Origin of the sequence: Flagellimonas algarum (assembly GCF_040513375.1) — a bacterium.
GTDB classification, from domain to species: domain Bacteria; phylum Bacteroidota; class Bacteroidia; order Flavobacteriales; family Flavobacteriaceae; genus Flagellimonas_B; species Flagellimonas_B algarum.
The window spans coordinates 288356-346026 of the sequence record NZ_JBEVTG010000001.1; the positions used below are offsets into that span (position 1 = coordinate 288356).

Annotated in this window: 39 protein-coding genes and 1 tRNA gene (2 of these 40 running past the window's edge); 8 read left to right on the top strand and 32 right to left on the bottom strand. The window is 48.9% G+C overall.

What is annotated here, in order from left to right:
* The 11 genes from cyoE to ruvB form a co-directional block, all read right to left on the bottom strand.
* Positions 1 to 609, bottom strand: partial view of a heme o synthase gene (gene cyoE / locus ABV409_RS01405; RefSeq protein WP_353875754.1) — the 5' portion only. It extends 291 nt beyond the left edge of the window; the window shows 609 of its 900 coding nt (coding positions 1-609); it begins with the start codon at positions 607 to 609; its stop codon lies off the left edge, out of view.
* Positions 610 to 742: 133 nt separating this feature from the next.
* Positions 743 to 1447 carry an energy transducer TonB gene (locus ABV409_RS01410; protein ID WP_353875755.1) on the bottom strand — a complete coding sequence of 235 codons (705 nt, stop codon included), beginning with the start codon at positions 1445 to 1447 and terminating at the stop codon, positions 743 to 745.
* A gap of 63 nt (positions 1448 to 1510) precedes the next feature.
* A complete protein-coding gene (locus ABV409_RS01415) occupies positions 1511 to 1789 on the bottom strand; it encodes a VanZ family protein (RefSeq protein WP_353875756.1) in 279 nt (92 codons plus the stop codon).
* Between the two features lie 106 nt (positions 1790 to 1895).
* Positions 1896 to 2276, bottom strand: a complete 381-nt coding sequence (gene gcvH, locus ABV409_RS01420) for a glycine cleavage system protein GcvH (protein ID WP_353875757.1) — start codon at positions 2274 to 2276, stop codon at positions 1896 to 1898.
* A gap of 93 nt (positions 2277 to 2369) precedes the next feature.
* A complete protein-coding gene (gene sov, locus ABV409_RS01425; protein ID WP_489672206.1) occupies positions 2370 to 9482 on the bottom strand; it encodes a T9SS outer membrane translocon Sov/SprA in 7113 nt (2370 codons plus the stop codon).
* A gap of 62 nt (positions 9483 to 9544) precedes the next feature.
* A complete protein-coding gene (gene ruvA, locus ABV409_RS01430; protein WP_353875759.1) occupies positions 9545 to 10126 on the bottom strand; it encodes a Holliday junction branch migration protein RuvA in 582 nt (193 codons plus the stop codon).
* Positions 10123 to 12420 carry an NADP-dependent malic enzyme gene (locus ABV409_RS01435; protein WP_353875760.1) on the bottom strand — a complete coding sequence of 766 codons (2298 nt, stop codon included), beginning with the start codon at positions 12418 to 12420 and terminating at the stop codon, positions 10123 to 10125. The genes ruvA and ABV409_RS01435 overlap by 4 nt, the downstream gene beginning before the upstream one ends.
* Before the next feature lie 105 nt (positions 12421 to 12525).
* Positions 12526 to 13839, bottom strand: coding sequence for an MFS transporter (locus tag ABV409_RS01440; RefSeq protein WP_353875761.1), 1314 nt, complete (start codon positions 13837 to 13839; stop codon positions 12526 to 12528).
* A gap of 145 nt (positions 13840 to 13984) precedes the next feature.
* On the bottom strand, positions 13985 to 14902 hold the full coding sequence (gene queG / locus ABV409_RS01445; RefSeq protein WP_425589988.1) for a tRNA epoxyqueuosine(34) reductase QueG: 918 nt from the start codon (positions 14900 to 14902) through the stop codon (positions 13985 to 13987).
* Positions 14902 to 16227 carry a cytochrome P450 gene (locus ABV409_RS01450; RefSeq protein WP_353876871.1) on the bottom strand — a complete coding sequence of 442 codons (1326 nt, stop codon included), beginning with the start codon at positions 16225 to 16227 and terminating at the stop codon, positions 14902 to 14904. The genes queG and ABV409_RS01450 overlap by 1 nt, the downstream gene beginning before the upstream one ends.
* Positions 16227 to 17249, bottom strand: coding sequence for a Holliday junction branch migration DNA helicase RuvB (ruvB, locus tag ABV409_RS01455; protein ID WP_353875763.1), 1023 nt, complete (start codon positions 17247 to 17249; stop codon positions 16227 to 16229). The genes ABV409_RS01450 and ruvB overlap by 1 nt, the downstream gene beginning before the upstream one ends.
* Positions 17250 to 17337: 88 nt before the next feature.
* Between ruvB and ABV409_RS01460 the strand changes: the two genes are divergently transcribed.
* The gene (locus ABV409_RS01460) at positions 17338 to 19602 is read left to right on the top strand and encodes an acyl-CoA dehydrogenase family protein (RefSeq protein WP_353875764.1); all 2265 of its coding nucleotides are present in this window, start codon (positions 17338 to 17340) and stop codon (positions 19600 to 19602) included.
* Here the strand turns inward: ABV409_RS01460 and ABV409_RS01465 are convergent.
* The 9 genes from ABV409_RS01465 to ABV409_RS01505 all read right to left on the bottom strand — a co-directional run bounded on the left by ABV409_RS01465 (position 19599) and on the right by ABV409_RS01505 (position 32225).
* A complete protein-coding gene (locus tag ABV409_RS01465) occupies positions 19599 to 20426 on the bottom strand; it encodes a GIN domain-containing protein (RefSeq protein WP_353875765.1) in 828 nt (275 codons plus the stop codon). The two genes, ABV409_RS01460 and ABV409_RS01465, sit on opposite strands and share 4 nt — an antisense overlap.
* Positions 20427 to 20564: 138 nt before the next feature.
* Positions 20565 to 22370 (bottom strand): cytochrome c oxidase subunit I, encoded by a 1806-nt coding sequence (locus ABV409_RS01470; RefSeq protein WP_353875766.1) that lies wholly within the window; start codon positions 22368 to 22370, stop codon positions 20565 to 20567.
* Between the two features lie 38 nt (positions 22371 to 22408).
* Positions 22409 to 23473 carry a cytochrome c oxidase subunit II gene (locus ABV409_RS01475; RefSeq protein WP_353875767.1) on the bottom strand — a complete coding sequence of 355 codons (1065 nt, stop codon included), beginning with the start codon at positions 23471 to 23473 and terminating at the stop codon, positions 22409 to 22411.
* A 25-nt stretch (positions 23474 to 23498) separates the two neighbouring features.
* Positions 23499 to 24845, bottom strand: a complete 1347-nt coding sequence (locus tag ABV409_RS01480; RefSeq protein ID WP_353875768.1) for a quinol:cytochrome C oxidoreductase — start codon at positions 24843 to 24845, stop codon at positions 23499 to 23501.
* 10 nt (positions 24846 to 24855) lie between these two features.
* Positions 24856 to 25425 (bottom strand): c-type cytochrome, encoded by a 570-nt coding sequence (locus ABV409_RS01485; protein ID WP_353875769.1) that lies wholly within the window; start codon positions 25423 to 25425, stop codon positions 24856 to 24858.
* Between the two features lies 1 nt (position 25426).
* Positions 25427 to 25954: a DUF3341 domain-containing protein gene (locus ABV409_RS01490; RefSeq protein ID WP_353875770.1), complete on the bottom strand. Its 528-nt coding sequence runs from the start codon at positions 25952 to 25954 to the stop codon at positions 25427 to 25429.
* Positions 25955 to 25956: 2 nt separating this feature from the next.
* On the bottom strand, positions 25957 to 27678 hold the full coding sequence (gene nrfD, locus ABV409_RS01495) for an NrfD/PsrC family molybdoenzyme membrane anchor subunit (protein WP_353875771.1): 1722 nt from the start codon (positions 27676 to 27678) through the stop codon (positions 25957 to 25959).
* 32 nt (positions 27679 to 27710) lie between these two features.
* Positions 27711 to 30824: a TAT-variant-translocated molybdopterin oxidoreductase gene (locus ABV409_RS01500; protein WP_353875772.1), complete on the bottom strand. Its 3114-nt coding sequence runs from the start codon at positions 30822 to 30824 to the stop codon at positions 27711 to 27713.
* Between the two features lie 27 nt (positions 30825 to 30851).
* On the bottom strand, positions 30852 to 32225 hold the full coding sequence (locus ABV409_RS01505) for a c-type cytochrome (protein WP_353875773.1): 1374 nt from the start codon (positions 32223 to 32225) through the stop codon (positions 30852 to 30854).
* Between the two features lie 234 nt (positions 32226 to 32459).
* Here ABV409_RS01505 and ABV409_RS01510 point away from each other — a divergent pair, with 234 nt between their 5' ends.
* On the top strand, positions 32460 to 32834 hold the full coding sequence (locus tag ABV409_RS01510) for an SPOR domain-containing protein (protein ID WP_353875774.1): 375 nt from the start codon (positions 32460 to 32462) through the stop codon (positions 32832 to 32834).
* A 35-nt stretch (positions 32835 to 32869) separates the two neighbouring features.
* Here ABV409_RS01510 and infB read toward each other — a convergent pair whose 3' ends face one another.
* From infB to rimP, 3 genes are read right to left on the bottom strand one after another with little or no spacing between them, the layout of a single operon-like run.
* Entirely contained in the window at positions 32870 to 35536 is a 2667-nt protein-coding gene (gene infB, locus ABV409_RS01515; protein ID WP_353875775.1) for a translation initiation factor IF-2, read from the bottom strand.
* Positions 35537 to 35578: 42 nt separating this feature from the next.
* On the bottom strand, positions 35579 to 36811 hold the full coding sequence (gene nusA / locus ABV409_RS01520) for a transcription termination factor NusA (protein ID WP_353875776.1): 1233 nt from the start codon (positions 36809 to 36811) through the stop codon (positions 35579 to 35581).
* A 12-nt stretch (positions 36812 to 36823) separates the two neighbouring features.
* Entirely contained in the window at positions 36824 to 37285 is a 462-nt protein-coding gene (gene rimP, locus ABV409_RS01525; RefSeq protein ID WP_353876872.1) for a ribosome assembly cofactor RimP, read from the bottom strand.
* Between the two features lie 163 nt (positions 37286 to 37448).
* Between rimP and ABV409_RS01530 the strand changes: the two genes are divergently transcribed.
* On the top strand, positions 37449 to 38099 hold the full coding sequence (locus ABV409_RS01530) for a hypothetical protein (protein ID WP_353875777.1): 651 nt from the start codon (positions 37449 to 37451) through the stop codon (positions 38097 to 38099).
* A 5-nt stretch (positions 38100 to 38104) separates the two neighbouring features.
* On the opposite strand, the gene ABV409_RS01535 is transcribed toward ABV409_RS01530, so the two are convergent.
* From ABV409_RS01535 to ABV409_RS01560, 6 genes are all read right to left on the bottom strand, one after another.
* Complete coding sequence (locus ABV409_RS01535; protein ID WP_489672204.1) at positions 38105 to 39085, bottom strand: DUF6588 family protein; 981 nt, start codon at positions 39083 to 39085, stop codon at positions 38105 to 38107.
* 35 nt (positions 39086 to 39120) lie between these two features.
* Complete coding sequence (locus ABV409_RS01540; protein WP_353875779.1) at positions 39121 to 39789, bottom strand: ion channel; 669 nt, start codon at positions 39787 to 39789, stop codon at positions 39121 to 39123.
* A 15-nt stretch (positions 39790 to 39804) separates the two neighbouring features.
* Positions 39805 to 42918 (bottom strand): efflux RND transporter permease subunit, encoded by a 3114-nt coding sequence (locus ABV409_RS01545; protein WP_353875780.1) that lies wholly within the window; start codon positions 42916 to 42918, stop codon positions 39805 to 39807.
* Positions 42919 to 42943: 25 nt separating this feature from the next.
* Entirely contained in the window at positions 42944 to 44026 is a 1083-nt protein-coding gene (locus ABV409_RS01550) for an efflux RND transporter periplasmic adaptor subunit (protein WP_353875781.1), read from the bottom strand.
* A 17-nt stretch (positions 44027 to 44043) separates the two neighbouring features.
* Entirely contained in the window at positions 44044 to 46389 is a 2346-nt protein-coding gene (locus ABV409_RS01555; RefSeq protein ID WP_353875782.1) for a TolC family protein, read from the bottom strand.
* Positions 46390 to 46554: 165 nt separating this feature from the next.
* Positions 46555 to 46626: transfer RNA gene (locus ABV409_RS01560), tRNA-Gln, on the bottom strand.
* 150 nt (positions 46627 to 46776) lie between these two features.
* Between ABV409_RS01560 and ABV409_RS01565 the strand changes: the two genes are divergently transcribed.
* Positions 46777 to 50130: a glycosyltransferase family 117 protein gene (locus ABV409_RS01565; RefSeq protein ID WP_353875783.1), complete on the top strand. Its 3354-nt coding sequence runs from the start codon at positions 46777 to 46779 to the stop codon at positions 50128 to 50130.
* 52 nt (positions 50131 to 50182) lie between these two features.
* Here ABV409_RS01565 and ABV409_RS01570 read toward each other — a convergent pair whose 3' ends face one another.
* The 3 genes from ABV409_RS01570 to ABV409_RS01580 all read right to left on the bottom strand — a co-directional run bounded on the left by ABV409_RS01570 (position 50183) and on the right by ABV409_RS01580 (position 52580).
* Positions 50183 to 50479: a thioredoxin family protein gene (locus tag ABV409_RS01570; RefSeq protein ID WP_353875784.1), complete on the bottom strand. Its 297-nt coding sequence runs from the start codon at positions 50477 to 50479 to the stop codon at positions 50183 to 50185.
* Positions 50480 to 50570: 91 nt separating this feature from the next.
* Complete coding sequence (locus tag ABV409_RS01575) at positions 50571 to 51806, bottom strand: metallophosphoesterase (protein ID WP_353875785.1); 1236 nt, start codon at positions 51804 to 51806, stop codon at positions 50571 to 50573.
* 42 nt (positions 51807 to 51848) lie between these two features.
* Positions 51849 to 52580 carry a copper homeostasis protein CutC gene (locus ABV409_RS01580; protein WP_353875786.1) on the bottom strand — a complete coding sequence of 244 codons (732 nt, stop codon included), beginning with the start codon at positions 52578 to 52580 and terminating at the stop codon, positions 51849 to 51851.
* Positions 52581 to 52617: 37 nt separating this feature from the next.
* On the opposite strand from ABV409_RS01580, the gene ABV409_RS01585 reads away from it, so the two are divergent.
* The 4 genes from ABV409_RS01585 to bla form a co-directional block, all read left to right on the top strand.
* On the top strand, positions 52618 to 53631 hold the full coding sequence (locus ABV409_RS01585; RefSeq protein WP_353875787.1) for an isoaspartyl peptidase/L-asparaginase family protein: 1014 nt from the start codon (positions 52618 to 52620) through the stop codon (positions 53629 to 53631).
* Between the two features lie 117 nt (positions 53632 to 53748).
* The gene (gene polA, locus ABV409_RS01590) at positions 53749 to 56583 is read left to right on the top strand and encodes a DNA polymerase I (RefSeq protein ID WP_353875788.1); all 2835 of its coding nucleotides are present in this window, start codon (positions 53749 to 53751) and stop codon (positions 56581 to 56583) included.
* A gap of 10 nt (positions 56584 to 56593) precedes the next feature.
* Complete coding sequence (locus ABV409_RS01595; protein ID WP_353875789.1) at positions 56594 to 57217, top strand: chromophore lyase CpcT/CpeT; 624 nt, start codon at positions 56594 to 56596, stop codon at positions 57215 to 57217.
* 8 nt (positions 57218 to 57225) lie between these two features.
* Positions 57226 to 57671 carry the 5' portion of a subclass B1 metallo-beta-lactamase gene (gene bla, locus ABV409_RS01600; protein ID WP_353875790.1) on the top strand. It continues 289 nt past the right edge of the window, so 446 of the gene's 735 nt are visible here — the first part of the coding sequence; the start codon lies at positions 57226 to 57228; the stop codon falls past the right edge of the window.

Genomic DNA, 57671 nt, shown 5'->3' on the forward strand with positions numbered 1-57671 from the left:
CCCGCCTTTTCTGTAATCGTCGTCGAGCATCCAGCCCAAAGCCCAAAAATGCGGGAATTGCCAAAAAAACTGTATCATGAATAGGGTGCCGGGCTCGATCCCGAATTCATTGGTCGCGGCCACCCAACCTAGCATAAACGGGATGGCCCCAGGTATGGCCCCAACGAATACCGATAGCGGTGTAATGGTTTTCAATGGGGTGTAGACGCTGGTATACAAAAAAATCGAAATCGCCCCGAAAAGTGCCGTTTTCGGACTGAGTATATATAAGGACAACACGCCGAGTATCGTCATGGCAATAGCAATGGCGAGCGCGGTCGTGGGTGTCATGCGCCCAGCGGGGATCGGTCGGTTCCGGGTCCGTTTCATCAGGGCATCAAGGTCTTTTTCGATGACCTGGTTGAAAGCGTTTGAAGCGCCCACCATGCAATATCCTCCAAAGCCCAATAAGGCCATGGCACCGATATCGAGGGTTTCGGCCCCTAAGAAATAACCGGCAATCGAAGAGAAAACGACGCTGACCGCCAATCGCACTTTGGTCAGTTCCTTTACATCGGAAACCACCAGCGACCAGTTTGATTTTTCAAGGGTGCCTAAAGCAGACTTCATTCACTGAATTATCGACTGGCAAAGATACAGCTGCCAGGCGGTATTTGCAATGAAATCAAGCGATTCGTTTCGGATGGAAAGAGAAAACCCCGCTATGATCTAGCGGGGTTTCTTGTTTGTTTGTTCGAACTACTTACTGTAGCTTGAAGGTAATCGGAATACTAAATGGAACCTTAACCGCCCGACCCCGTTGCTTACCTGGTGTCATTTTTGGCAGTTTGTTGATGATTCGAAGTGCTTCAGCCTCTAGGTTCTTATCCGGGCCACGCATTCTGATATTTCCGATGCTTCCGTCTTTTTGGATAACGAAAATCACGTTTACTCGACCTTGAACTCCCATTTCCTGGGCAATTTCAGGATAGCGAAAGTTTTTACGGATGTGTTTCTGCATCATATCCTGGAAACACTTTTTCTTATTGCTTGAACCTTCACAGCCGGGGAAAACGGGTACATCTTCAATCACGGCGAAAGGAACCGAAATATCTTCCTCGACCTCTTCGACCTCAACGTCTTCGACTTCCATTACTTCTTCTTCTTGGCTCGTTTCGGTAGATTCGATTACCGTTTCCTCGACCTCTTCCTCATCTTCGACAACCTCGATGACCTCAGGTGCGGCCGGAGGTGGTGGCGGTGGAGGGGTCTTGATCTGCTCCGTCATGGGAACTTCTTCATCTAATTGATCCTCAACGTTCAAGGCAATGTCATAGTCATTGGTCTTGTCATATTTCTTCCATTCCAGACCTCGCCATACCAAGAACATTACCAGGGCTAGCCCGATAACGAAAAAGAGGCTGCTATTTCTTCCTACATCAGCTTTTGGATTCTTTTTTGGTTCCATGCGTTTTCGATTTTAGTATTCGCTAATTTAAATATTAATTTGAGAAATCCGCAATTAATCAACTCAATTTAACTTGTGACTTAGGGAACGGTACCTTTCAGTGAGCAAACCGCCCAAAACGGCCCCTGCCGAATTGGCCAGTCCGTCCCAGAGGTCGGGGTTTCGATCAACCGGCAAGATGCCTTGCAGGAATTCCATCAATATCCCGAAGCCGATCGCAAAGACCACCAAGGCGATAATTCGCATTCGGCGTTTCGCTGTGACGATGCCTTCCTTGATAAAGTGCATCCCTCCGAACAAGACCATGACCAAATAAAACACCCCATGTACGACCTTATCCAAATGGGGTATTTCCCAGGAAACACCAACTCCACCCGAAAATGAAAAAAGGCTGGAACAGGTCACAAAACCTATCCAGCCATAAAATAGAATAGCGCTGCGATGCTTGTTAAGCACCGATCAATTCTTTGTACGCCGCATCACTCATAAGGTCTTCGATTTCGGCACTATCGGAAATCTTGATCTTGATCATCCAGCCTTCACCATAAGGATCCGAGTTTACCTTTTCAGGCTCGTCTTCCAAAGCTTCATTGAACTCAATGATCTCGCCGCTCAAGGGCAAGAAAAGGTCACTAACGGTCTTGACCGCCTCAACGGTACCGAATACCTCTTCTTTGTCGAGCGTCTCGTCTAAAGTCTCGACTTCGACATAAACGATATCCCCCAATTCCCCTTGGGCGAAATCAGTGATCCCAACGGTGGCAACATCGCCTTCGATCTTCACCCATTCGTGGTCTTTGGTGTATTTTAAGTCAGCTGGTAAATTCATCGATATGCATTTTTGATGGACAACAAATGTAATGGATCACCCATTTGATTTCAAAGTTTCGCAATCGAATTTTCAACAGCTTATGATCAAGTCTTAATTGCCGAAATTGTAACGGATGGTGAAACCGGCGTTGATGGTGGTCTGCGGAAAGGCGGTCGACACCTTGAACTGTGAAAAGGAATGGTCGTAGAAGAAGAGGGCGTTCAAGCTTTTGCTCAAGGCATAATCTGCGGTGAACTTGATCGACCACAATTCTTGACCCGATGTGATCTGGTTGTTGTCGATATCCAGATTTCGGATGATCGTGATGTTGTCACGTAACGAAAGGTCGGCCTTCAAATTCAAATCACCCTTCAGACGGGTACGCTCGCCCCCGATATTGGTCACGAACTTGACGTCTTTGAAACGGTAACCCAAGCCCAAGGTATAGTTCCTTCCGTTGATCTCGGTCAGTAAATTATTATCGAAACTCAAGGATAATGTACGATCCGTGCGAACTTCGGCCAAAACACTCAAGGAGTTCTTCATCTCAAAATCCACTCGCATCAGCGGATTGAATTCATCGGTCAAGACCACATTGTTGATGATGTCTTCCGGAAGGAAATTACCAGTTTCGGCGTTTACCGGTGGAAGGCCGTCTTTGACCAACTGGACCCGTTCCAAATTGGTTTGGAAGGAATTGATACTATAGGCGGCACGGTATCCATGGGTCAAGGAGAATCGTTTGAATTTCTTTTTGAACCAACGGTTTTTCATCAAACCGGTATACTTGATGTTCCAATTCGGAATGGGGATTTCACGGAAGGCATCCAAATTGACCCGATTGACATCTTGACCGGTATAGGCGGCGAAAAAGGCCGGCAACAATACTTCTTGACTGGTCGGCCCGTAGCCATCAGGGAACCCATCGCCATCGGCGTCAATGGTGCTGGCGCCACGATCGGCAACGATACGGTTCGCTATGGTGGTACGGTTCGCCTTGAATTCTTCGAAGGTGCTCGAGTCGAATTCGTCACTCTTCCCAAATGCGGTTCCGATCATCACGGTCGAAATACTGAAATTGCCGAAGTTGTTGCTCAACAAGGGGTTGTATTGCAAACCACCGTTCACAAGGTCAGGAATAACCTCGAAGTTCTCTTGGAAGCTGTTCGAAATCTGCCGATCAGCGGTCAAATCTATGGTAAGATCCGGGGTGGGTTGTGCGGTAGCCGTTATACTCAATTGCTTGGAGGCGTTTTGCAGGTATTGGGAGTTGAAAGCCGAGAATTCGGTCAACCAACCTCGTCTTGCCGCTTCAAAGCGCACGTCGGCCTGGCTTCCGAAAACAAAGCCCAATGTAGGCCGTGAGGTACCGATAAACCCGATGCTTTGGGTATACCCGGGGAGCACCTTCCCACGGTTTTCACTGTAATTCACGTTGACCCGTTTGACCATGGTCACGATATCGATCAAGGTATTGAAGGCCTTACTCGTTTTCTTTTTCGGTTTTTCGTCTTCGCCACCTTCCCTGGGGTTACCCGCTTTATCACGACGTACCGGAGCCGTTCGCGTCGGTATTTTGCCATCACGCTTTTTGAGTCCGATATAATCGTAGAAACTTTGCATTGATAGGTTGGCCGTCAAGTTGTGTGTGCTTGCATTCTGTACGGTGTTCAGCTGTGCACCTTCACCCAATTCCTGTTCAGCGACTTCTACCAAGGCATCACCTCCCCGTTGCCAATCAAAATTGCTGGTATAGGTGTATTGGGCATTGATAAAACTCAAGAAAGGGATTTTGCTGAAAGGCAACTCATAGTTAAGCTGCATTTGTTGCGAGTGCCTGTTCGGTTCCCCGATATCGAAGAAACCATCCCAAAGATCCAAGGCTTGGTTAATTCCCGAATTCGGGTCTTCATCGATGTTAAAATAGTTCCGAACGATATTGTTGTTCGATGCCGTTAAATTCACACGCAACGATTTGCTCAGGCTATAGTTCAAGGCGTACTGCCAGTTGAACAAGTAATTACGCTGCTGTAGCAAGGGCAGATCCAAGGCTTCTACGCCAGGTTCCAAAACATCGCGAAAACGTTGTTGGTTAAAGGCCCTGTTGTAATTCGCGTTCAACGAAATACTGGTCGGCAAGACATTGAAGTTCAAATCCTTCAGCCACTGCCAGTACCTCCCTGTGAACAACGAATCCTTTTTGGCAAAGGGCGCTACCGGGGCCGGTTTGAAATTGTGGTTGTAGACAAAACCGGTATTGACGTTCTGATCCCTAAGATCGGCCACCTCGAAATCGCGGTGGTTGGTCTCGTTATACGAATAGTTGAAGGTGAAGTTCTCGATATCGTAGAAATTCGCATCGGCCTCCTCACTTCGGTTTTTGCGTACCCCGATCAGGTTGATACTGGTACGTTTGGTATAGTCTTCAGCCTGTTCCCTAATAGTCTCGGCATCGGCGGCGGTCTCTGCTGCGGCAATACGATCGTCCAATTTCAAATCATCATAGACGGGATCGAATTCGGGTGTGATCAGGGTTTCCGAAATCCCGTAGTTAAAGGGGATCTGCAACCCCCATTTTTTCGGAAAGAGCTGCCCGACATTGACATTGGTCACAACATCATAGGAAAAGGAATCTTCTCGCGAGCGTTCGTTGGGAATCTGATCGATGGTACCGAAGCCTGAAGTACTTTTACTAGCCGTGGCGGTCACGTTGGCAAAATCAGCCATATTGGCGTCCAATGCGGCGATGGCGGCCCATCCCCCATTATTGTCCAAACCTGCCAAACGCAATTCGTTAAACCATACTTCACCCCGGGCCGGCAGGTCGTCAACGTTCTTGATACCGACCATCATGCTACGAATACTTCCCAAAGACGGGTTACCCCGTATCCCGATACGCAAGCGCCCCAAAGTTCGTGGTGCGAATTCATCTACCGGAAAGACTTCCCCATCGACCACCTCGTAATAGTTGATTTGATCAAGGGTCTGTTCGGCAATGCCCAGTGATTTCACTTTGTTCAAATCGCTCAGGGCGATATCGATCTCGTTGACATCGGGCCAAATGATATCAGCAGCTGTCGAACCGAATGGTGTGAATTGCAAGGGCAGTTCGATTTGATAGAAATTTTCCGAGAAATCCGTTCCGATCCGTAGAAATCCGACCAAAGGGGTATCGTCATTCGCATAGTCACCATCTAAAATTTCCTCAGCATGCATGAACATCTTGATCCTTTGGTACTGTCGCACATCGATGTTCACGTTCTTGAACACCCCTCGTGAATCCTCCGATTCTAAATTCTCGACAACGAACGAAAGCGATTGTTCGTTCTGCCTGATGATGGTGTTGTTATTGTTCAGCTGCTCACGGATGACCCCGGGAGGTAACACATAAGGAATCGGTATACGCCCGCTATTCTCTTCGATATTCACGGTGTTCACATCCGTAATGGTACCGTCATCACTGGGATCGTTATCGATATCAGGCTGAAGTGAGTTCGTGTAGGTCCGCCAATCGCCTCGCACCAAATCAAGCGTGGCGAATCGCAACACCACGTCATCGGTAAAACCGGTGAGGTACATTCTCATAAAACTGATCGAACGAAAATCAGTGATTCCACCAACGGCATCCGTAAAATCACTCAGCGGGATTTTGTACTGGATCCATCTGCGGTTCAATTCGGTTCCGTTCGGCAAGGTCGGCGTGATCCCTTCACGGATATCGGTCACATATTGATCGTCGATCGTGGTGTTCGGCCGAATCTGGATGCGGTATTCGTAGTAACTGTTCACCGTGTTCATGGTCAAATCACGGTCGATGTCCTCCACATCGGGCAAGGTCGTCGACCCCCTGTCGGTATTGGTCACCGTTACCGGCGAGTTTCCATCGGGGTTATTGAAATCGATGTAACGCTCTAGAATTCCCCCCTCGCGGTTCAGGTAGTACTGGTAGTTATCCAAGGCAGGGTCTTCTGCCGGACCGTTATAAATCTGCGCCTCTTGTTCATCATTGAAACCGTCAAATCCGATATCCTGGGCCAAGCGATTGGTCTCATCGGCATCGAAGGCATAGACCAAGGCTTGAGTCGATGGTACTTGACCCCAAATGGTCTGTCGTGGTGTTTCGGTATTCGTGCCACCGGGCAAACCATTTTCATATTGCTTTCGGCCGTCTTTTAAGATATCTTCCGAAATGTTCCCCAGGTTCAAGACGAGTTCCCCCGAATTGCCGTTCAAGGTTTCCCCATCGACATAGGGATCCAATACCCAAAATTGTACGAACTCCACATTCGACTGTTCGAAATTGGTACTGCTCAGTGATCGCATGATTCCTGCCCAATTGTCTTGAGGTGTACCGTCAAAAGCCGGATTGGCATTGTACGGCCCTTTTTGGTTCGGGTAATAGGCCAAATCCAAGGTCCCTTGCACCGTGGTCTGACCTTGGGCGATATCGACCTGCGGAAAGACCTCATCGATGAACACACGGCGGGTACTGTTCAATGAAATGTCATTATCGGTCACCCCGCCTGGGCGTTGGTTCGTATAGAATATGGGATCGATGGTATACCAGGCCAATTTAGCGCGCTCATAACCCACTTCAAGATCTTGCAATCCTGTGGCGAATTCCTCGGGTGGACTCGCCAAACTCCACCCCAAAGAGGAGCGGATATCGATCAAGGCCTGGGCTCCTTCGAAATCATCGAGGTAGGTCGTCGTTTCCCCTTGGAAATCGGCATTCTTCGGTGAATTCGGTTGTAAAAAGGCGATCTCACCCCGCAACGAGAGGTTCGATGGCACATCGGTATCGATGTTCGGTAATTTGTTCGCCAGTCGGGTCAAGAAGGGCAGTTCGGTACTGAAATTCCCGTTTAGACCAAAAATGGTATTGTTGACCGGCTCGATCCCAAAATTGGATTTTTGGGTCAGCGGGCGTTCGTTCAAATTGAGCAGGGTACCGCCCAAAACAAAATTCTCATTGATTTTATGTTCCACATTGATCCCGGTAAACCTTCGGGTCTGCTGGCCGAACACCGCATTATTCTCTACGGAAATGTTGATCGGCGTATTCGATGCTTCCAGACTGGGGTCCAATAGTTGTACCGTTCCGGCCTGATAGTTCACCGTATAGTCGATACCTTCTTGCAATTGTCGCCCACCGGCAGTTACCCGAACCGATCCCCTAGGGACGTTGAAAGCCCCAATCGGAATACCGTTGTTGCCCTGAGACTTGTAGCGCCCCTTAAGCTGAAAACGGTTCTTTTCAGCATCTTGGAGGGAAGCCGCCTTGGTCTTGGCATACATGTTCCTGAATACATAGCGTTGCTGGTTGGCGTTGTACCCTTGATCGTTCTCCACATCATAGACCCCACCTCCCAAAAGATCGAAAAGGAATTCCCCAAAAGGCTCCACTTTGGTGAATATGATGCGACCGCTTTGGGTATCGACGGTAATGCCTGGTACGTAGTCAAAAAAGCCATCACCCCCTGCCTGCACGTCGTTATATACGTTCAAACGGTCTAAATTGAAGACGTTCAAAAGAATGCGTTCTTCCAAAGGTTTTCCATTGCTCGAGGCCGATGCCGGAAAGGGTTCGACAGGCGTAATGTAGTTTCTGGGTGTTGGATCGGAATAGAGGATGTTCAGTTTGAAGTCTTCTTGGATCAACTGAAAAGCCCCAGTGGAATAGATGTTCTTCATCATCAGATCCCAAATCGGATCATCGACATTGGTAATGTTGCTTTTGAGCAATTTCAAAACCAGGGTATTGTTCTCAATGATCGGATTCGCCCCTCCGGTCACCGTTGTGGCGTCGATACCCCCATTGGCGAATTCACCCACTTGGTAGACATCCCCATTGAAGGTGTACTGAAACGCGACACCCAACACCTCATCATTGCTCAAACGTTGATTCAACGAAATGTACCCGAGTTGGGTATCGAATTGGTAATCACGACCCAATTCAAGCTTGCGGGCATTCTCCAATATCGCATAATCAAAGCCTTGGTTGGAGGTATAGCCCGGAATATTGAAACCATTGTCGACCGTGGCGATATCGCGGATCGCTCCGGTCAAGGCCCCTCCTGCATCGATCAAGGCGGGATCGTAATCGTTATTGCTGTTCTGTGGCAATCCACCTCCGGCCGAGATGTTGAAAAAGCCCGGTGGGGCAAGTCCTTGCCGCCCGATTCGGGTCTGTTCGGAAACGGCTTCCCCCAAATCCTGGATGGCGACGACGTTACGCACATTCAAGGTCTGTTGGGTTCGGTTGGTCACCCAGACTTCCAATCGGGTGATTTGTACTTGACTTTGAATGAAGGGATAGTTTTGAAGGGCATCATCATAACTATCCCTAAAATATTGGGCAAGAAAGAAGTGCTTGTCCTCATCGTAATCCAAAGCCGTTAAAGAGTAATCGGTCAGCGTGCCTCCACCTTGGGCCACTACCGTATTGTTCTGTGAACGCTGTTCTGAAAAGACCGCGGTCACCGTGGTTTTTCCGAATTGCAGTTGGGTCTTGACCCCGAATAGACTTTGCGCCCCCGTAATCAAGGAGCTGTTCAAGGGCATGTTGACGTTACCAATCTCGATTTTTTGGAGGATATCGTCTTCGGTCGGCGTATAATCCAATTTGACGAGATTCTGAAAATCAAAGGTGGCTTCCGTGTCGTAATTCGCGGTAATCTGAAGGCGTTCGCCCACTTTACCAAGTAAGCTCAAACTGATACGTTGGTCGAAATCAAAGGAGAGATTGGTCCTGTTTCGGGGAGATAGGGCCGGGTTGTCGTTTTTTTGCCAAATGACGCCCAGATCCATAGCCACCGATCCCTGAGGGATGACTTCGATAGTATTGCCCCCGAATATCGATTCGAAGAAATTGCTGTTGACATAGAAATTCGGCAAGAGGTTTTTACGGGCCTCCTCACTTCCTTCCTTTTTACCTGAAAACGCATCGATCTTCTCTTTGAAATACGATTTCATGTTTTCCTTTTTGACCAGCTCGTAGTATTGCTCGGGCGTCAAAAAAATAGGATAGTCAACATTGTATTCCCCGATGCTCCTGGTATAGACGTAACGATCGATCTTGGGGTCATAGGCATATTTCGATACCAGGCTATCGGGATCCTCGAGCAATAACCTGCCCAAAGCGATGCCGGTCTTTACCGAGTCGGTCGCTTGTTCGTTCGTTTCTTGGGAATGAACCCGAAGAACGAAAGCCAATGCCAATATTAAGAAAACCCCCCAGGATCGTTGCGACCCAGGGAATGGTGATGCCCCTCTTTTCAAACTTGTTATAAATTTTTCAGCGCCTGCTTAATAATGCCCTCGACGCTAAGCGAAGTGTCTTGTGAAAGTACCTTGTCGACGACCTTTTCAGATTGCCTTCTGGCAAAACCAAGAACTTCTAAAGCAGATAACGCTTCTTCTTTGGTAGTATTGTTCGAAACGGGGGAAACTTCGTCCATATCCTGGACTTTAAGAATTTTGTCTTTCAAGTCCAAAATTACACGCTGGGCGGTTTTGGCTCCGATACCCTTTACCCCCTGTATCGTCGGTACATCGCCATGGGCAATGGCGTCTTTGACCTGTTGTGGACTTAGGGACGAAAGCATCGTTCGGGCAGTGCTTGCCCCGATGCCTGAAACTGAGAGTAATAACCTAAATATTTCGCGTTCGGTCTTTTCGGCAAAACCGAATAACGTATGGGCATCTTCACGGACCTGCAAGTGGGTGAATAACAAGATCAGTTCTTCATCCTTTAACAAGGAAAAGGTGTGCAATGAAATGTTGCAGAAGTATCCGACGCCTCCGCAATCAATGATCACATAGGTCGGATTTTTTTCAACCAGCTTGCCTCGAAGTTGTGTGATCATTGTGGGTTCATTTTGGCTCGTTTGCGCTTTTCCCTTTCTTGGGCATCGATGACGGCCACTGCCGTCATGTTGACCATTTCATCAACGCTGGCACCAAGCTGGAGGATATGTACCGATTTACGTAAGCCGACCATGATCGGGCCGATCGAGCTGGCATTGTTCAAACCTTTGAGCAGTTTGTAGGTAATGTTCGCGGAATCGAGATTTGGAAAAATCAAGGTATTCACCTTACGACCCGCCAATTTTGAAAATGGAAAATTGTTGTGACAAAGTTCTTGGCTCAAGGCAAAATCGGTCTGTATCTCACCATCGACGACAAGATCCGGGTTCTGCTCATGCAATATCTTGACCGCATCGCGAACCTTTTGCGCACCCGGATGGTTCGAAGAGCCGTAATTCGCATACGAAAGTAGAGCGACCACGGGGTCGAAACCGAAGGTAGTAGCGACATTGGCCGTCATTTGGGCAATCTCGGCCAAGCCTTTGGCATCAGGGTCGATATTGATCGAGGTATCAGCCAAAAACAACGGCCCACGCTCAGTGATCATGATGTTCAGTGTAGAGGCCCTGCCTACCCCAGAGGCCCTACCGATAACCTCGAAAACGGGTTTAAGCACCTTGGGATAGGAGCGTGAATAGCCCGAGATCATTCCATCGGCGGCCCCTTCCAAAAGCATCATCGAACCAAAATAATTGCGCTTGCCCATATTGATCCGGGCGCTGTATTCGGTCTCCCCTTTTCGCTTTCGCAGTTCCCATAACTTGGCTGCATATTTTCTACGTATCTCCCTCGAGTCTTCGGATCGGGGATCGATGATGGTCACATCGGCATCGAACTCCAATTCTTTTTTCAGACGTTCGATGGTCTCCCGGTTGCCGAGTAGGATGGGAATGGCAATGCCCTCTTCATACACGATTTGGGCGGCTTTGAGCACATCCAATAATTCGGCTTCGGCAAAGACGATTTTCTTCGGGTTTACCTTGGCCCTATTATGCAGCATGCGTACGACCTTATTGTCATTTCCTGATCGGGAACGCAGTTTTTCCTCATAGGCGACCCAATCTTTGATAGGGGCCTTGGCCACACCACTGTCCATGGCCGCTTTGGCAACGGCCGGCGGAATCTTGGCAATCAAACGCGGATCGAACGGTTTGGGAATAATGTAATGCTTACCAAAGGTCAATCGGGTGGTATCGTAGGTAATATTTACCTGTTCGGGTACCGGTTCTTTGGTCATTTCGGCCAAAGCACGTACCGCGGCCATTTTCATAGCCTCGTTGATTTTGGTGGCGCGTACATCGAGCGCCCCGCGAAAGATGAACGGAAAGCCCAATACATTGTTTACTTGGTTCGGATGGTCGGAGCGCCCCGTGGCCATAATGATATCGTCACGGGTGGCACAGGCCAGGTTGTATTCGATTTCCGGGTCCGGATTCGCCATGGCGAAAACGATGGGATCCTTGGCCATGGTCTTCAACATGTCAGGGGAAACGATGTCGGCTTTGGAGAGTCCGATGAACACATCAGCACCCACCATGGCTTCTTCCAAAGTATCTATTTTTCGGTCAGACGCGAACTCCGCTTTCTGGCTGGTCAGCTGATTGCGATCGCTGCGGATCACCCCTTTGCTATCCAACATCACGATGTGCTCCCCTTTGGCACCAAAGGCCTTGTACAAGCGGGTGCAAGAAATCGCGGCCGCTCCGGCCCCGCTGACAACGATCTTGACATCGGCCATTTTCTTACCCGTCAATTCGAGGGCATTCAACAAGGCGGCCGCTGAGATTATAGCCGTACCGTGCTGGTCGTCGTGCATCACCGGAATATTCAGTTCCTCCTTCAGCCGTCTTTCGATCTCGAAGGCTTCAGGCGCTTTGATGTCCTCTAAATTGATACCTCCAAAAGTCGGGGCAATGGTCTTGACGGTCTCGACGAATTTATCGACATCTTCGGTATCCAATTCGATATCGATCCCGTCGATATCGGCGAAGATTTTAAAGAGCAAGCTCTTCCCTTCCATCACGGGCTTTGAGGCATCAGGGCCGATATTGCCCAAACCGAGCACCGCGGTACCGTTCGATATGACGGCTACCGTATTCCCTTTTGAGGTATAGCGGTAGGCTTCTTCTTTATTCTTTGCGATTTCAAGACAAGGTTCTGCCACGCCAGGCGAATAGGCCAAGGCGAGATCCCTTTGGGTGGCATAGGGTTTGGTAGGTACGACCTTGATCTTACCGGGTTGGGGCTTGGCATGGTAGACCAAAGCTTCCCGGCGCTGTTTTTCATTGCTCATATAGTGCTCAAATGAGGGGTAAAGGTACGGGTATTCGACTAGTTTCGGACAAGCATCCTTTCGGTTTTGCAATCCGGCTTCCGGTTCTAAATCCCTATCTAGTTGCTATTCGGTAGCTACCGCATCTTTTTTGACGTTGAGACGGAGTGCGAAAACCCCGGCCAACACAAAGAAGGTACCCGCGAACAACATGGCATTCGCCGCGTTACCGCCCAATAGGTTTTTGAAAATCGGCCCGAAAGTCAAGGTCTGGATACCCATTGGGATCACGATCATCATGTTCAATATCCCCATATACACCCCACGCCGTTCTTGCGGAACGATCTTGGAAACCATGCTATAGGGTATCCCCATCATGGCGGCCCAACCGATACCGAACAAGACCATCGGGAACAATACCTGTACGGGATCCGCAATGTTCGGGATGGCGAACAAGGCGATGGCTGTACCGAACAGACTTAGGGCATAGATCTTCTTGCCACCGAAACGTACGGTCAAGGGCACCAATATCAAGGCCACAACGGCCGTTACGATATTATAGGTCGTACTCATCTTCGCTGCCTGGGCCGCTGCCTGTGAGGTATCATAGCCCATTGTCGTTCTGAACAAAGGGGTAATGAACTGCCAGTAGATAAATAGGGCGTACCACTGAAAAAGGTAGACGATCGAAAGCTTCCACATAAACTTCGGCATGTCTTTGACGGCATGCTTGATCTCAATGAAGGGCAGCTTAAAGCGTTCTACGAACGGAAGCGCCTTGTGTTTATTGATTTCGGCCAGTTCTTCATCACTAGGCGGTATTTCAGGCGTCTTGAACACCGACCATAAAATGGTGACGATCGATAAAAAGGATCCTATGAAAAAGGAGTAGTACAACCATTTCGGGATCTCACCGGAAATTTCCTCACCGCCTCCGAACCAATCTTGAAAAAGAAAGATCGAGGCATTGGCCAATAAGATCCCCGCTCCGACGAAAAGACTTTGCATTTGATATCCGATACTCAATTGGCTGTCGGGCAGTTTGTCACCTACAAAGGCCCTGTAGGGTTCCATGGCCATATTGTTGCCCACATCCAAGATCCATAATAGCCCTACGGCAAACCAAAGTGCCGGACTCAATGGAAAGGCAAAGAGACAGAGACTGCCCAGAATGGCCCCGATCAAAAAGAAGGGCTTGCGCCTGCCCCAACGCGGTGACCAGGTCTTATCGGAAACCGCCCCGATAATGGGCTGCACGATCAAACCGGTAATCGGACCTGCGATGTTCAAAATGGGCAAGAGTTCTTCTTTGGCCCCTAAAAAAAGAAAAATCGGATTAATGGCACTTTGCTGCAATCCGAAACTGTACTGGATCCCCAAGAATCCGACGTTCATGTTCCAGATCTGCCAGAAACTTAATTTAGGCTTTTTTATTTTCATTGGTATGGAGTTAGTTGGTGCTTGGATATAGACGGTTCAACGCCACTTCACCTTCTCAATATACTGTTTTCTTGAATCTTCCTTGAAAATTATCCGGTAAAACTTCGATTGTGGCAAACGAAAACGTTTGAATTTTGAGGAAACCTCATTTTAGGAATTCGATGTTCCGTTTCAATCCGGTAAACTTCGTCCGTTTTACCGCTGATTTCCGGAAGACTTCCTGAAAGACCTCTTCAGTAATCTCTTCCCAATCTTTTTTGGACATGGCCACCAATTCTGGATGGGGGTTGAACAAGGGCTCGCGATGGGGTTTGGAGAAGCGGTTCCAAGGGCATACGTCTTGACAGACGTCGCAACCGAACATCCAATCGTCGAACTGTCCTTTGAAATCGTTGGGGATCTCGTTTTTGAGTTCGATGGTAAAATAGGAAATGCATTTGGATCCATCGACCTCGTAGGGGGCGACGATCGCTTGGGTCGGGCAGGCATCGATACAGGCCGTGCAGGTACCGCAATGATCGGTTACCGGGGCATCATATTCCAAGTCCAAATCGAGGATCAGTTCACCGATGAAATAAAAGGATCCCTGCTCTTTGGTCAACAGGTTGCTGTGCTTGCCGATCCAACCCAGTCCACTTTTAGCGGCCCAAGCCTTTTCAAGGATCGGGGCCGAATCGACAAAGGCCCGACCATGCACCTCCCCGATTTCTTCCTGTATGAAATGTAACAAGGCCTTGAGCTTGTCTTTGACCACGAAATGGTAGTCCTTTCCATAGGCGTATTTCGAGATCTTGTAACTATCGGGGTTTTGCTGTTCGGACGGAAAATAGTTCATCAAGACCGAAATCACCGATTTGGACCCTTCGACCAATTTGGTCGGATCCAGGCGTTTGTCGAAATGGTTTTCCATATAAGCCATTTCGCCATGGTAGTTCTTGTTCAACCACTCTTCCAAACGCGGGGCCTCCTCTTCGAGAAATCCGGCTTTTGAGATGCCACAGGATAGAAAGCCCAAGCGTTTGGCCTCTTCCTTGATTTTTCGTGAATACTCAGCCTGCAGCATCACGCCTCGATTTTTTCGAACACCATTTGGGCATCCTTGGGTTTCAAGGTGATCATCGGTAGGATCTCGATCGGGCCTTCCTCCGGTTGGATGCGTAGCCCTTTGAGCAGTTCGGAAAGCACCAACTGCATTTCGAACATGGCGAAGTTGTTGCCGATACACATGCGGGGGCCCGCTCCGAACGGAAAATAAAAGTCGGAATAGCTATTCTTTGGCCCTTCAAAACGTTCGGGGCGAAAGGTTTCGGGATCGTTCCAATAGGCCTTGTGCCTGTGGATTTCAATGACGGAGAACAACACGGCGGTATCCTTTGGGTATTCGATGCCGGCATAGGCATCGGCCTCTAAGTTCATGCGGTCAATAAAATAGGCAGGGGGATACATCCGCATGGATTCTTCAATGACGTACTTCACTATTTTTTGACCTTGAAGAAACATCATGATACCCTCATTTTCTGACTGTGTCGATTCCTTTCGGATCTTGGCTTGGTATTCAGGGTGCCGCGCCAGCAATTGGCAGCTAAAGGTCAGGGCATTGCTGGTGGTTTCATGGCCGGCCGTGAACAGGATCAAAATCTCGTCGATCATTTGCTCTTCGTCCATAGGACCCCCATCTTCATAGCGGGCATCCAACAGCAGGTCAAGCAGATCGCCTTGCCGTTGCGTTGCCTGTTGGCGTTCATGGATCAAATCGCGCACCAGTCCCCGGGCTTCAGTGACCCAATCCATATGCTTTTTAAGAACGCCACTTAGCTTGAACCACCACCCCAAATAGGGTTGCCGCAATTCCCTGACGAGCATCCGTTGCGACGACTCGAGAATAAACTGCAAGCGGGCGATCGTTTTTTCCTCTACGGCCCCACTGAACAGCGAGTTGGCCACTACCTTGAAGGCCAAACGTCCGAAATAGGGTTCGATATCGATCCGTTTTCCGAGGGGTATGGTTGCCAATTCTTCCTTGATGGTGGCACGCATGCCTTCCAAAAGGCCGTCCAACTGTTTTTTATGAAAGGTCGGTTGGATAAGCTTACGCTGCTTTTTCCACAATTCGCCTTCGGAAGTCAGCAAACCCTTCCCCAAATATTTGGCGACATCACGGGTCTGTACTTCCGACTTGGTATAGTTCCGCTGGTTGGTCTGTAAGGTATACTTCAAAAAAGCAGGGTCCCTTGAGAACAAGATCCGTTTTTGAAAACCTAGGTGTAGGAGAAAGGTCTCCCCCTTTTCCTCAAAGTGCTTGTGATGGAAAGGCAGCGGGTTTTTGACGATCTCAAAGGCCCGTAGGACAAAGTCGAAAAATGAAACCTTGGGTACGCCCTTCACCATCAAAACAACCCTCCTTGTGTGCCTCCCTTGACGCGACCAAGGTGTTGGTAGGCCAATTCCGTGACCTCACGCCCACGGGGGGTTCGCATGATGAAACCTTGTTGGATCAAAAAGGGTTCGTAGACTTCCTCTATGGTCTCCGCACTTTCGGAAACCGCCGTGGCCAAGGTGGTGATCCCCACCGGTCCCCCTTTGAATTTATCGATAATGGTCGACAGGATCTTATTGTCCATTTCATCCAGCCCATGCGCATCAACGTTCAATGCCTGTAGGCCGAATTTCGAAATCTCGATATCAATGTTGCCGTCGCCTTTAATCTGGGCGAAATCACGCACCCGTCTCAACAAGGCGTTGCAGATCCTTGGCGTACCCCGACTTCGACCGGCGATCTCAATGGCCGCTTCATTACTAATGGGTACGTTCAGAATATCGGCACTGCGTTGAACGATGGTCGAGAGCAATTCGGTATCGTAATATTGTAAGCGGCTCGAAATGCCGAAACGTGCGCGCATCGGAGCGGTCAATAAGCCGGATCGGGTGGTGGCACCGACCAAGGTAAAGGGACTCAAATTGATTTGGACCGTACGGGCATTCGGACCCGTTTCGATCATGATATCGATCTTATAATCTTCCATGGCCGAATAGAGGTACTCTTCGACAATGGGGCTCAAACGGTGGATCTCGTCAATGAAGAGCACATCGCGCTCTTCCAAATTGGTCAACAGACCGGCCAGATCGCCGGGTTTGTCCAAAACCGGACCCGATGTGACCTTGATCCCCACGCCGAGCTCGTTGGCCAAAATATGGGCCAAGGTGGTCTTACCTAACCCTGGAGGACCGTGAAACAAGGTATGATCCAAGGCCTCACCCCGCATGTTCGCGGCTTGAACGAAAACCTTCAGGTTTTCCAAGACCTGTTGCTGCCCCGTGAAGTCATCAAAGGAAACAGGCCTTAACGCCCTTTCGATATCCAATTCCTCTTTCGAAAATCCGTCTGAAGTCGGGTCTAGGTTTTCATTCATCACATCACAAATATAGCGCAATTCGACCTTTTGGATGCCGTTCCCTAGCCGGGGAGATCATCTGCCGCTTTTGTCGTAAATTCATCTCATGACTACAACAGCTTTCCCGCAGGGCATCCTCCCTTATATCCCGTTTTTTTACGTTATCTGGTCTGATGATCTGCTCTCCGTTTCCGAAATCCAGGTCGTGCAACAAGCGATCGCCGGAGACGACTCCCTCGATGAAGCGGACAGGCACCTTTTGAATTCCTGGTTAAATCGCAACGATCCACCTGATGATTCGATCATCAAAGCTTGGCAGAACACCATTTCGAATAGCAAAGCCGCTTTGATCGAAAGTGAGACCTACCCGCTCGAGCGATTTTCACAGAAAGTGGCCCAATTTTACTGTGGTTCTTGTGCGGTGAACGCGCATTTGCGAACCATAGAAATCAACTTGGGCATCCAACCCAATCATTACAACCATCTGTTCCATGTGGCGGTCGAACACCAACCGTATTCCGATCGCTATGATGGACAGCGGATACACCAACTGATCCAAGGGGAAAAGACAACCGCCATTACCGAATTCCAGGCGGTGCTCGACCAGGCCCTTTTTCAACGAGGCGTTCCCCGAAATAAAGAACAACACCGCGAACTGGTCTTAGAGCAATTGATATCGATCGCCCAAAACGGTTGGGGAGCTCTAGCTTATCCTGAAGCCTATGGGGGCAAGAACACCATTGAAAGTTATGCCTCGGTCTTTGAACAATTATTGTTTGTGGATGGTAGCCTGGCCGTAAAATTCGGGGTACAATTCGGATTGTTCGGCGGAAGCATCCAAAACTTGGGCAGTCAGCGGCATCTTGAAACCTACTTGAAAGCGGCCGGAAGGGCCGATCTTTTAGGATGTTTCGCCATGACCGAGACGGGTCACGGTAGTAATGTCAGGGGCATTAAAACCACAGCCACCTATGTACACGACGATCGGATGCTCGTCGTTCAGACCCCGGGCAAGAACGACAACAAAGAGTATATCGGTAATGCCTTGCATGCCACTATGGCAACGGTCTTCGCCCAATTGATCGTCGAAGGAAAAAACCGCGGCGTTCACGCTATTTTGGTCCCGCTTCGGGATACCGACCACCAGCTATTGCCCGGTATCCGCATTGAAGACAACGGTCACAAACTCGGCCTTAACGGGGTCGATAACGGAAAAATCTGGTTTTCGCAGGTCAAAGTACCGGTCGCCAATCTCCTTGACCGTTATGGGGGTATCGATGCGGCAGGACAATACCGGTCATCTATCGAAAATCCGAACAAACGGTTTTTTACCATGTTGGGTACCTTGGTCGGAGGCCGCATTTGTGTGGCTAAAGGAGCCTTGGCCGGAGCTAAAATGAGCTTGGCCATTGCCGTTAAACATGCCCTTCGCAGACGGCAGTTCAACGATTCGGTAAAAATCCAAGAAGACCTGTTGCTCGACTACCCGACCCACCAGCTACGCCTGCTACCCAAAGTCGCCACTTCGTATGTCTACGAAATCGCGCTGGGCACGGCCATGCAACGCTATGCCGCCAATACCAGTGATGATAAAAGGGAAATCGAGACCCAGGCCGCCGGATTGAAAGCCTGTATCACCTGGTTTGCCACCCAGGCCATTCAAGAGGCCCGAGAAGCCTGTGGCGGAAAAGGGTACCTATCGGAAAACCGCCTCGGTGATCTCAAAAACGACACCGACATCTTCACCACCTTTGAAGGTGACAATACAGTGTTGTTGCAATTGACGGCAAAAGGCGTACTATCCGATTTTCGGGCGGAATTCAATTCAGGGGGCTTTGTCAGTGTCCTTAAACTTTTGGGGACCCGTCTATCAGATACCATGAGTACCTTGAACCCTGTCTACGCCAATAAGGTCGATAAAGACCACCTGTACAATCCGAAGTTCCATTTGCACGCCCATGATTTCCGTACACGTCGGCTCACCTATTCTGCGGCCATGCGCATTCGCTCGTATATCAAAAAAGGCATGCCGAGTTACCAGGCTTTCTTAAAGGTGCAGACCCATTTATTGGAATTAGGCAAAGCCTACAGCGAAGGTTTGGCTTTGGCTTGGTTTTACGAGAAAGTCGATCAAATCACCGACCCCGACTATCAAGCGCTTTTATACAAGTTAGGGACCCTTCACAGCCTTTCAACCTTGCGAACCCATGCCGAATGGTATTTGGAATCTGGGTATATCAGCGGCACCAAATCAAAGGCCATTCGACAACGTGTCGAACGTTTGAGTACCGAGCTCCGACCCCACTGCAATGCATTGGTCGATGGCTATGGCATCGCCGAACATTTGCTGCGCGCTCCTATCGCCAACTAGTCCGATTTTTTCTTGACCAATTGTGAAGTATCCATAAACTCGCTAACCGCGATTTGAGGGTCTCCGTAGAGAAAGGTCTTGGCATTGTCACGGGAAGCGAGTTCAAAGGTCTTGAGGGCTTTGACCCGGGCCACCGCGGCCATATCGACCTGTACCTTGGCATTGCCGGTTTCGAACTTCTCCCCTTTGAACTTGGTATTCGAACCAGCGATCAATTCAAGATCTTCGGTGGTGCCTTCCATGGTTACCGCGCCGTTGTCTTGTAAGGTTACCTTGCTGGTGCCCCCAGCGACATAAATATTCGCATCACTACGGTTGCGTAGACTCACGTTCAGGGAATCGACATCCATCCAAAACTCACCCTTACTGGTATTTTCCATGGCTAGATCGATGGTAAAAGCATTGGCTCTGACCTCCAAAGCGGCCGGCCCGAACACATTAAGGAACAAGGCATCGGCCGCAATCTCATCTTCACCCTTGATTTTACCGTCACGTACGGTAATGGCTTTAAGTTCCTTGTACTTGATGGTTATATCGAATTGTTTCTTGGTGGTTACGGTGTAGTAACTCGAAATGACCAAGGTACTATCTACGATTTCAAATTTCAGAATATCGATGAGGTTGTCATCAGCAACGATCTCATAACCCTCACCGAATGACTTCTTGAGTCGAACATCAAGGTCATCGTTCAATTCGATGGCATTGAAGGGAGGCAGTTCATCACGCACTTCGGTAACGGTTCGATTGCCCTTGATCTTGGGTCGGCGCTGGGCCATGACCAGCAATGGCAGCACCATCGCTGCTACGAGAATCAATTTTTTCATGGTTTCATATATAGGTTCGTATTCATATAACGTCGGAAACGGATCGATCGACATACGGTCTTACTGAAAGAACCATGCCAAAAGTAAAAAACAAAAAACCCATCACAAGGATGGGTTTCTTTTATTAGGTCTGAATCGCTAGTGGTGCAATTCTTCTTCGTTTTCCTGTAAGGGAATGTGTTGGGGCACGAAATCCTGCCCTGGAATGATATATTCCCCGTTTTCATAGGTCTTGCTGTAATCGTATGCCCATCGGTGTACCTCTGGGATCTCACCTGGCCAGTTACCGTGGATGTGCTCCATTGGGGCCGTCCACTCCAAGGTATTCGAGCTCCATGGGTTCATCGGGCCACGTTTTCCGTAGAAAATACTTCTGACGAAGTTGTAAACGAAAATCAATTGGGCCGCACCAGCGATCAGGGCGAAGGTGGTCATCAAGACCTGAACGTCGGTCAAATCGTCGAACATCGGAAAAGCGGTGTTCTCATAGTAACGTCTTGGCACACCCGCCATACCGACAAAGTGCATCGGGAAGAATACCCCATAGGCACAGATCGCGGTAATCCAGAAGTGGATGTATCCTAGGTTTTTGTTCATCATACGCCCTTGGAACATTTTCGGGAACCAGTGGTATACCCCTGCGAACAGTCCGTACAAGGCCGAAATTCCCATTACCAAGTGGAAGTGGGCCACTACGAAATACGTATCGTGCACATTGATATCCAGTGCACTATCCCCAAGGATGATCCCCGTCAATCCTCCAGTAATGAAGGTCGAGACCAAGCCGATCGAAAAGAGCATGGCCGGGTTCAGTTGCAGATTCCCTTTCCATAGGGTGGTGATGTAATTGAATGCTTTTACTGCGGAAGGAATCGCGATCAACAGGGTGGTAAAGGTAAATACGGACCCTAGGAACGGATTCATTCCTGAAATGAACATATGGTGCCCCCATACGATGGTCGAAAGGAAGGCGATCGCCAAAATCGAAGCGACCATGGCACGGTACCCGAAGATGGGTTTACGGGCGTTGGTCGACATGACCTCGGAGGTAATCCCCAAGGCGGGCAACAATACGATATATACTTCAGGGTGCCCCAAGAACCAGAACAGGTGTTCGTACAATACCGGAGAACCTCCTTGGTAATGCAAGACCTCCCCTTGGATGAAAATATCCGATAAGAAGAACGAAGTTCCAAAGCTCCTATCCATGATCAACAACAAGGCCGCTGACAACAAGACCGGGAACGAGATTACCCCGATAACCGCGGTAATGAAGAACGCCCAGATGGTCAAAGGCAAACGGGTCATTGACATCCCTTTGGTACGCAGGTTGAGTACGGTCACGATATAGTTCAATGATCCCAATAGGGAGGAAGCGATGAAAATCGCCATCGAAACCAACCAAAGGGTCATCCCTGCGCCGGATCCCGGTTGGGCCATCGGCAGGGCACTCAATGGCGGATAAATCGTCCAACCCGCTGCCGCTGGTCCGGCTTCGACGAAAATCGAAATGACCATGATCACGGTAGAGATGAAGAACAGCCAATACGAAATCATGTTCAAAAACCCAGAGGCCATATCACGCGCACCGATCTGCAATGGAATCAAGAGGTTACTGAAGGTACCACTTAATCCGGCGGTGAGCACGAAGAATACCATGATGGTTCCGTGCATGGTGATCAAGGCCAAATAGACATCGGCATCCATCACCCCGTCTGGGGCCCATTTCCCTAGTAGGGCTTCAAAAATCGAAAAGGACTCCCCTGGCCAAGCCAACTGCATACGGAACAGCAATGACATTGCGATTCCGATAAAGCCCATAATCAACACCCCAGTGATGAAATACTGCTTCGCAATCATCTTGTGGTCTTGACTGAAGATGTACTTGGTTATGAACGTTTCTTTGTGATGATGTCCGTGATCGTCGTGTCCAGTGCCTGACATAATCGTTTTTTTTATTTTGTTTCTTTTTCTAGCCTAATTTATTCCGCGGGTGCCATGGTGTCCCCAAAGGTTGCTTGTTCGGCAATCCACTTGTTGTATTCCTCCTCGGTCTCCACAATGATCTTCAACTGCATGTTGTAATGTGACTTTCCACAGATCTTGTTGCAGAGCAACACATAATCGAATTCCCAAGGATCTGAATTCGGTTCTCCCCTAGCTGCTTTCGGCGCCCTGATGGCGTTCACCCGTCTGACCTTTTCGACCACTTCGGGATTCAACCGCATTTCTTCGGTGGTGATGGTCGGGGTAAACGAAAACTGGGTGATCATACCGGGCACACAGTTCATTTGCGCCCTAAAATGGGGCATGTATGCCGAGTGCAATACGTCTTGCGAACGCATGTAAAAGTTCACCTTGCGGCCGACCGGTAAATGCAATTCCTTGACAATAACATCATCGGCCCCGTTGGGATCCGATTCATCAAGACCCAATACATTGGCCCGATCGATATCGATCAAGCGAACGCTGGCATCCCCCAATACGTTGTCATCGCCCCCATAACGTGCCGTCCAGTTGAACTGCTGGGCATAAAGCTCTACTATCAGCGGATCGTCTTCCTCGTTCACGTCCATGATCTCAGTCCAGTAATACAATCCTGAAATGATCAATCCGGCCAATACGATCACCGGAATGATGGTCCAAATGAACTCCAAACGGTCGTTATCGGCATAGAACAAGGCTTTTTTCCCTTCCTCGCCCCGGTATTTGTATCCGAAGTAGTGTAAAAGGGCTTGGGTAATGGTCTGAACGAAGAAGATCACCGCGAAGGAAATCCACATCAACAGGTCGTAGTTGCCACCGTGGGCCGAGGCCGCTTCGGGCAACAATACTTTCGTATACTTCGCAAAGCTGAAAATGGTGATTCCGTAAATGAAGATCAAAAAGGCGAACAACAGGTAGCCGTTGGTCTTATTGTCGGAGTCGTTTGCGATTTCTGATTTCGATTGATCAGCTTTGAGTTGGGACAGTTCGAATATCTTGGTCATCTGCCAAATTGCGATGGCCACCAGAACTAGAACCGTTAATACCAATAATGTCGTCATTGCTTACTTACTTTCTCTATCAATTTTAGTAATGGAACTGTCTACTTTCTTCAATAAACGGATTGCGTTTCGGCGTGAGCTCTTCTTTGGTCAAGGCATTGAATACCCAGAAAATGAACAGCCCGGCGAAAAAGAGGATACCCCCGATCTCAGGGATACCGATATGCCAGTTCTCCCCTACCGTTGCCGGCATTACCATATTGAAAACATCCAAATAGTGTCCGAATAGAATGATGATACCCGCCATGATCACGAACCAGTTCACCCGCTTGTAGTCACTGTTCATCAACACCAACAAAGGGAAAATGAAGTTCATGGCCAACATGCCGAAGAACGGCAGTTTATAGTGCTCGATCCGCGTCACGAAATAGGTGACTTCTTCAGGGATGTTCGCATACCAGATCAACATGAACTGGCTGAACCATAGATAGGTCCAGAAAATACTGATCCCAAACATGAACTTCGCCAAATCGTGGATGTGGCTATCGTTCACTTCCGGCAACAACCCCTTAGACTTGAGATAAATGGTCACCATGGCAATAACCGTAATACCACTGACGAACATGCTGGCGAACACGTACCATCCGAATAGCGTACTGAACCAGTGTGGGTCAAGGCTCATGATCCAATCCCATGACATCATGGATTCGGAAATCAGATAAAAGACCAAAAAGGCGGCCGATATCCTGAAGTTCAATTTGAATTTTGAATTGTCATCCGACGCATCTTGTGCCAACGACAGCTTTCTTGAATATTGGCGATAAGCGATCCAACCTCCAAGGAAGATGGCGGCCCTGACCAAGAAAAAGGTCGGGTTCAAATAGCCTTTCTTGCCTTGAAGCAGTTTATCGTGTGCCACGACATCGGCATCCATCCAAGTGAACATGTGGTTCATGTGCAAGACGGAAAGTACCAAGATGACGAAAACGATGATCCCTCCGGGCACCAAATAGGCGGTAATCCCTTCCATGACCCGAAACAATAAGGGCGCCCAACCTGCCTGTGCCGCGCGATTGACGGCGTAAAACGCCAGGGTCCCCAAGGATATCATAAAGAAAAAGAAGGCCGCTACGTACAAGGCCGACCATGGGCGGTTCTGCAATTGGTGGAAAACGTGCTCATCATGGGCAGCGTCGTGGTGACCATCGCCATGGGCGTCGGCTACGGCATGCGTATCGTGACCGGCTTCTTCACCGTGATGGGCGGCCTCTCCATGGCCACCATGTCCATCATCATGGGCAGCGGCCACAATGGCCTTTGCCTCTTCCGGGGTAGAAGGTGCACTTAGAAAACCTGAAACCAGGCAAATCGCCCCAACGGCCATCAAAATGTATGATGTAATCTTCAATCGATTTGAAAACGTGTACTTCATGCTTGTTTTCTTATTTGGATAGGTCTTCCTTTAGTTTAATCACGTACTCGGCCACTTGCCACATCTCTTCTTCGCTACTGAACTGGGCCGCGTAGGATCCCATGGAGTTCAATCCGTAGTACATGGTGTGGTATGTGCTTCCGACGGTAATATTCCGCGCTACGTCATCATAGCTGGGAACACCCAATATTTTCTCACGCTTGACCAAGGTTCCTTGGCCTTTTCCTTTATTGCCGTGGCAGATGGCGCAGTACACGTCATACAGCTCCTTACCCTTAGCCAAATTGGCCTCTTGGCTCAACGAATCCAACGGACTGGGTTGCAAACGCGCCAATTCCTTTCCTGCGGGATCGTTGGCGAATTCGTAGGGCATCCATTCCCTGGAAATGGTTTTCGCCGGGGGCACCATGGCCTCCGTTCCTTGCGGGAACAATCCGTTATCGATCCCTTGATAGGTCTCGTAACCGACCGGTTCATACATGTTCGGCATGTATTGGTAATTCGGTTCGTTCTTGTCAAAGCAAGACGATACCATGACCAATACCATTATCCCTAAACCTAATGATGCGAATCGCTTCATGCTATGCTTCTTTGTCTTTAACTGTTACTTCGATGGCACCGGTCTCGACCAATAGTGCTTTCAATTCGTTTTCGTTGCCATGTACCCCGACTTCCATCAAGAAATGATCATCGGTCGTACGTACATCCGGGTTCTCGGCCTTTTTGAAGGGCCACATCCTACTTCTTAGGTAAAAGGTGATCACCATCAAGTGGGCGGCGAAGAATACGGTCAACTCGAACATGATCGGCACGAAAGCCGGCATGTTCTCCAAATAACTGAAACTCGGTTTACCACCGATATCCTGCGGCCAATCTTCGATCATGATGTAGTTCATCATGGTTATCGCCACGGTAAGGCCCAAACAGCCGTACATGAACGAGGTGATGGCGATTCGGGTATCTTCAAGGCCCATGGCCTTGTCGAGTCCGTGCACCGGAAAAGGGGTATATACCTCTTCGATATGGTGATGCGCGGCACGTACCTTTTTGACGGCGTGCATCAATATGTCATCATCGTTGTAAACGGCGTGTATCACTTTCGATGCCATAATCAGTCTTTCTTATTTAGTTTTTTCGCCTGGCCAGCCCAATCATCACGCTGGGCCCGTCCTGGGAATTTCTGCGTAATCGAATCCAACAGATCGTATTCCTTTTGGGTCATTTTGCTGACCTGGGCAAAAGTGAATATTCCGATTTGGTTCAAGATCTCTTCCATTTGCGGTCCGATGCCTTTGACCTTCTGCAATTCGTCAGGGGTATCGTTATCCTTATCGAACACCCCGATAGTATCCAACAAAGAGGCTACTTTTTCGCTGGTATCACCGGCTTCTTCTTGCTTGGGGGCTTCGGTAACGGTAGCGGTACCATTGGGCATGCTGTACAATGGTTGGCCGGCATCCCTTAATTTCTTATAGCGCTCCCCAGAGGATTTCAAAATGGATTTTACCTCGGCCTGTGCAATGACCGGGAAGGTCCTTGAGTACAATAGGAAGAGTACGAAGAAGAACCCGATCGTTCCGATAAAGATCCCCACGTCGACGAAGGTCGGGGAGAACATGGTCCATGATGATGGCAGGTAATCCCTGTGCAAGGAGGTTACAATGATCACGAAACGCTCGAACCACATCCCGATATTCACCACAATGGAAATGAAGAACGAGAACATGATGCTGGTACGCAATTTCTTGAACCACATGAACTGTGGCGAGAATACGTTACAGGTCATCATCGACCAGTAGGCCCACCAGTAAGGACCTGTCGCCCTGTTCAAGAAGGCGTATTGTTCGTATTCGACACCAGAGTACCAAGCGATGAACAATTCGGTGATGTAGGCACAACCTACGATCGAACCGGTGATCATGATCACGATGTTCATCAATTCGATATGCTGTACGGTAATATAGGCCTCGAGATTACATACTTTACGCATGATGATCAACAAGGTCTGCACCATAGCGAAGCCGGAGAAAATCGCACCGGCGACGAAATAAGGTGGGAAAATCGTGGTGTGCCATCCTGGAATGACCGAGGTGGCGAAGTCAAAAGATACGATGGTGTGTACCGAAAGTACCAGTGGGGTGGCCAAACCGGCCAATACCAAGGATACTTCCTCGAAACGCTGCCAGTCTTTGGCACGGCCCGTCCATCCGAAGCTCAATAGGCTGTAAATCTTCTTTTGGAACGGTTTTACCGCACGGTCACGGATCATGGCGAAGTCAGGCAACAAGCCCGTCCACCAGAACACCAAGGATACGGATAAATAGGTCGAAATCGCGAATACGTCCCAAAGGAGTGGCGAGTTGAAGTTCACCCATAGGGAACCGAATTGGTTCGGGATGGGCAATACCCAGTAGGCCAACCAAGGACGCCCCATGTGGATGATCGGGAACAATCCGGCCTGGATTACCGAGAAAATCGTCATCGCCTCCGCGGAACGGTTGATGGCCATTCTCCATTTTTGACGGAATAGTAAAAGTACTGCGGAAATTAAGGTTCCCGCGTGACCGATACCGACCCACCATACAAAGTTGGTAATGTCCCAAGCCCAGTTCACGGTCTTGTTCAATCCCCAGACCCCGATTCCAGTAGAAATGGTGTAAATAATACATCCTAGACCCCAAAGGAAGGCCACAAGGGCAATGGAAAAGACGATCCACCAGTGCTTGTTGGCTTTTCCCTCGACCGGTCTGGCGATGTCAACAGAGACATCATGATAGCCTTTGTCACCAAGTACTAGGGGTTTTCGAATAGGTGCTTCGTAATGCGACGCCATAATCTATATCTAGTTTCTTGCTTATTGTTTGGTTATGCTTCGTTGGTATTTCTCACTTTCACATGATAGAACACGTTCGGCTTGGTGCCTACATGCTCCAACAGGTGGTACATTCTATCATCTTCCTTCAACTCAGCAACTTTACTTTCAGAATCGTTGATGTCACCGAAAACGATCGCCCCACTGCTACAGGCAGAAGAACAAGCGGTTTGGAACTCACCGTCTTTTACTGGACGGCCATCACGTTTGGCATCCAAAATCGTCTTTTGCGTCATTTGGATACATAAGGAGCATTTTTCCATGACCCCTCTTGAACGAACGTTGACATCAGGGTTCAAGACCATCTTGCCCAAATCGTTGTTCATATTGTAATCGAACTCGTCGTTGTTGTTGTATAGGAACCAGTTGAACCTTCGTACTTTGTACGGACAGTTGTTCGCACAGTAGCGGGTACCGACGCATCGGTTGTAAGCCATGTGGTTCTGACCTTGACGGCTATGGGCCGTTGCGGCCACAGGACAAACGGTCTCACAAGGTGCGTGGTTACAGTGCTGGCACATGACCGGCTGGAAGGCCACTTGAGGATTTGCGGATGGATTCTCCATCTCACCGAACCCACCAAGGGATCCATTGTCGCCCCAAAGTCCGTCCATACTGTCTTTCTTCTCGTTATCACCGTCGAAGGTATCTTCGGAAGAATAGTAACGGTCGATTCGCAACCAGTGCATATCGCGCGAACGGCGCATTTCTTGCTTTCCGACCACGGGAACATTGTTTTCTGCATGACAAGCGATGACACAAGCCCCACAACCTGTACAGGCATTGAGGTCGATCGACATATTGAAATGATGCCCGATCGAACGGTCGAATTCTTGCCACAGGTCTACCGAGGTAGCCGGTACTTCTTGGTGGTCCAAAGACACCTCGGGAACCGGGTTCCATATGTGATGGTCTTTGGTGTTGAAAATCTCCAAGGTGGTTTCCTTGATGATATCACCACGTCCCATTAAGGTATTGTGCAACTGTACGCAAGCGAACTCGTGGTTGCCGGCCGCTTTGCTGAGCGAAACGGATTGTACGTTGTTGAAATCTTTATAGAGTTTGTAGGCATTGACACCGGTCTTCATCTCAGACTTCATACCGGCATTTCGGCCGTAACCGAAAGATAGTCCTACCGTATCATTGGCCTGCCCAGGCTGGATGATCACCGGCACGTTTTCCAAGGTGACCCCATCTACGGTCACATTGGCATAACTTCCGTCCAAACCTCCGTTGGCCACGTTCTCGTTTACGAAACCAAGCTTTTCGGCATCGGCTTTGGAAACGGTGACATAGTTATCCCAGGAGACCCGTGAAATTGGATCCGGGAATTCCTGCAACCAAGGGTTGTTGGCTTGTTTACCGTCACCCATACCGACTTTGGCGTACAACATCAATTCCATTCCGGAACTGGTCGAGTTGGCCAAGGCACGCACGGCAGCGGCCATGGAATCGACAGTATTGCTTGTTTCAGCCTCGTCTTCGGCGGCCGCATCCGTCGATGCCTCTTCCGTTGCCGAAGCGGTCATGGTATATACCCCATCTTGCAGGGCCTTGTTCCACCCCGAACCGTTCAGTACGGTGGTTTCCCAATTGGATTTCAAATACTCGTAATAGCTTTGTTCGCTGCCCATCCACTGGAGAAGGCAATTTTGGAATTGTCGGGTATCGAACAGCTCACGGATGGTGGGCTGCATCAGGCTCATCTGGCCTTTCTTCATTTCGACATCACCCCATGATTCCAAATAGTGTGAAGCGGCTGCCACATATTGTGCGGCTTCTGCGGTTTCATCATTATTGAAGGCACAGCTCACCGTCATACTGACTTTGCCCATTCCTTCTTGGAAATCGGCCGCGTTCGGAAGGGTGTACAAAGGATTGACCCCGTCCATCAACAAAGCCGCCACTTTACCGGCCTTCATATCGGCGATCAAGCGGTTCAGTTTTGCTGTATTTCCTTCCCTAACATATTTTGGGCGTTCGGCATCAAAGGCCTCACTTTGGATCAATGCGTTAATGGCCAATACCACGGCTTGGGCATTGCTATCGTTCAACCCGCAAACCACAACGGCTTTGCTACCCGCCTTGCGGATCTCAGCTGCGACTTGATCGACGATACCGTCGATATCGGAGCTACCCCCACTGACCGTACTGCCGTTCAACTTGCCGAACAACTTGGCCAAGGCGACTTTCATACCTGCAGCATTCAAAGGAACACGTTTATCGGCATTGGCGCCGGTCAATGACATGTTCGATTCGAAATGGATGTGTCGCGACATCTTGCCTTCGTGGGGCACCCTGCCTTTGGCATAGCCCGAATCATAGCCACCACCTTGCCAATCACCAAGGAAATCGGCAGCAAAGGAAACGATGACGGATGCTTTGCTAAAATCGTAATCGGCCAAGGCGCGTTCGCCATAAGCCGCTTCGTATGCATTCAATGCCGCATCTTCAGCAATGGCATCATAAGCGACATGGGTCACGTTGCCATAGGCCGCAGTAAAATCGGCAATCAATTTTTTGGTTGTGGGACTGGCATAACTCTGCGTCAACAAAGCGATTTGCTTTCCAGAGTTTTTCGCAGCGGTCAAGGTGCCTTTGACCCGAAGGTCCAAATCTTCCCAAGCGATCGCCTCCCCATTGAAGGTCGGTCCTTGCAAACGCTTGCTATCATACAAGCTCAATACGGATGCATTGACCCGAGCGTTGGCCCCACCATTGGTCATGGCCAAATCGTTGTTCTCGATTTTGATCGGACGCCCTTCGCGGGTCTTGACCAAAACACTGGCAAAATCATAGCCATCGGCGATGGAGGTGGCGTAATAGTTCGCCACACCTGGAACGATACTCTCTGGCTGAACGACGTAAGGGATCGATTTTTTCACCGGACCCTCACAGGCCGCCAATGAGGCCGCCGCGGTACTGAACCCGACGTACTTCAAAAAATCCCTTCGCGAAGTATTCGAATCGGCCAAGTTCTCTTGGTCACCCAAAAACTCATCTACGGGGATATGCTCGGTAAATTCGTTTTGTCGTAGCGTCTCAACAATGGAATCGTTCGGATTCAACTCCGCTTCACTTTTCCAATATTTCTTGTTTGATGCCATATGATTATTGCAATATCTTCTTAAAAATTAATAGTGGCATTTTCCACATTCCAATCCACCCATCTGCGCTGCCGTCAACTCTTCGACGCCATACTTTTTGGAAAGCTCTTCATGGATCTTGGCGTAGTATTCGTTATCGGCCACTTGAACATTCGTTTCACGGTGACAGTTGATACACCATCCCATGGTCAAGGGCGAGTATTGGTACATGATCTCCATTTCCTCAACGGGACCGTGACAGGTCTGACACTCGATCTTACCGACCTCAACGTGCTGTGAGTGGTTGAAGTAAGCGAAATCGGGCAGGTTGTGGATACGCACCCATTCTACAGGCTGCGATTCACCGGTGTACTTTTGGTTTTCCTCATCCCAACCGACGGCTTTGTACAATTTCTTGATTTCCTTGGTGTAGAACTCATTGGTGTAGCCATTGGCCAAATCTTCGGCGCTTGGGCCTTCAGGATTGCCCGTGTACTCGTAGATCGACTTATGGCAATTCATACACACGTTGAGCGATGGGATACCGGAATGCTTCGACACCCTTGCCGAGGAGTGACAATACTTACACTCGATTTTATTATCACCAGCGTGGATTTTGTGGGAATAGTGTATGGGTTGTACCGGAGCATAGCCTTGGTCGATGCCGATTTGGCTCATCCAAGCGTAAGCGAAGTAGGCACTGCCTAACAAAAAGACGACAACGGTACAGAACACCAAAAACTGGTTTTGCACAAAAGCCTTCCATAGCGGGGTGCGCTTCTCGGCATCGGCACGGACCACTTCGACCCCATTGGCCTCTGCAATTTTGCGAAGGGTGCTGTTCACCAAGAACAACATCACTACCAAAAGTCCGAAGACCAGGACCAGGGCCCCAAGAATAATCTCATTTGAAATACCCCCTGTGTCAGGAGCTCCTTCTCCACCTCCTCCACCAGTCGGAGGGACAACGACCGGAGTTGGCGCCGGGGCAGCCGTATAGGCCAGGATGTCATTGATATCTTGATTGCTCAAGGTCGGAAAAGCGGTCATGGCCGCTTGGTTGTACTCCGCATAAATCTTATTGGCATAACTATCGCCAGAAGAAATAACACCTGCACTGTTTTTCACCCAAGCGTAGATCCACTCACAGTCCAATCCCTCTTCTTCCGTCAATCTTGTTGCCACATTGGCCAAGGCCGGACCGGTCATCTTGCGGTTTAAGGCATGGCAGGCCGCACAATTCTGATTGAAAAGTTGCTTCCCTTTCACGGCATCACCAGGACCACAGACACCTTCGGCTGCCGGTTCGGCGGCCGCAGGATCTTCTTGTGCTGTTATGGGTGATGAAAAAAGTTGGAGTAGTAGGAGTAAACTAAGACCAAAAACTTTTGAAAATTGAATACGGTTTAGAACCTTTTTCATATTTGTGTAATTTCAATCGAAATCTTGGCACGATAATTTCTTCTGATACTGTGAAATTTAGCTATTACCGGTGCTCAAATTGCAGACAAAAATACGACACAGCGCGTATTTTTGAAATGTTAAGGGATTTATAATTAATAATTTATACGGATTCTAAATAACGATTTTTTTAGAAGTTTGCGAACGAAAAAATTACTTTTGTGCAAACGCCTTACTTACAACACCTTAAGCGCTATGAAAACCCCATTATTCCTAGTCATTTCAGTACTTTTCCTCAGTAACGCACACGCCCAGGAAGGACGGGTGGTCATCGAGCAGGACCCCCGCATTTCGGAGCTTCTGGAAGTCTACAAATCGGTCAATTCGAAGACGGGTTTTTACCAAATACAAGTGGGTTTCAAGAGCAATGACGAGGCCGCCCAAAGGCTGTACGACCAAGTACGTGTCGATTTCCCTGGATGGCATGCCGAGATCAAGTTTTTCCAGCCAACCTATAGGGTGCGCGTGGGTAAATTCAAGGACGCTTTGGAAGCCGAACGCAAATACCTCGAAGTACGCAAAAAATACCCCAATGCCATGCTGCTCAAACCTGAGCAGACCGGCAATTGATCGCTTTCGTTTTTAATCGTGGTTTCGAAAAATCTTTAGAGCTTTTTCTTGACCGCCACCTCTTCAAAGGCCTCGATCGTATCGTCGATACGGATGTCGTTGTAGTTTTTCACCTGAAGTCCGCAATCGTATCCTTTGGATACTTCCTTGACATCGTCCTTGAAACGTTTCAAAGAAGCCAGTTCTCCGGTAAAGATCACCACACCATCACGGATCAAACGTATTTGCGAGTTTCGGAAGATCTTACCACTGGTCACCATACAACCTGCGATAGTACCGATTTTCGAGATCTTGAAGGTTTCCCTGATCTCGGCGTTACCGGTGATCTCTTCCTTCAATTCAGGCGATAACATGCCCTCCATGGCGTCTTTCAGATCGTTGATAGCGTCATAGATGATCGAATACATTCGGATATCGATTTCTTCCTTATCGGCAACGGCACGGGCATTACCCATAGGTCGCACGTTAAAGCCGATAATGATTGCATCGGAAGCACTGGCCAACAAGACATCGGACTCCGTAATCGCCCCGACCCCTTTGTGGATGATATTCACTTGAATCTCATCGGTAGAGAGTTTCTGGAACGAATCGGTCAAGGCTTCCACCGAACCGTCGACATCCCCTTTCAGGATGATGTTCAATTCCTGGAAATCGCCCAATGCGATACGACGGCCGATCTCATCCAAGGTGATGTGTCGTTGCGTACGCACCGATTGCTCGCGCTGGAGTTGGGAACGCTTGGTCGCGATTTGCTTGGCCTCACGTTCATCTTCCAACACATTGAACTTATCACCGGCCTGAGGGGCACCATCGAGACCCAAAATGGAAATCGGGGTGGCCGGACCGGCTTTTTTGATGTTTTTACCACGTTCGTCTTGCATGGCCTTGACTTTACCACTACAAGTACCCGCTAAGACATAATCACCGATCTGTAGGGTACCGGTCTGTACCAGGATGGTAGAAACGTATCCTCGGCCTTTGTCCAAGAACGCCTCGACGACGGTACCTGAAGCCAAACGATCAGGATTGGCCTTCAATTCCAACAGCTCTGCTTCGAGCAAGACTTTCTCCAATAGTTCTTTGACCCCTTGACCGGTTTTGGCCGAAATGTCGTGCGATTGGATCTTACCGCCCCAATCTTCGACCAGGAGGTTCATGGCCGCAAGACCTTCTTTGATCTTATCAGGGTTCGCCGTTGGCTTATCGATTTTGTTGATCGCGAATACGATCGGTACGCCAGCGGCTTGCGCGTGGCTGATCGCCTCTTTGGTCTGCGGCATGATGTCATCATCGGCCGCGACTACGATGATCGCGATATCGGTCACCTGCGCACCCCTGGCCCGCATCGCGGTAAAGGCTTCGTGACCCGGTGTATCCAAAAAGGTGATTTTCTGACCGTCTTCCAAAGTGACACCATAAGCGCCGATGTGCTGGGTAATGCCCCCACTCTCGCCGGCGATGACGTTTTCTTCACGGATATAATCGAGTAAAGAGGTCTTACCATGATCGACGTGACCCATAACGGTCACGATCGGTGCACGACCGACCAAATCTTCCGGATCGTCTTCGATGACCTCGATGGCCTCTTCGATCTCGGCAGTGACGAATTCGACTTCGAACCCGAATTCATCAGCGACTATGGATAGGGTTTCGGCATCCAAACGTTGGTTCAAGGTCACCATCATGCCCAGCGACATACAAGCCGAGATGATCTCGGTGGTCGACACGTCCATCATGGTTGCCACTTCGTTGACCGTTACGAACTCGGTCACTTTCAAGAGTTTGCTTTCGCGTTCTTGTTGTTCGAGGTCTTTTTCGGTCTGCTGGCGGTGCAGATCCCGCTTTTCACGGCGGTACTTGGCACCCTTGCCCTTGTTGGCTTTTCCTTGGAGTTTCTCCAAGGTTTCGCGTACCTGCTTTTGTACTTCTTCTTCGGTAGGCTCTACCTTGGGTACATTGGAACGTTGGTTGCCACGGCGGTTGCCCGGACGGCCACGGTTATCGGACTGTCCGTTGGTATTGCTGACGATACGCTTTCTTCTGCGTTTACGCTCCGCGTTTTGGCCATTTGCCGGTTTGGCTTCTTCTTTTTTCTTTTTGGGTTTCTCGAACTTGGAAAGGTCGATTTTGTCACCCGTGATCTTCGGTCCTGAAAGCTTTTGGTATTTCGTTTCGATGGCCTGGGGCTTCTCAGGGGTCGCCGCCGGGGTCTCTGGCTTGCTTTCAACGACCGGTGCCGCTTTGGGGGCCTCTTTCTTTTCTTCTTTCGGAGGGGCTGGTGCCGGGGCTTCCTTTTGCTCGACCGGTTTTTCTTCTTTGACCGGTTCGGGCTTCTTGTCCAAGTCGATCTTGCCGACGGTTTTCGGACCTGTCAATTCGGCTTTCGCCTTGATTACAGGTTCGGCAGCGGCCATGCGCTGCTCACGGGCCAAACGACGCTCTTCTTGCTCTTGTTCGAGCTGCAATCGAAGTTCTTCCTTCTCCTTGCGTTTTTCCTCGCTGACCTCTTTGGACGCAACACGCTTGCTCTTATCTGTCTGGAATTCATCCAGCAGTACTTGATACACCTCATCCGAGATCTTTGTCGTAGGCCTTGCTTCTATCTCGTGACCTTGAGCCACAAGATAGTCAACGGCCCGATCTAGCGAAATGTTCAATTCCCTAAGAACCTTGTTTAATCGTATTGTTGGGTTTCCTGCCATATACTCGTTGCTATCCCTCTAAAATTCGGTGCTAATATAAGTTTAATCTTCAAATTCCTCTTTCAGTATCCGCACAACTTCAGCCACTGTCTCTTCTTCCAAATCGGTACGTTTCACCAAATCGTTCGCATCTTGCTCCAAAACGCTTCGCGCGGTATCCAATCCGATCTTTTTGAATTCCTCGATGATCCATCCTTCGATCTCATCGGAAAACTCGGTCAATTCGACATCTTCTTCGACACCTTCACGGAATACATCGATCTCATAACCGGTCAACTGGCCTGCCAAACGGATATTATGCCCTCCGCGACCGATGGCCTTTGAAACCTCTTCAGGTTTGAGATAGACCTGTGCGGTCATTTTCTCGTCGTTCAATTTGACCGAAGTCACCCTTGCCGGGCTTAAGGCCCTTGTGACCATCAATTGGGAATTGTTGGTCCAATTGATGACATCGATATTCTCATTGCCCAATTCACGGACGATACCGTGGATCCGTGATCCTTTCATACCCACACAGGCTCCTACCGGATCGATGCGATCGTCATAAGAGTCTACGGCCACTTTGGCCTTTTCACCGGGAATGCGTACTGCTTTCTTAATCGTAATCAGACCGTCGAAGACTTCCGGGATCTCTTGGAAGAACAACTGCTCCAAGAATTTAGGGGAGGTCCGTGACATGATGATCGACGGTTTGGTGCCTTTCAAATCAACGCTCTCAATGATCCCCCTGACATTGTCGCCTTTCCTGAAAAAGTCGGACGGAATCTGTTTGTCTTTGGGCATGATGATTTCGTTACCCTCGTCATCCAAAAGGATGATGGCCTTGTGGCGGATATGGTGTACCTCAGCGGTATAGATCTCACCTTCAAGATCCTTGAACTGCTTGTAGATCGTCGTGTTATCGTGTTCATGGATTTTCGAAATCAGGTTTTGACGCAAGGCCAATATGGCCCTACGGCCCAAATCCATCAATTTCACTTCTTCCGAAACATCTTCCCCTACTTCGAAATCGGGCTCGATCTTCCGGGCATCCGTCAACGAAATTTCCTCATTGGGTTCTTCGACTTCCCCATCCTCAACAACGATTCGGTTTCTCCAAATCTCCAAATCCCCTTTATCGGGGTTGATGATGATATCGAAGTTCTCATCAGAACCGAACTTTTTCTTTAAGGCATTTCGGAAGACATCCTCCAAAATCGCCATTAAGGTCACCCTATCTATAAACTTATCATCCTTGAACTCTGAAAAGGATTCAATAAGCGCCAGATTTTCCATTTTGAACTACAATTAAAATTTTAATACCACTTTTGCTTCTTCGATGTCAGCGTAGCCAATTTCCATTCGCTTCTGCACCGTATGTTTTCCCTTGCCCACCGGCTTGGGTTCGCGTGCCTTCCATTCGAGCACGATACCGTCTTTATCACTGGCGGTCAAATTACCCTCAACAGTAGTACCGTTGGTCTTGACCTCGAGTTTACGTCCTACGTTTTTTTGAAACTGCCTGGGCAGTACCAAGGGCGATGTGGCCCCGGCTGACGTGACCTCCAACGCAAAATCGTTTTCCTCACGATCAAGGTTATGTTCGATAGCCCTACTGATTTCCATGCAATCGCTCAAATTGACCCCTTGATCTCCGTCGAGGACGATCTTAATGCGAAAATCGGCCCCTACTGAAAAGTCGATCAAAAAAAGATCGGGCCTGTTTTCCAGGGCCTTATCCAACAACTCGGTTACCGTCTCTTTGAACATCGGATTTTGGTAAAAGAAGAGGGGACTCGAAGTCCCCTCATGAATACGTTGATATCCTTTCAGCGGTGCAAATATACGATAAATCATGAGTTTGCAAAAATCGGCCGTGTTTCAATATTCCTTACATTTAGAAGGCAAGAAAACCACAAACCAAAAGCACGTCATGAAAAAACCAACCCTTTGCATCGTAGTCCTATTCGTATTCGTCTTGGGCGGCTGTTCTTCGTATCTGACCAGTTCGGAAAACGTCAGTAACCTAAAGAATGCCTATGAGAAGATCCTCGTAGTCGGCCGGTCAAAAGACAATACCGCCAGGGTCAAGTTCGAAAACAGCATCGTCGCCCAATTAAAGGAACAGGGGATACAGGCCATTGCCTCCCACAATTCAACACGCATCCTTGACATTACCAAGACGTATAGCGAAAGCGAATTGGCCGCCTTGAAAAAAGCCTTGTTGGCCCAAGGATTCGACGGCGCCATCGTCACGAATTTGATCAATACCGAAGCCTATACCGATGTCGTCGCAGGTGGCTCATCGACCACATACGTGCCGACTCGGGTCGGTCGGTTCGGTCGGTATCTGGCCTACTACCCCATCACCACCTGGGAACCGGACCAATTGAAAAGCGGCACGAAATATATTTTTGAAAGTAGTCTGTACCGCATCGAGAAAGGAACTGGCGAAAACCTGCAATGGGTCGGTCGATTCGAATTGAAAGACCCTTCGAGTTTAAAAACGGCCACGTCGAATTATGCCAAAGACCTGACCAAGGCTTTGATCAAAAGCAGTATATCGAACGGTAGCGGGCAATAAAGGGTTCATTTCGGCTTCACCAGATTGTAATGGAGTCCAAACGCGAGGTTGTTGAACCCTTGAAAGGTATAGTCGAGATTGATCCGAAAACGGCTCAATCGTAGGCTGGCACCAAGACTGCCTTTCAATCCGGAAATATCGCCCTGTACATCAAAGGGATCGACAAAATCCAATGTTTCGGTTTCGGTCTCGATCGTGTAGGTGCCCTTGAGTACGTAATTCGATTTGCCGCGCACGTAGCCGAAACCGCCATATACATTCAATTTCGGGAATTTCGTTGACGCCAAACCTTCGACCAACCAGGAGTTCAAAAAGGCATCGATGCGTTGGCCTTCACCGGTCACGAACCCATCGGTCTTGAACTCGTATTCGGCATCCAATCGGGTAAAGGCCCCGAATACCGCGATGGAAACGGGCCAATTCGACATCGCCTTGATGCTTTGGCCCAACTCGTGCTTTAGCCCGAAACCAAAAATACCCAAGGTCGCATCATCGATTTTCAGTTTGGGAAAAAAGCGAAACCCGATTTCCGTATCGTAAGGGAGGCCCATGGAAGCCTGCACGAAGACATTCGGCAACAGGTTGGTCGAAAACAATCCGATACCCGTGGGGGCATCAAAAATGAATTCCTCATCATTATAGGTGCCGACAAAGGTGACTTCGGAAGTTTCGCTACCTAAAATCGTCGGTATCCGAACCCGGTTCGCACCCCCCAATACCTCTAAGTTATCGATGGCGCTAATGTCGATTTCCTTGAACAGTTTCTCACTGGGTACAAAGGATCCATTGGCCACTAAGGCGATATCCAATTCCCAAGGCTTTTTGACCTGGGCAGAATGATTCCATGCCCCGGTTAATCCATACAACAAACCCTCACTCAGGGGTTCTAGATAAAGCGACGCAAGTTCTTCTGCGGTCTCGACCCCCAAAATCAGGTAGTTCTTTATTTCAAGGTTGCTTTGGGCCAGAGCCTGGGAGCAGGCCATGATAGTTAGTAAGAGACCATATGTGAAGCGGCGCCTCATCGTTGTTTCAAAAACTTCCCGATGACCACTGCTGTAATGATCACCAGATAAAACTGGCCCGTCAGACCGACCAAGATCGCGGCTTTTTGGGCGATGGGGATTACCGGTACGATTTCACCATAACCGATGGTCAACAAGGTAATAAAGGAATAGTACATGATGCCCTCACTGAACATGACCAGATCATCGGGGTTCAAAAGGACCCCTTGAAAGGCCCCCGGATGCGTTAGTTCGATTGACATAAAGAGGAAAAATCCTAAAAATCCCAGTGAAATATACCCGCTCATTAAGCCAAGTACGACATTCTTCCCGACCACCTCGGCTTTCCATACCTGCATGATGATATGCCAAGCGACCACAATGTGGAAAATGAAATAAATGGTCAGGCGGATGAAAATATCGTTGGGCGATTCGCGTCGATCGATCAAGGAGCTTCCGAAAATAAAGGCAGAAACGGCGAACAACCCTAAAAAGAACCAAGCCAGCTTCTTTTTTTCAGAAAGCATGAGCACCCCAGCCAATATGCTGGTCAGATACATCAAGGGTAAGACGACCCGGTCATAAAAGCCCGCGGGAAAGATCAAGGCGCCGAAAAGAATAGCGCATTGAATTGCCAAGAAAATCTCAAATCGAAATCGGTACAGATAGGCGATCGTCTTGGTCATGGGCATTAGTTTCGCTTAGTCTTCCAATAAGGCATCGTTGAATTCATACCCCTTGTATCCTACTTTGAACAGTGCGCTGTATACGGCGGGAATGAACAGCAAGGTGATGATGGTACCAAAGAGCAAGCCTACCATAATGCTGACGGCCATACCTTCCCACATTTCGCCACCGCTCAAGTACAAGGGGATCAGTCCCAGTACCGTTGTGAAGGTCGCCAGGAGAATCGGGCGGAATCGTTGCAAACAGGCCGCAATGACCGCATCTTGTTCGTTCCTACCCAAATCGCGCTGCTCGATCTCCATACGGTCGATCAATACAATGGCGTTGTTGATTACGATCCCAGCCAAAGAAATCACCCCAAGAAAGGGCATGAAACCAAAGGGTTCTTGAAAAACCAACAATCCGATGACCACACCGATGATCGCCAGTGGAATCGTCATGACCACCATCCCCATTTTCCGGAAGGAGTTGAACTGGATGATCAGCAGCAATACGATGATAAAACCGGAAACCGGTAGGTAACCGATGACCGAACCCATACTCTCTGCCGTATTCTCGGCATCACCCCCAAATTTATAAGAATAGTTGTCGGGCCAGGTCTTAACTTGTTCTTCGAGCCAAGGAGTGATCGCAGCCGTAATCGCCGAGGCATTCGCCCCTTCGCGCAGCTCACTACTGATATTGATCGTCCGCCTCAAGTCAAGGCGTTTGATTTTGGAATATTGCCATTCCGGAACGATCGAGGCCACTTGGAGCAAGGGCACACTTTTACCGGTGGATTGCGAATAGATATTCAGTGTCTCCAACGAGCCCAAGCTTTGTTGTTGGTTCGCATCACTTCGCATCAGGATCGGGATCGATTTATCGTCTTCACGATATTCCCCGGTCTGGAAACCATCCAAAACGGTTTGTAGAGAGGTCGCGATATCTTGACTGGTCACTCCCACCATTTGCGCCCGGTTCTGATCGATCTCGATCAAGAACTTCTTACTCTTCGGCCCCCAATCGTCTTTGATGTTCTTGGTGCCCGAAATGGAGGATAGCTGGATCTTCACCTGTTCGGAGATTTTCGAAAGCGCATCGGGGTCATCGCCCGAGACCTTGATCTCAATGGGTGTTCCACCACCCCCTGCGGCCAAGAAGCCTACTTTGATATCGGCATTCGGAAAATTCTCAAAACAATACCCATCAAGTTTCTCGATCATGGCGTTGTTCTCATTGAACGAAGTGGTATTCACCAAAATATGCGCGTAATTCGAATTCGCCTCATCAGGCGAATACCCCAAATCATAGGATTCGGGACCCTCACCGATATAAGAGGACCAATCGACGATGCCCAATTCACGATTTCCGGCGATCTTCAACGAATCGGTCATGTATTGTTCGATTTGGGCCACGACATGTTGGGTGGTCTCGATCTTGTTGCCTTCGGGCAGGTTAATGTCCACAGTGATCATATTCCGGTCGCTATCCGGAAAGAAGATGAACGGTATTTTCGTGAAGCCGAATAAGGACACGAAAAAGGCCAATAAGATCATTCCGATGACCTTGTACTTATTCCCCAAAGCCCAAAGAATAAGATCTTTGTAATAGGTCTTCAACACCAAAATGGTCCGGTCGATGAGGCTGGGTTTCTTTTCCCCCTTGGGCACCACCTTCAAAAACAAGTAGCAGAACATGGTGATGACCGTCAAGGCAATGATCCAGGATGACATCAGGGCAATCGTGATCACAACGAATATCGGACCTACGATATCACCCATGGTCGTCGGCGATAGGTAGAATGACAAAAATGCCGCCGAGGTGGTCAAGGTCGAAATCAATAAGGGCATCCATAACTCGCTAAAGGCTTCAATGGCGGCCTGTTTCTTTTCAATTCCTTGTTCCAATTTGACCATGATGGTCTCTGCAACGACGATGGCATTGTCGACCAACATCCCCAAAGCCATGATCAAAGCGGCCAGGGTGACCTGGTTCAGGCCAACATTGATCAGCCCCATGATCATCAGGGTCATAATGGTCACGATCGGAATCAGACTGGCAATGACCAATCCGGTGCGTACCCCCAAGAATACCAGCATCACCAAAAGGACGATACCGATGGATTGCATGAGGTTGACGATAAAGTCGCTGACCTTGACTTCAATATAGGTATCCAAAGAAGAAACCCGTGTCAATTCCAATCCGACCGGCAGGCGTTCTTGCCAATTGTTAACGATGCGGTTCACTTCTTCACCCAGGGCGACGATGTTCTTGTTTTCTTTAAGGTTTACGTGCAAAGAGATGGCCTCGCGACCGTTCACACTGACAATCTGCGTAGGTGGGTCGACATAACCTTTTACCACATTGGTGATATCGCCCAATTTGACCAATTGGGTGCCGTTGCCTACCGGAATCAACATGTCTTTGATGTCATCGACCGAATTGAAATTCCCTGTCGGTTCGAGAATGATCCGTTCGTCACCGACATTGACCTGACCCCCTGAATTTAATATGTTCGTTGCTCCGATACGCTGTTGTAAGATCGAAGCGGAAAGGTTGTACTCCTTGAGTCTTGAATCATCGAACTCCACAAAGACCCGTTCTTCTTGCGCCCCGCCCAGTTCGACTTTGGCCGCATCGGGCAGCTTGATCAAGTCGTCTTTGATATCATCGGCGTATTCTTTCATTTCGGCATACGAATAGCCGTCGGAAGTCAATCCGACCACGATGCCGTACACCTCCCCGATCCCATCATCGTTTAGGTTGGGGGTTACCCCACTGGGAAGCCCTTGCAAGGCATTCAGTTTTCTTCGCAAGCGATCCCATACCGCTTGCATATCGGCCTCGGCCACTTCGTCTTTCAGGGTCACGCTCACTACCGAAAGCCCGGTCCTTGAGGTACTCGACACTTCGTCAAGCTCAGGTAATTCTTGGGCGACCTTTTCGATCTTATCGGTGACAAGCTGCTCGACCCGCTCAGGGCTGGCCCCGGGAAACTGGGAGACCACGGTAGCGACCCGCACCGTGTACGGCGGCATGCTGTCACGGGATAGGTTAAGGTACATGGCCAATCCCAAAAGGATGATCGTAGCCAGCACCATGAAGGTGATCCGATTTTTTTCTATGGAAAACTTTGCGAGGTTCATGCGGTCGGTTTTATCGGATTGGTGTCTAGTGCAACTTGATCTTTTGGCCATCGAGCAAGGTCTGTAATCCTGCCGTGGCTATTTTTTGGCCTTTGCTCAGTCCGGATGCGATTTCGAATCCTTCCGCCGAAAGCTTCCCAATGGTGACGCGTTGCTTTTTTACGGTAATGGCATCCCCGTTTTCCTCTATTAAGAAAACGAAGCGGCCTTCACTGTCTTCACCGATCGCCTGGGTAGGCACCACTAGCTGCTCATTCTTCACCCCTCCGGTCCCGAAATCAAAAGCTACACTGGCTGCCATACCGCTCTTGATGTCCTCACTGGGATCAACGACCACGATGGTCACCGGGTAAGTCGCCGTATTCGAATCTACGGCGGGAGAAACTTCGGTCACCTTTCCGGCGAAGGTCTGCCCCGGGATGGCTGAAAATGTTACCGTGACCCCCATTTCGGCATTCACCCCATTGATCACACTTTCGGGGATGCCCAAAGAGATTTCCATATCGGTTCCTGAGTTCAAAATCGCGACGACCTGGCCCGCTTGGATGTTCTCATCGATCTCTGCCGAAACCGAAGCGATCGTACCGTCTTCAGGGGCGTAGATGTAGCCGTAATTGATCTGTTCTTGCTGGATTTCGACCCCACGTTTGGCCGACTTATAACTTTCTTCGGCATTCTTGAACGAATTCTTGGCCGCTTCGAAATCACTTAACGACGAGCTGCCTTTTTCATAAAGGGTGCGCACCCGGTTCAAACTCAGCTTGGCGGTATTGACCTGTGAGGCGGCGCTATTGAGTTGGGTGATCGACTGCTCATAGGCCAATCGCGATTGCACATTGTCCAATTTGGCCAGCAAATCGCCTTTCTTCACGATCTGCCCCAATTTCAGATCGAATTGGGTAATGATGCCCGAACTGCGGAAACTCAGGTTGATGATCTTATCGGTGCGCGCCGTTCCAGTGAAGGCGCGGAGTTTTTCACCCCCCAAATAGCCGACCTCTTCAAATTTCACCGGCCGCAGGGCCTGTTCTCTCTGCTTTTGCTCTTCGGCACAAGAAAGGACCAAAAGGCCGATACTGATCGCAAGTAGTTTTTTATAACGGGTCATACTCCAAATTTTGCTGGTTAATCTTGTTGGTTCAAAAATTCAAAAAAGCGTTGCCTAAAGGCGTTGTTGGCCTCTTCGGTATTCAAAAGAAAATAATACCCCATGAAGCGTTCGAGCTGTAGGGCATTAATCAAAAAGTTGTATACCGCATTGGTCCGTGCCAATTGGGCATTCAAATAGTTGTTTTGCGCATCTAAAAGTTGTACGATGTTCACCGCGCCATTCGAATAGGAGGTTTGGGTCAGTTCCAAAGCTTCTTGGGCCGTTTCTTCCGAGATTTTCGAAAGCTCGATATTCGATATTTGATTCACCAAATTCAAGACCCCGGAGCGGACGTTGACCGCAATGCCCAGTTCGATATTGTCTTTATTGATCTCGAGTTGCTCTTTCTGGATGATGGCCGTCTGGCGGTTGATGTTCGATTGGTTCTGATTGATCAATGGGATGGAAAGGCTCAAGCCCGCGTTGTAACTGTTATCGACCAAGCCGAACCCCGCTGGTGCGGTACTGCCGGCACCTGAACGGCTAAAGGTCGAATTGTATTGACCTTGAACGGCCAAAGTCGGCAGAAAACGGCCGTATCCGTTCAATTTCACATTGCGATCGGTGGCTTCCAAATTATACCCAATAGCCCTGAGTTCCGGTGCGTTCTTCATAGCCTCCTCGATCAAAAAAGCAATGAAGGGTTCCCGCAAGGTCGGGTTATCCAACAATCCGAAAAGCTCGTCGTATTTGTATTGTTCAAAAATGCCCTTGCTCAATTCGACATCGGCCACATCGATTTCATAGTCGGTGGGATTGTTGAGCACTTGGTTCAAGGCCAAAAAGCCCTGTTCCAATTGGTTGATCGCTTCGACCATGGTCTGGGTGTTCTGTGCCAATTCACTACGAAAACGAAGCATGTCGGACTTCCCAGCCTGACCGGCATCGAAATTCTGTGTAGCGATATCGAGGTTGCGTTTGGTCAGATCCACGTTACGCACTTGGATCTGGGTATTCGCCTTTAAGATCAGGGTATTGAAATACGCGTTCGAGGCATCGAAAATCAGATCGAGTTGGGCGGCATTGAAATCTTCTTCCTGGGCTTTCTGTAATTTCTTTTGGATCGAAATGTTGGCATTGGCCGCTTCCGAAAACAGGGTCTGGTTGAGGGTCAGGTTTCCAGCCGTAGAGAACTCAGGGTTTTGCCCGTTGCTGACAACTGCCAAGTCGGGATCGACATAGGTCGCCGTGCCCGAAGCCGTCAACGACGGTAGGTAATTGCTATTGGCCGTCTTCACATCTTGGATCGAAAGGTCGACGCTTTTTTGTTCTGACCGGATTGACAGGTTATTCTCCAAAGCATCATTGATGACCGTCAATAGATCGTATTCCTTATTGGAAAGCACGTTTTTGAACTCGCCCACGAAATCGGTTTCCCCGATCAGACTGTATTTAATAGGTACCCCGATGGCTTCGGCGGTGTTGTAGTTAATGGTCAATCGAGAAGTATAATCGATGTAAATGGGCATCTCCGAAAGCGGGGTGCCGGTCACATAGGATTCAATGGTCAAAGCGATGCGCCGAAAGAACTGGTCAAGGTTCTCTGCCGCTTGAAAAGTGGCGAACAGGCCGATTTCGACATCTTGCGGGCCGTTCGACGTAAAGGAAGGGATCTTGGCGTCGATACACGCTTTTGCCAAAGCCTTGGTATCGTCACGCGATAAGAAAAATCCACCTGCCATATATAAGGCATCGATACCCTCGAGACCCGCTAAGATATCGTTCAAGTCATTGAACGGTATCAAGGTATAATCGGCCCCCAACTCGGCCAATTCGGCATCGAAGGTTTCCTTAAAAGGCAAAATGTCGGCAATGGGCGCTTCGATCGCGATCCCAAGATTCGAAAAATTGCTGAGTGCTTTGAACTTTGCCAAATCGGTACGGTAGGATTCCGATTCAATCAGGTAGGTGAAATTTTCGATACCGGAGCTTTCCTTGGTCAAATCCAAGGTGATGAGATCACTATTAACGGCACCGAACAAAATCGTCGGCTTTTTGTGTTCGGCCAATGGACTGATTATCGCATTGTTGACCACCCCGAACGCCAAAATGATATCGGTGTCATCTTGGATCAAGCGATCATAGTTCGAACGCGCCGCATCGATATCGAAGTCGTTTTCCAAAAAGCGATCGGCAGGGAACTCGATCGTGGCGTCTTCACCGACCACGGCCTTGATTTCGTTGGTCAACTTAACGATCAAAGGTTCAAGTTCGGTGGTGCGCTGATCAAAAAGGACACCGACGCGATAAGTCGGTTTGGTTTGCGCGAAAGCGCAAAAAGAGACCCATACGACCAATAAGGTAGTGTAGAATGGCTTCATCTGGTTGGATTATCCAACAATATAGGAAATTCTTACAAAGGGAAACCCCTTTTGGCCCAACATGAAGGAGCTGGCACAAAAGATAACGTTACTTTAATTTGGGATTGCCCGTTTGGTAGGAGGGTGTAAACCAAAAAATCCCGCTTAAAGCAGGATTTTTCAGAGTTGGCCTACTAGGACTCGAACCTAGAACGACTGAACCAAAATCAGCTGTGTTGCCAATTACACCATAGGCCAATAGCTCAAATGAGCGTGCAAATTTAAAACAAACTTTTGTTCCTCCAAACAAATTGGCTACAATATCCGCTGTTAAAGGTTTTATTAAAATGCCCGGGCTTGTCTATTTAATTTGGTAAATTCGCCTCCAATCGGTAAAGCGACTGCTACATGTTTGCAAAGAATTTTGGAAAATGGGAAACCCTCTTGGGGTGGACCGCCTTTTCGATTGCCCTGATCACTTATTTTTTGACGGTAGAGCCCACTGGAAGCTTTTGGGATGCCGGAGAGTACATCAGTACTTCGGCCAAACTGCAGGTCGGCCACCCCCCCGGGGCTCCCTTGCTACAAATGATCGGAGCTTTCTTTTCGATGTTCGCTTTTGGTGATCCGACCAAAATCGCCTTGATGGTCAATGCCGTTTCGGTGGTTTCCAGCGCCTTTACCATTTTGTTCACCTTTTGGATCATCACGAATTTGACCCGAAAAATGGTCGTCAAAAAAGACAAGCTTTCGAACAGCAAAGCGATTGGCATTTTAGGCAGTGGGCTTGTGGGCGCTTTGGCCTTTACCTTTTCGGATAGTTTTTGGTTCAACGCCGTCGAGACCGAGGTCTATGCCATGGCCAGTTTGATCATGGCCCTCTTACTTTGGTTGGGGTTAAAATGGGTCGATCACGTCGACGAACCCAGAGGAAACCGATGGTTGTTGCTGATCTGTTTTTTGATCGGGCTGACGTTCGGCATCCAGTTCATGGGCTTTTTGGCCATTCCGACAATCGGCCTGCTGTATTACTTCAAAAAGTACCAACAGACTACGGTCAAGAATTTCCTGATCGCGAATATCGTGGTTATCGGTATTTTGATGTTGGTCTATAAATTCTCGTTGACCTATGTCTTGAAATTGTTCGGATGGAGCGAGGTCTTCTTTATCAACGAAGTCGGTCTGCCCTTCAATTCAGGAACCATTATCATGGGCTTGCTATTCATTGCACTGTTCTACTTTGCCTTGCGGTATACCCGGAACAACGGCTACCAATTGGGCAATACGATCACGCTTTGCCTGATGTTCCTGTTTTTAGGCTTTTCATCCTGGTTGATGCTTCCGATCCGTGCCAATTCACAGACGGTGGTGAATGAGAACAATCCTGAAGACGCCCGGTCGCTTTTGGCCTATTACAACCGCGAACAATACCCCGGTGTCGAAAGCCCGTTCTACGGTTCTTATTATTCGGATACCTTCGCGCCTCCCGGTGATGATATCGATGAAAAACCCAAATACGAAAAAGACCGAAAACTAGGAAAATACGTTATCGTCAACAACTACGAAAACGCCCTACAAGGACCCAATAAAAAACATGTCGGCATCATGCCCCGTTTATGGAGCGACCAACATGCCGAAAACTATATGCGGTATTTCGACCGCCTTGAATTCAGGATCAAACCGGAGTACATCTCGAATACCGACCTTCGGGGTGCTGTAGCCGAGTTCCGGGATTTGAACAACCGAGGAGAAATCGATACGGAGCAATACATCAAGTTCTTGCGGAGCTTCAGTGATTACATTGAGGTACAACCCCCTACCCTTGGGCAAAACCTGACCTATCTGTTCGATTTCCAGTTCGGGTACATGTACATGCGGTATTTCATGTGGAACTTTGTCGGGCGTCAAAACGACGTGCAAGGCAAATACGACAACAATGGGCAATGGCTAAGCGGCATCGGCATGATCGACAGCATCCGTTTGGGCAGTCAAGACAACCTACCGAGCGATGTGCTCGATAATAAAGGACGCAACACCTATTTCTTCCTTCCCTTTATTTTGGGGATCATCGGGATCGTTTTCCAAATTTCGAGAAACCCGAAACACTTTTGGGTGCTGTTCGTGTTCTTCATGTTCACCGGACTCGCCATTCAGTTTTACACCAATCCATATATCTTCCAGCCAAGGGAACGCGATTACTCATTGGTCGGCTCCTTCTTTATTTTCTGTATCTGGATAGGACTTGGGGTCTATGGCCTGTTCGAAGAAATCAAAAAACTGACCAAGGCCAAAATAGCGGCACCCTTGACGACCTTGCTTTGTTTGGCCGCCGTACCACTGCTCATGGCTTACCAGAATTGGGACGACCATGACCGATCCGGGCGATACACCGCGAAATCAACGGCCAAAGCCTATTTGGATTCCTGTCAAGAGGATGCGGGTGCTATTTTGTTCACCATTGGTGACAACGATACCTTTCCACTTTGGTACGCCCAAGACATCGAGGGCCATCGCACCGATGTAAGGGTTGTGAACACCAGCCTCTTTGCCACCGATTGGTATATCGATCAAATGAAACGCAAAGCCTATGACAGCGACCCGATCCCTTCGCAACTGACCCACGATAAGTACCGTTTCGGTACACGCGACGCGGTCTATTACCAAAAGGTAGATCAGGTCTTCGGCCGCGAGGTTTCCGAAAGTCGATGGAGCATCAAGGATTTTATGAATTGGATCGAAAGCGATAACCCTCAGACCAAATTCAAGTTCATCGTTGAACAAGGAGGTGGTGATGTCAGCGCCTATTCGGAAAGCAATTTGGACATCGTTTATTACCCGACCAATAAAATCCGCATCCCGGTCAATAAAAAGAATGTTTTGGAAAGTGGCTTGGTCAAGGCCAAGGATTCGGCTTTGATCTTGGATTACATCGACATCGACCTTCCAAAAAGCGCCTTGCCAAAGAACCGCATCTTGATGTTGGATGTGATCGCCAACAACGATTGGAAACGGCCTATTTATTTCTCAGGGGGCAGCTTCGATAACGCAGAGTACATCTGGATGAAGGATTACCTGCAATTGGATGGCTTGGTCTACAAGCTGGTACCGATAAAAACCGAATACGACAGCCCCTTTGAAATGGGACGTATCGACAGCGAATTGATGTACGATATCGTATCGGAATGGGATTGGGGCAATGCCGGAAGTGATGCCATCTATCACGATCCACAGACCCGCTCACAAGGACTATCGTTCCGAGGTAATTTGGCACGTCTGACCGAAACCCTGATCGACGAGAACAAAATCGACAAGGCCAAGAACGTCATCGATATGGCCATGACCAATATGCCGTTCGAGTATTTTGGGTTCTATGCTTTTGTCGAGCCTTTCGTCGACGGTTATTACAAAGTGGGTGAACAGGAAAAAGCCCGCGAGCTCTTTACCAAATTGAAAAAAGTGTACCAAGAACGGCTAACGTATTATGCTGGGATCCCAAGAGATGAACAATACAATCGCTTGGAGGATATCCTTTCGGATATGGAGGGCTATCGCCGTAATATCGACATCATCATACGTAACCAAGACCGCGAATGGGCCGAAAAAGAAACCTTGATCTTCAACGAATACATCGACCTGTTCTCCCAATTCATTGGGGAGGAGTCCGACTATTTCGAACCGGATTTACCGGATCCCGATATGGAAGATACCCTAACCATCGATAGTACGGACGTTCTAGAGGACTCGGTGCCTGTCAATGAATAGGAATTCCTTAGGACTGCCAAGGAAACCTTTTGATTATTTAATACTTGGGAGGTTAAATGTACTCGCTCAAAATACCGATCAAGGTATTGGCGTCTTGTTCACCACTTTGTCGCCAGACCATTTCACCTTTTTTGTAGATCATCAAAGTAGGAAGCCCTTTGATCCGTAGTGCCTGGGAAAGTTCTTTGTTCTTATCGACATCGATTTTGATCACCTTACCTTTATCACCCAAGGCAGCAGCGACATCACGAAGGACAGGATGCATCGATGCGGACTGCTCGTTCCAATCGGCATAGAAGTCTAGCAGGACCGGAACATTCAAATCAATAAGTTCACCAAATTTGGACATGGTAAAAACGTTAATTTCCTGACCAAAAGTAAGAAAATTTGTTAAAGTACTACGTGAAGTAAGCCCATTAGGCAACTGATTTAGGTTAAATTCACGTTAAACCTTTCCTTTTTAAGGTAATCACTGAAATTTCAGGCCAAATCCCGACCCGACCAGGGTATCCGATAAATCCGAAACCTCGGTTCACATTGATGTATTGGCCCAATTCTTCATAGACCCCTGCCCAATACTTATAGCGCCATTTCACCGGGCTCCATTTGAACCAACCCGGGATTTCGATCCCGAACTGCATACCGTGGGTATGGCCACTCAAGGTCAAATGATAATGGTATTCATCATGGATGACCTGCTGCTCCCAATGCGAAGGGTCGTGGCTCAACAAAATCTTGAAATCGGCTTTATCGATTTGGGAAGCGGCTTTCTTCAGGTCACCGGCTTTCTTAAAACCACCTGCACCCCAGTTTTCGACACCCACCAGGGCGATTCGTTGCCCATTGCGTTCCAGATAACGATGCTCGTTCAACAAAAGGTCAAACCCCATATCACGCTGTAGAGACTTCAAATCGTCGAGGTTCTTGGCCTTTTCCGCTTCTGAGGGCCATGAGGTATAATCACCATAATCGTGGTTCCCCAAAACCGAATACACACCATCTTTGGCTCGCAATTTCGCGAACACGCCTTTCCATGGATCCATTTCGGTAGCGCGATCATTGACGAGATCCCCTGTAAAAAAGATGACGTCGCTTTCTTGGGCATTGATCAAATCAACCCCATAGGAAACCTTTTCCTTATCATCGAAACTACCGCTGTGTACATCGGAAATCTGGGTCAACGTATACCCGTGGAATGCCTCGGGCAAATCGTCGAACTCCAGCTCGTATTTCAAGACCTTATAATTGTATTTGCCTTTGTACATACCGTAGAGCAAGGCCCCGAAAGGCAAGGCCGCGATTCCTAGTCCGATAGCACTCACGAATTTCCGCCTTGAGGGGAAAAAGGCCGCCCCTTCTTCTTTGACACCGGCGATCTTGTGGTATCCATAAGCGAACAGACGTATCAAATCTTCCAATAACATGAAAAAACCCAGAAATAAGGCCAACAGGAAAAAAGAGAAAAATATGCCCCCGGCTATCGCGATGTGTTCCCGCATGGCCATGCCGGGTTCATAGGTCGCGACGCGAATGACCAGATTGATCCACACCGCCAAAAAGGCAATACCATAACCCAGTTGCGCCCAAGGACTTTTGAACAAGGTTTTGAAGGCTTGAAAACCATAAAAGGCAAGCAACAGATACAGTATGGATAGTATGATGATAAATCGTGTCATTCGATATCTTTTTACAAAACTAATTCTTTAAACCGTTCGCATTCAAACGGCCTTGGATTTAACCGCACTTATGATTTGACGAAGAAGGTCGGCATTCGTTACAGCGATTCGGTCTTCTGCCAAATGACGTTCCGAATTCATCGAAATACGGTCAAGGGTGGCGACCTTATTTTCAAAAGCAGTGGCCGAACAGTGAATGGCCCGAAGCCCAGCCTCCAAAAATCGTTCGGCATTGTCGGGCCGAATACCCCCACCCGCCAGCACGGTCATATCCGTTTGCCGCTGCCAACCGGCCAAGTTCGCCAATCCGACTTCGGCCGAATCCGCTTGGCCCGAAGTCAAGACGGTTCGAACCCCCAGTGCTTCCAAAGCCTTCAAGGCCGATTCGGGATGCGGAATCCAATCAAAGGCCCGGTGGAAGGTAACCGGTAAGGTTCCGGCGCGTTCGACCAAGATGCGGGTACGATCGATATCCAAACCGTGGTCGGCTAGCAACACTCCGCTAACGATACCATCGACACCAAAAGAAACGCAGTGTTCGATATCAGCAAGCATAATCTGGAATTCATGGGGCGAGTAGGTAAAATGGCCACTTCGAGGGCGGATAAGTACATGCACCGGAATAGCCAATCGATCTTTGACCATGGCGATCAACCCATACGAAGGGGTGATGCCGCCAACCCCCAGCTCGCTGCACAGTTCGATGCGATCGGCACCGGCCTCTTGGGCACGGAGGGCTGAATCCAAACTGTTGGCACAAACTTCTACAAGCATTTCGGTATCTTTAGAATCTAAAGTTAAGCAACCTATCATGCAACGCCGTACATTCTTGAAAAATTCAGGCCTTTCGGCCGCAGCCATTGTTTCGACCCCTTTGGTAAGTTCCTGTAAAAACGATGCCACACCAGTCGCCGATACCTCGAAAAAACCTCCAGTCAAACCGATCGTCGTCTGTACTTGGGACTTTAAAAACGCTTCGGCAAAAGCCTGGGAAGTATTGGATAGCGGTGGATCGAGTTTGGATGCCGTTGAACAAGGGGTCCGTGTTGAAGAAGCCGATGTAACCAATGAAACGGTCGGCAAGGGTGGTCGGCCCGACCGTGACGGTAATGTTACCCTCGATGCCTGTATCATGGATAAAGACGGCAATTGCGGGTCAGTGGTCTATCTTCAAAACATCGCCCACCCCATTTCGGTTGCACGTAAGGTCATGGAAGAAACCCCTCACATCATCTTGGCCGGAAAAGGGGCCGAACAATTCGCCTACGAACAGGGTTTTAAGAAAGAAGAACTGCTGACCGATAGCACGCGAAGACAATATGAAGAATGGTTGGTCGAATCGAAGTACGAGACGGTCATCAATATTGAGAACCACGATACCATAGGCATGCTGGCCATCGATAAGAACGGGGATATTTCAGGGGCATGTACCACCAGCGGCATGGCTTACAAATACGGCGGTAGGGTCGGGGATTCGCCGATCATCGGGGCCGGACTTTTCGTTGATAACGAAGTCGGTGGTGCCACCGCTACCGGGGTAGGTGAAGAGGTCATCAGAACGGTGGGCAGCTTTTTGATCGTCGAATTGATGCGTCAAGGTAAATCGCCCCAAGAGGCTTGTGAAGAAGGGGTCAAAAGGATCATGAAGAAAAACGAAGGTCGGAAAGATTTCCAGATCGGGTTTTTAGCCATAAACAAGCAGGGCGAAACGGGTGCCTACTGTGTGCACCCAGGGTTCAGTTACCGCAAGTTCGATCCAAGCGGTCATGAAAATATGGGGTCTGAGAGTTTTTATTCCGACACTGAAGATCATGTGATTTCTTAAAAAACAGCGCTTGTGGAAAAGTCGTGGGACGGATCGTTTTTTTATCCTCTCTTTTTTCTACTTTTAGAAGCACTTCCGAGATGTACAAACGACAAGTAACTTTTTAAGCGCACACGAATGTCCGACCAGAAAAGACTGTTCCTTTTAGACGCCTATGCCCTGATTTTCAGGGGGTATTATGCTTTTATCAAGAATCCTAGAATCAATTCCAAGGGGATGGACACTTCGGCCATCATGGGCTTTATGAACTCCTTGTTCGATGTGATCCGTCGCGAAAAACCGGATCATTTGGCAGTGGCCTTTGACAAGGGCGGCAGTGTCGAACGCACCGAGCTTTTTGAAGACTATAAAGCGAATCGCGACGAAACACCCGACGCTATACGCATTGCGGTACCCTATATACAAGACATCCTTAAAGCCTTGAAGATCCCCGTGATTGAATTGGCCGGGTATGAAGCCGATGATCTGATCGGTACTTTGGCCAAACAAGCTGAGAAAGAAGGATTCAAAACCTACATGGTCACGCCTGATAAAGACTTTGGCCAACTGGTCTCGGAAAACATTTTCATGTACCGGCCTGCCCGTATGGGCAACGGAATCGAAATTTGGGGCATTCCCGAAGTTCAAAAACGATTCGGGGTCGAACGCCCAGAACAGGTCATCGATTATTTGGGTATGATGGGGGATGCCAGCGACAATATTCCCGGTTTACCCGGTGTCGGCGACAAGACCGCGCAAAAGTTCCTGGCCCAATTCGGATCCCTGGAAGGCCTTTTGGCCAATACGGATCAGCTGAAAGGGAAAATGAAGGAGAAGGTCGAAGCCAATGCCGAACTCGGCCGGTTATCACGGAAATTGGCCGAAATCAAACTTGATTGTGACGTTACGTTCGACGCCAAGGACTATGAAATGTGCGCGCCCGATACGGCCAAAGTACAGACTTTGTTCGATGAGCTTGAATTCAGGAGGTTAAAGGAACAATTCGCCAAACTCTATGCCGAAGGTGGGCCTGAGACCCAAACGACGGCAACCGTCCAAAAACAAACCGCCCCGGCCCAGGTTGCCGGAAGTGGACAGTTTTCGTTGTTCGGCGGGGATCCGGCTGAAGCGGCGGCCACGATCAAAGATTCCAGCGGCCGGAAAACGATTGCCGATGTTTCCCATTTTTACCAGCTCATTCAGGCAGACATCGCTCTTGACCTTTTCGTTGGAAAACTATCACAACAGACCTCAGTCTGTTTCGATACCGAAACCACGTCGATCAATCCGCTAGAAGCCGAATTGGTGGGCATCGCCTTTTCTTGGGAAAGCGGCAAGGGTTTTTATGTACCCATGCCCGAAGACCGGGAACAAACGCAGCAACGGGTTGAAAAACTACGACCGTTCTTTGAGGATGAAGCAATCGAAAAAATCGGGCAAAACTTGAAATACGACATCAAGGTCATGCAGAACTATGGGGTCGACGTCAAAGGAAAGCTCTTCGATACCATGTTGGCGCACTATTTGATCAATCCGGATATGCGTCATAATATGGACGTTCTTTCGGAGACCTACCTCAACTATACCCCGGTTTCGATTACGGAGTTGATCGGCAAAAAAGGGAAAAACCAGTTGAGTATGCGCCAAGTACCGCTTGAAAAGCAGACGGAGTATGCGGTCGAGGATGCGGATATCACCTTACAATTATCACAACATTTCAGGCCCGAACTGGAAGCTGCCAAGACCGATACGCTATTTCAGGACATCGAGGTACCCCTGCTTCGGGTATTGGCCGATATGGAACGCGAAGGGATCAATTTGGACGAGTCTTTTTTGAACGAGCTATCGGTCGATCTTGAAAGCGACATCAAACGTTTGGAAGCCCAAATCTATGAACAGGCCGGCGAACAATTCAATATCGCATCCCCCAAACAGTTGGGTGAGATCTTATTCGGGAAAATGAATCTGGTCGAGAAACCGAAAAAAACCAAAACAGGCCAGTACAGTACCTCTGAAGAGGTATTGTCCTATCTGGCCAAAGACCATGAGATCATCCAAAATGTGCTCGATTACCGCGGATTGGCCAAGTTGAAAAGCACCTATGTCGATGCCCTTCCGAACGAAGTGCAAGCGCATAGCGGCCGAGTGCATACCGACTATATGCAAACCGTGGCCGCTACCGGAAGGTTGAGCAGCAACAATCCGAATTTACAGAACATCCCCATCCGAACGGAACGGGGACGTCAAGTCAGGAAGGCGTTTATCCCCAGGGATGATAACCATGTACTCCTAGCCGCCGATTATTCACAAATCGAATTGCGGATCATCGCGGCATTGAGCGAGGAAGACACCATGATCTCGGCTTTTAAAAACGGGGAAGACATCCACGCTTCTACCGCATCGCGGGTATTCGGGGTGCCCTTGGAAGAAGTGACCCGTGAACAGCGGAGCAATGCCAAAACGGTGAATTTTGGGATCATTTATGGGGTTTCGGCTTTCGGTTTGAGCAACCAGACCGATCTCAGTCGCTCGGAGGCCAAAGAACTGATCGAGACCTATTATAAAACCTATCCAAAGCTTCGAAACTACATGGGCGAACAGGTCGATTTTGCCCGTGATAACGGCTATGTGCAAACGGTACTTGGTCGACGACGTTATTTGAAGGACATCAATGCCGGTAACCAAGTCGTGCGCGGGGCCGCCGAACGTAACGCCGTTAACGCGCCCATACAAGGAAGCGCGGCCGATATCATCAAGATCGCGATGATCAACATCCATAAAAAACTGAACGAGGGCAACTACCGAACCAAAATGCTCTTACAGGTGCATGATGAATTGGTGTTCGATTGCTACAAACCCGAATTGGAAGCGATGAAAGCACTGATCAAAAGCGAAATGGAAAATGCCTACCTCATGAAAGTTCCGTTGGACGTCGAGGTGGGTGTCGGCAACAATTGGTTGGAAGCCCATTAACCAAGAACCCATGAAACACCCATTTGTATATCTATTGATCGCCGCTTTCGGATTGCTATGTTGCAAGTCGGAGCCCAAAGAAAAACGCGATACGGAATTGGAAGAAGTATTCTCCCTTATGCAGGGATCCTACAACTCCGCCAAACAAGCCGAAGCCGATTCGACCTACTACAACATCTCGCTGCACATGTATCCCATCTGGAAAGACAAGGGAAACTGGCTGTATGTCGAGCAAGCATTGAACGCGATGCAAGAGCGTCCATACCGCCAACGTCTCTATGAATTACGGCGCAACGAAGCAGGGCAATTGGCCAGCTTTGTCTATACCATTGCCCATGATTCGCTGTGGATCGGAAAATGGAAAGATCCCAGTGCCTTCGACAGCCTAACGAGCGACCAACTTTCATTGCGCCAAGGTTGTGAGGTCTTGTTGAAGAAGAAGGGGGCGAACCATTTTGCCGGGCGAACCCAAGACCGCACTTGTGAAAGTAGCCTACGAGGGGCCACCTATGCCCTATCCGCAGTGGCGATATTCGCCGATAAGATCGAGTCTTGGGACCAAGGTTTCGATGCGGATGGAAACCAGGTTTGGGGGGCTACCGAAGGGGGATATGTTTTCGATAAATTGGATTAATTACCCTGATGCATAGCACATTTAAAAGCCTTGTGTTTGTTTTCGCAGCACTTACCCTGGCCACTTGTTCCTCTAGGGAAATCTGGATCAGCAAAGACCTCAAGATCTTAAGTCTATCCGCACCACGGGTATACCAACACCTCTCTTTTTTACAGACCGAAGACTATGGCAAAGTGGCATGCAATGGCATGATCATTGTCAATGGCAATGAGGCTGTAATCATCGATACCCCAGTAAACAACAAAGAGTCTGAAGCCCTTATCGATTGGGTGACAAAGCATTTGGATGTTCGGGTCATCGGTGTCGTCGCTACCCATTTTCACAACGATTGTCTAGGTGGACTGGAAGCCTTTCACCAACGTGAGATCCCCTCCTATGCCAGCAATCTAACAAAACGAATGGCCGAAGAGCGCCGGTTGCCCATCCCTAAGTTCGGTTTTGATACTGAGATGAC

Excerpts from the sequence above, each read along its gene's own strand:
- ABV409_RS01410 (WP_353875755.1), bottom strand. The coding sequence starts at position 1,447 with ATGGAACCAAAAAAGAATCCAAAAGCTGATGTAGGAAGAAATAGCAGC.
- gcvH (WP_353875757.1), bottom strand. The coding sequence starts at position 2,276 with ATGAATTTACCAGCTGACTTAAAATACACCAAAGACCACGAATGGGTG.
- ruvA (WP_353875759.1), bottom strand. The coding sequence starts at position 10,126 with ATGATCACACAACTTCGAGGCAAGCTGGTTGAAAAAAATCCGACCTAT.
- ABV409_RS01435 (WP_353875760.1), bottom strand. The coding sequence starts at position 12,420 with ATGAGCAATGAAAAACAGCGCCGGGAAGCTTTGGTCTACCATGCCAAG.
- ABV409_RS01440 (WP_353875761.1), bottom strand. The coding sequence starts at position 13,839 with ATGAAAATAAAAAAGCCTAAATTAAGTTTCTGGCAGATCTGGAACATG.
- queG (WP_425589988.1), bottom strand. The coding sequence starts at position 14,902 with ATGCTGCAGGCTGAGTATTCACGAAAAATCAAGGAAGAGGCCAAACGC.
- ABV409_RS01450 (WP_353876871.1), bottom strand. The coding sequence starts at position 16,227 with ATGGTGAAGGGCGTACCCAAGGTTTCATTTTTCGACTTTGTCCTACGG.
- ruvB (WP_353875763.1), bottom strand. The coding sequence starts at position 17,249 with ATGAATGAAAACCTAGACCCGACTTCAGACGGATTTTCGAAAGAGGAA.
- ABV409_RS01460 (WP_353875764.1), top strand. The coding sequence starts at position 17,338 with ATGACTACAACAGCTTTCCCGCAGGGCATCCTCCCTTATATCCCGTTT.
- ABV409_RS01465 (WP_353875765.1), bottom strand. The coding sequence starts at position 20,426 with ATGAAAAAATTGATTCTCGTAGCAGCGATGGTGCTGCCATTGCTGGTC.
- ABV409_RS01470 (WP_353875766.1), bottom strand. The coding sequence starts at position 22,370 with ATGTCAGGCACTGGACACGACGATCACGGACATCATCACAAAGAAACG.
- ABV409_RS01475 (WP_353875767.1), bottom strand. The coding sequence starts at position 23,473 with ATGACGACATTATTGGTATTAACGGTTCTAGTTCTGGTGGCCATCGCA.
- ABV409_RS01480 (WP_353875768.1), bottom strand. The coding sequence starts at position 24,845 with ATGAAGTACACGTTTTCAAATCGATTGAAGATTACATCATACATTTTG.
- ABV409_RS01485 (WP_353875769.1), bottom strand. The coding sequence starts at position 25,425 with ATGAAGCGATTCGCATCATTAGGTTTAGGGATAATGGTATTGGTCATG.
- ABV409_RS01490 (WP_353875770.1), bottom strand. The coding sequence starts at position 25,954 with ATGGCATCGAAAGTGATACACGCCGTTTACAACGATGATGACATATTG.
- nrfD (WP_353875771.1), bottom strand. The coding sequence starts at position 27,678 with ATGGCGTCGCATTACGAAGCACCTATTCGAAAACCCCTAGTACTTGGT.
- ABV409_RS01500 (WP_353875772.1), bottom strand. The coding sequence starts at position 30,824 with ATGGCATCAAACAAGAAATATTGGAAAAGTGAAGCGGAGTTGAATCCG.
- ABV409_RS01505 (WP_353875773.1), bottom strand. The coding sequence starts at position 32,225 with ATGAAAAAGGTTCTAAACCGTATTCAATTTTCAAAAGTTTTTGGTCTT.
- ABV409_RS01510 (WP_353875774.1), top strand. The coding sequence starts at position 32,460 with ATGAAAACCCCATTATTCCTAGTCATTTCAGTACTTTTCCTCAGTAAC.
- infB (WP_353875775.1), bottom strand. The coding sequence starts at position 35,536 with ATGGCAGGAAACCCAACAATACGATTAAACAAGGTTCTTAGGGAATTG.
- nusA (WP_353875776.1), bottom strand. The coding sequence starts at position 36,811 with ATGGAAAATCTGGCGCTTATTGAATCCTTTTCAGAGTTCAAGGATGAT.
- rimP (WP_353876872.1), bottom strand. The coding sequence starts at position 37,285 with ATGTTCAAAGAGACGGTAACCGAGTTGTTGGATAAGGCCCTGGAAAAC.
- ABV409_RS01530 (WP_353875777.1), top strand. The coding sequence starts at position 37,449 with ATGAAAAAACCAACCCTTTGCATCGTAGTCCTATTCGTATTCGTCTTG.
- ABV409_RS01535 (WP_489672204.1), bottom strand. The coding sequence starts at position 39,085 with ATGGCCTGCTCCCAGGCTCTGGCCCAAAGCAACCTTGAAATAAAGAAC.
- ABV409_RS01540 (WP_353875779.1), bottom strand. The coding sequence starts at position 39,789 with ATGACCAAGACGATCGCCTATCTGTACCGATTTCGATTTGAGATTTTC.
- ABV409_RS01545 (WP_353875780.1), bottom strand. The coding sequence starts at position 42,918 with ATGAACCTCGCAAAGTTTTCCATAGAAAAAAATCGGATCACCTTCATG.
- ABV409_RS01550 (WP_353875781.1), bottom strand. The coding sequence starts at position 44,026 with ATGACCCGTTATAAAAAACTACTTGCGATCAGTATCGGCCTTTTGGTC.
- ABV409_RS01555 (WP_353875782.1), bottom strand. The coding sequence starts at position 46,389 with ATGAAGCCATTCTACACTACCTTATTGGTCGTATGGGTCTCTTTTTGC.
- ABV409_RS01565 (WP_353875783.1), top strand. The coding sequence starts at position 46,777 with ATGTTTGCAAAGAATTTTGGAAAATGGGAAACCCTCTTGGGGTGGACC.
- ABV409_RS01570 (WP_353875784.1), bottom strand. The coding sequence starts at position 50,479 with ATGTCCAAATTTGGTGAACTTATTGATTTGAATGTTCCGGTCCTGCTA.
- ABV409_RS01575 (WP_353875785.1), bottom strand. The coding sequence starts at position 51,806 with ATGACACGATTTATCATCATACTATCCATACTGTATCTGTTGCTTGCC.
- ABV409_RS01580 (WP_353875786.1), bottom strand. The coding sequence starts at position 52,580 with ATGCTTGTAGAAGTTTGTGCCAACAGTTTGGATTCAGCCCTCCGTGCC.
- ABV409_RS01585 (WP_353875787.1), top strand. The coding sequence starts at position 52,618 with ATGCAACGCCGTACATTCTTGAAAAATTCAGGCCTTTCGGCCGCAGCC.
- polA (WP_353875788.1), top strand. The coding sequence starts at position 53,749 with ATGTCCGACCAGAAAAGACTGTTCCTTTTAGACGCCTATGCCCTGATT.
- ABV409_RS01595 (WP_353875789.1), top strand. The coding sequence starts at position 56,594 with ATGAAACACCCATTTGTATATCTATTGATCGCCGCTTTCGGATTGCTA.